The following is a 43,228-nucleotide window of genomic DNA, read 5'->3' as shown; positions in this document are numbered from 1 at the left end:
CGCGCGACGCCGGCGTGCGGGCCGGGCAGCTGGTCGCCCGGCTGCTGCTGGGCCTGCGCACCGGCGACGGCTCGGCGGCCGTCCCGCCGGTGCGCCCGCCGGGCACCCGGCCCGGCCAGTACCGGCCGACGCCGCCCGCCTTCGCGCCCGCCGCGTTCACGCACTGGGGCGCGGTGACGCCGTTCGTGCTGGACCGCGCGGACCGGTTCCGCCCGGGCCCGTACCCGGCGTTGGCGAGCGCGCGGTACGCGAAGGCGCTGAACGAAGTCGCGGCGGCCGGGCGGGACACGAGCACCACCCGCACCGCCGACGGGACGGAGCAGGCCAAGTTCTGGGCGGCGCCGATCTGGAACTACTGGAACGAGATCGCCCAATCGGTGGTGGGTGGCTCACGCAGCGGGCTGGTGGGCGCGGCGCGGGTGTTCGCGCGGCTGAACCTGGCGTTCGCGGACGCGGTGATCGCGTTCTACGAAGCGAAGTACCACTACGGGATCTGGCGCCCGCTCACGGCGGTCCGCCTGGCCGGCGACGACGGAAACCCGGCCACCGAGGCGATCGCGGACTGGTCGAGCCTGGCGACGACGCCGGCCGACCCGGCCTATCCCGGCGCGCACAGCGTGATTTCGCAGGCGGGGGCGTTGGTGCTGCGGCAGGAGTACGGGCCGCGGTGGCCGCTCGCGGTGAGCTCGGAAGCGCTGCCCGGCGTGGTCCGGCGGTTCGGGACGTTCCAGGCGGTCGCCGACGAGGCCGGGCTCAGCCGGATCGTGGCGGGCGTGCACACCCGGCTCGACCACGAAGCCGGCCGGCAGCTGGGGCTCGACGTGGCGGAGTTCGTGCTCCGGTCGTGAGGAACCCCTCAGGCGCGGGCGTCGAGCTGGGCCACCGCCCGCGCCAGCTCCTGTTCGAGGTGCTTGGCGTAGCCGTCGGCGGACTGCCAGGCACGCTCGGCTTCGGCGCGTGCCGCCAGCGCGGCGGCGAGGTCGTGCTCGAGTTCGCCGAACAGCGACTCGCGGTGGCGGGCGTGGCTGACGGCGACGGTGAAGTCCTCGTCCCGCGGGTCGAAGGAGACCGCGATGAGGCCGTCGCCGCTGAAAGATTCGCCGACGGAGTGCTCCGCGATGACGTGGGCGCCGGCGTCGAGCAGGGTCCGGAGGGCGTTCTGGTGGGTGAGCGGGTCACCGGAGATCGTGTGGTGGTGCGTCGAGACGACCAGGAACCGCACCCGGCCCGCTTCGAGGTCGCCGCGGGCGCGGTCGAGCAGGAGGGTCTCGGCGCCCTGGACGTCCGCCAGGACGAGATCGGCCCGGGGAAGATCCATTGCGGCCAGCAGGGACGCGAGGTCGTGCTGGGCGACGGTGTACGTCCGGCCGTCGCTCTCGGCCGCGAAGGCCAGCGGTTCCCCGGGCCGGTCGCCGATCGCGGCCTGGACGAACCGCACGCGGTCGCCGTAGCCGTTGAGCGCGGCGTTGCGGCGGCCGACCTCGAGGTAGGCGGGATCCGGTTCGAGGGCGACGGCGCGGCCAGTCGGGAAAGCGTGGCAGAACCAGAGGCCGTAGTACGTCCAGAAGCTGCCGAACTCGAGCATGACCGGGTCGCCGCCGTCGGCGGCCAGCCGCTCGACGATCCGGTGGAAGACCAGTTCTTCCTGCGGTTCGTGGTGGCCGCGCAGCACGCGGATGATCTCGGTCATCCAGGCGCCGTAGTAGCCGCCTTCCTCGACGAGCAGGCCGTTGTGCATGACCTGCACCCGCCCGCCCTCGTGGTCGCGGCTTTCGCCGGCGTGCTCGACCTTGGGGATGCCGTCCGCGTCCGGGCACCCCGCGGTCGCCCGCATCCGCCGGGCCAGCGCCGGCTCGAAACCGGCCACCTCGGGAACGACCCGCGCCACGAGACCTCCAAGACGACAGCAGCGAGAGCCCGACCCTAGAGCGCGCCGCGGGCGAACCTTGCGGCGGGCGGAAACATGCCGTTGCTGAAATTTTATAGATACAATAGGTTGGCGGCGATTCGTCTGAAACGTCCGTCGACCCTGGGGGAGAGACCATGCCCGTTCTTGTCATCGGCGCGTACGGCAACGTCGGCAGCCAGGTCGCGGCCGGGCTGGTGGCTGCCGGGGCCGAGGTCCGGGGCACCAGCCGGACGCCGAAACCCGGTGGGGGGCCCGAAGGCGTCGAGGTGGTGCGGCTCGACCTCGGCGAGCCCGCGTCCCTGCCCGCGGCGCTCGAAGGCGTCGAAAAAGTCTTTCTGTACGCCAACCCCGAGCGCATCGGGGACTTCGTCGGCGCCGCGGAAAAAGCCGGCGTGCAGCACGTCGTCCTGTTGTCCTCCACCGCTGTCGTCGAGCCCGCCGCGCGCAACAGCCGGGCCGGGCAGCTGCACGCCGCCGTCGAGGAAGCCCTGCAGGCGTCCGGGCTCGGCTGGACCTTCCTGCGGCCGACCACGTTCGCCTCGAAGCAGCTGCACTGGGGGCCGAAGGTCCGGGCCGGGGAAGTGCTGCGGATCCCGTTCCTGCAGGTGCGGACGGCCACCATCCACGAGCGTGACATCGCCGACGTCGCCGTCCGCGCCCTGACCGGCGAAGGCCACGAAGGCCAGGCCTACTGGCTGACCGGGCCGCAGGCCCTCAGCCAGCAGGAGCACATCGAGGCGATCGGCGCGGCCGTCGGGCGGGAGATCGAGGTCGTCGACCTCGCCCCGGAGGACGCCGAGCCGAAGCTGCCCGAGTTCTACGTCCGGGCGATGACCGCGGCGCTGGGCGCGGAGGTCGTCGTGACGTCCACCGTCGAGGAGGTCACCGGGAAGCCGGCCCGCTCCTTCCGGGAGTGGGCGCAGGACCACGTCGAGGCGTTCAGCTGACCCCGACGGCGCTGAAGGAGCCTAGGCCGGGCTCGATGAGCTCGGCCGCGCGCCGGACGTCCGCCATCACCGCGCGGTGGATCTCCTCCGGCGCGCTGTCCGCGTGGAGGTGCCGGCGCAGGCTGTAGAACTGCACGCGCCACAGCCCGATCAGCGCGGCGGCCACGATCTGCGGCTCCGGGTCGTCCACCGCGCACCCGGCCCGCGCGGCCAGCACCTCCGCGGCCACGCTGATGAAGCGGTCCGTCATGTCGTTGCGGTGCGCGCGCAGGGACGGCGTGGCGCGGATCAGGTCACCGAAGCGCCGGTGCGCGGCGATCGCCACGGCCCGGTCCTCGGCCGCGCTGAGCGACGCCTGCATGTCGTCCAGCTCCGCGGTGAGGATGCGCAGTGCGCCCTCGGCCGGCGAAGTGTCCGGGTCGGCCAGCTCCGTGCGCAGCGCCGTCACCGTCCCTTCGAGACGGTCGAGGACCAGCGCTTCCTTGGTCGGGAAGTAGTTGAAGACGGTCTTCTCCGACACTCCGCAGGCCTCGGCCACCTCGGCGACCCGCACCGAGTCGAAGCCGCGCTCCAGGAACATCTTCGCCGCCGTGCTGGCCAGCTGGTGCCGCATGAGCCGCTTCTTGCGCTCGCGGAGTCCCTCACCTCTGGTCTGCTCCGGTCCGGTCATGCGCGGCAGTCTACTGCAGTCGTGGAAAAACTTCTGCCACCGAATCTTTGCCGCAACTGAAGCTGAAACCGACCGCCGGGACTTCTACTCACGTTGGTGATGGTTGGCCGCGGCGACGGCGGCAAAACTGACCAGGCGGACGGAACGCAGGCGGCCGAAGGGGACAGGATGACCACGGTTTCTCTGCGGCTGAGGGACCATTCGTACGACGTGCTCATCGGTCCGGGCGTGCGGACGGCGCTCGCCGGGATCATCCGGCGGCTCGGCGCCGAGCGCGCCGTCGTCGTCTCGGCTCGCCCACCGGAGTCGGTGCCCGATCCCGGCGTGCCCAGCCTCGTGCTGCCCGCCCGGGACGGCGAACACGACAAGACGCTCGCCACTGTCGAGGCGCTGTGCGGCGAGTTCGCCCGGTTCGGGCTGACCCGGTCCGACGTCGTCGTCTCGTGCGGCGGCGGCACCACCACCGACGTCGTCGGGCTCGCGGCCGCGCTGTACCACCGAGGCGTGCGGGTGATCCACCTGCCCACTTCGCTGCTGGCCCAGGTGGACGCCAGCGTCGGCGGGAAGACGGCGGTGAACCTGCCCGCCGGCAAGAACCTCGCCGGCGCGTACTGGCAGCCCAGCGCGGTGCTGTGCGACACCGACTACCTGGCGACCCTGCCGCGGCGGGAAATGCTGAGCGGGCTCGGCGAGATCGCCCGCTGCCACTTCATCGGCGCGCCGGACCTGCGGGGGCGCACCCTGCCCGAGCAGATCACCGCCAGCGTGACCCTCAAGGCCCGGATCGTCGAGGCGGACGAGCGCGACACCGGCCTGCGGCACCTCCTCAACTACGGCCACACCTTGGGCCACGCGGTGGAAAAGGCGTCGGGTTACGCCGTCCGCCACGGCGAGGCGGTGGCCATCGGCACGGTCTTCGCCGGCCGGCTCGCCGGCGCCCTCGGCCGCATCGGACCGGACCGGGTCGCCGAGCACCTCGACGTCGTGCGGCACTACGGGCTGCCCACCGCCCTGCCGGCCGAAGCCGAGACCGCCGACCTGATCCGGTTGATGCGCCACGACAAGAAGGCGATCCACGGGCTCGCGTTCGTCCTCGACGGACCGGACGGCGCGGCGCTGGTGGACGACGTCGCGCCGGAGGTGGTCGCGGACGTGCTGGCGCGGATGCCGCGAACGCCCGTCGCCGACCTCGTCGGACCGTCGGCTGGGGTTCGTCGATGACCCACATTCACCCGCTGGACGGCGTCCTCGCCGGGCGGCTGGCCGCGGCGTTGCGCAAACCGGCGGCGCAGCAACCGCTTTGGCGCGATCCGCGCCGGGCCCGGGACGTCGTGGCGGCCCTGGGCCGGGCCGGGCCGATCGTCACGCCGGAGGAGACCGCGCGGCTGTCCCGGCAGCTGGCCGCGGTCGCTCGCGGCGAGGCCTTCCTGCTGCAAGGCGGCGACTGCGCCGAGACCTTCGCCGACAACACCGAAGCACACCAGCGCGGCAACCTCCGGACGCTGGCGCGGATGGCCGGGGTGCTCGCACAGCGGGCCGGGCTGCCGGTCGTCAAGATCGCGCGGATGGCCGGCCAGTACGCCAAGCCCCGGTCCCAGACCGTCGACGCGCACGGCCTGCCCGTCTACCGCGGCGACATGGTCAACTCGGCCGAAGCCACGGCCGCGGCGCGGACCCCCGACCCCGACCGGATGCTGCGCGCGCACGCCGGCGCCGCCGAGACGATGGCGCTCGTGCGCGAGTTCCGCCGCAGCGGCGCGGACGAAGGCGACATCTACGTCAGCCACGAGGCGCTCCTGCTCGACTACGAACGCTCGCAGCTGGGGGTGGACACCACCGGGCCGGAGCCGCGCCTGGCCAGCGGGCTGGGCCACTTCCTGTGGATCGGCGAGCGCACCCGCCAGCTCGACGGCGCCCACATCGCGTTCGCGGAGCTGCTGGCCAACCCCATCGGCGTCAAGATCGGCCCGTCGACGACCCCGGAGCAGGCGGTCGAATACGTGCGCCGGCTCGACCCGCACGGCGAGCCCGGGCGCGTCACGCTGGTCAGCCGGATGGGGCACGCCCTGGTCCGGGAGGTGCTGCCGCCGATCGTCGAAAAGGTCACCGCCTCCGGCTCTTCGGTGATCTGGCAGTGCGATCCCATGCACGGCAACACCTACCTGTCGGCGAACGGCTACAAGACGCGCCACTTCCGGCGGATCGTCGACGAGCTCACCGGCTTCTTCGAAGTGCACCGGCAGCTGGGCACCCATCCGGGCGGCATCCACGTGGAGGTCACGGGCGACGACGTCACCGAGTGCCTCGGCGGGGCCCCGGCCATCGCGGAGGCGGACCTGCCGGCCCGGTACGAGACGGCTTGCGACCCCCGCCTGAACGCCGGGCAGGCGATGGGGCTCGCCCACTCGGTCGCGGAACTGGTCGCGCGGTCCCGGACGACCGGGCTCCGCAACGGGAGGTCACTGTGAAGATCGTTTTCTCCAACCTGTCCGCCTTCGGGCACGCCTACCCGTTGGTGCCGCTGGCCCTCGCCGCCCGGGACGCCGGGCACGACGTCCTCTACGCCACCGACGAGCAGATCCACCCGATGCTGCACCAGCTCGGGTTCCCCGTCGCGACGGTCGGCATGCCGATCCGCGCGGCCTTCGCCGAGGTGTTCGCGGAGACCGAGGCGGAGATCGGGAAGCTGCCCTGGCAGGAGTGGCTCGAACCCGAGGTCCGCACGTTCAACGAGGTGCTTCCCCGCCGGTTCGCCACCGACCTGCTGCCGGTGCTGCGCGCCGAACGGCCCGACCTGGTGGTGTACGAAGTGGGCAACCCGGGCGCCGGGCTGGCCGCGCGCCGCCTGGGCATTCCCGCCGTGTGCCACTCGTTCGGCCGGGCCGGGGCGGTCGACCGGGGCGAGCAGTGGCGGAAGCGCTGCATGGAACTGCTGCGCAAGGTCGCCGGCGAAATCGGCGCGGAGCTGCCCGAGGAGTACTTCCGGGGCGACCACTACCTGGACATCTGCCCGCCTTCGTTGCAGGAGCCGAGTTTCGCGGCCTACCCGGCCCGGGTGCCGCTGCGGCCGGTGCAGTTCAGCGAGCCCGGCGAGCTGCCGGCGATCGTCACGGCCGAGCGGAAGCGGCCGCTGGTCTACCTGACGCTGGGCACGGTGGTCGGCACGGTGCCCGCCCTGCGCGCCGCCGTCGACGGGTTGTCCACATTGGACGTCGACGTGCTGGTGGCCGCCGCCGGGCCGAAGGTTTCGGTCGACGAGTTCGGCGAGCTGCCCGCGAACGTCCACCTCGAACGCTGGGTGCCGCAGGCGGACGTCCTGCCGCTGGTCGACCTGGCCGTGCACCACGGCGGCTCCGGGACCAGCCTGGGCGCGGCCGCCGCCGGGGTGCCCCAGCTGTTCCTGCCGGTGGCGTTCGACATGTTCCTCAACGCCGGCGCGGTGTCCGCGGCCGGCGCCGGGCGGACGTTGCTGCCCGAGGGCGTCGAACGGGTCGACGACCGCCGCCGCTCCGACGTCGTCGCCGCCGCGGCCGTCGCCGAGGCGGCCGGCGAGCTGCTGCACGACACCGACGTCCGGCAGGCGGCCAAGGCCGTCGCCGAGGAGATCGCCGCCATGCCGAGTCCCGCGGAAGTCGCGGCGCGGCTGCCCGAGCTGGCCTCGTCGTGAGCTCCGAGCACTTCAAGGCCGTCGAGCCGCTGGTCGCCGTCGCGGCGGGCAGTGAGGCCGACGTCTTCGCGGCTGTGGATCAGATCGGCTTCGCGGACGCCGCCGCCTGCCTGTTCACCGAATGGGCCGACCGCTGCGCGCCGCTCTCGCTGCCCGAAGAGCTGGCGCTGCACGTCCGGCTGGACTGGCGCGACGAGTCCCGCGACCACGGTTTCGTGTTCGGCCCGGCCGGGATGACGGCCACGCCGGGTGTCCCGGCCGCGGCCGCCGCCCGCGTCGGCATCTCGCTGGTGCACCTGGTGCGGCTGCTGTTCGGCCCCGCGCACCTGCGGGAGTCCGCGCGCTGGACCCACCGCATGCTGCCGGAGAACCCCGAGCTGCCGGGGCGCGACGCACCGCGGCTCACCCCGGACAACGATCCGCGGCCGCCGATCGGGCGCGCCACCCAGGCGTTGCTCGGCGTCCGGCAGGCACCGGCGCTCGAGGACCTCGCCGTGCGCTTCGGCTCCGACAAGTGGGGCAGCGCGCACTGGTACACCCCGCACTACGCGCGGCACTTCGGGCCCTGGCGGGACGAACCCGTGCGGCTGCTCGAAATCGGCATCGGCGGCTTCGGCGACTCGGGCTACGAGGGTGGCTCGCTGCACATGTGGCAGCACTACTTCCCGCGTGGCCTGGTGTTCGGGGTGGACATCACCGAGAAGAAGGTGACGGGGAGCCGGATCCGCACGTTCCGCGGCGACCAGAACGACCCGGAGTTCCTGGCCCGGCTCGCGGCCGAGCACGGCCCGTTCGACATCGTCATCGACGACGGCAGCCACCGGAACGACCACGTGCTCACCTCGTTCGACGCGCTGTTCCCGCACGTGCGCGACGGCGGCCTCTACGTCATCGAGGACCTGCAGTCGTCCTACTGGACGCGGTTCGGCGGCACACCCGACGGCACCGGCGCGACGACGGTGAGCAAGCTCAAGACCCTCATCGACGGCCTGCACCACCAGGAACACCGGCTGGGCAGCACCGCCGTTGAACGGAACGTCACCGAGCTGCACTTCTACCACAACATCGCCTTCATCAGGAAAGAGGTCAACGATGAGTGCGGCCCCGCATGGCTACGCCGGTTCGGCATCGACCCTCGATAGCACGCACCGGTACCTCGACCTCCTGAAGCGGACGTTGCTGAACACCATCTACCGCGACCGGTCGTTCGCGAGCTTCAAGGTGCAGCCGGACGGCAAGCGGCTGCCGGGCGGCGGCCTCGGCGGGCAGGCACTCGAGTTCGACGTCGAAGCCCGCGAGACGGGCGTGGACTGGCCGACGGTGGCGCACACGATGGTGGGCCGCCACCGCCTCGACAACCTGCACGAGTGCCTGGACCGCGTGCTGGCGGAAGAGATCCCGGGCGACGTGATCGAAACCGGCGCCTGGCGCGGCGGGGTGTGCATCTTCATGCGCGGTTTCTTCGCCGCGCACGGCCGCACCGATCGCACGGTGTGGGTGGCGGACTCGTTCGAGGGACTGCCGGCGCCGGAACGGATCGACGGCCCGGTGGCGGGCCGGTTCGACCTCGCCGCGGTCAACGACACGGTGCTGTCGGTGAGCCTCGAAGAGGTCCAGGAGAACTTCCGCCGCTACGACCTGCTCGACGACCAGGTGCGGTTCCTCCCGGGCTGGTTCGCCGACACCCTCCCGAAGGCCCCGATCGACCGCCTGTCGGTGCTGCGCATGGACGGCGACTGGTACGGGTCCACAATGGACGCATTGGTGAACCTGTACCCGAAGCTGTCGCCGGGTGGGTTCGTGATCGTGGACGACTACCGGATGATCGAGGGGTGCCGGCGGGCGGTGGACGAGTTCCGCGCGGAGCACGGGATCGTGGACGAGATCCGGGAGATCGACGGCTCCGGAGTGTTCTGGCGGCGGGGCTAGCGGTCCGAGGTCGGCCGAGGCCCCGGCTCTCAAGCGCCCCAATGTGGCGTTGGGTGCGTTGGATGCACCGAACGCCACATTGGGTGCGTTGGACGCACCCAACGCCACATTGGGGCGTCAGGGATGGCGGGCGAGTAGTGCGGTCAGGGCCTGTGCCGGTGAGTTCATCGCCGCGATCTCCGCCGCCACCTCACGAGCCGCCCGGCCGAACGAGGGCTTCTCGAACACCCGCCGTGCCGCTGCTCCCGCCCAGGTCGCGTCCGCGATCGTCCGTGCCGCGCCGCGCTCCTCCGCTCGTGCCGCGTTGGACGGCTGGTCCGCCAGCACCGGGTACAGCACCGTCGGCACCCCCGCCGCCAGCGTGGCCAGCAACGTCCCGGTGCCCGCCGCGCCGATCACCACATCCACTTCCGGCAGCAACGTCCGCAGTGGTGTGAAGCCGATCGCGTGCACCCGCGGGCCCGTGCGCACCCGGTCCGGCGCCGCCGTGACCAGTACGTCGAAACCCGCTTTCGCGACCGACTCGGCGATCGCCGACACCAGGGCCGGATCGTTGACGCTCGTGCCCATCGTCACCAGCGCGCGGGGCATGCCCTCCGGACGCGGTGGGACCGGGTGGCCGGTGGACTGCCCCGCCGTCCCGTCCGGGCGGATCGGGATCCGGTCCGGCGGCACCGCGGTGTCCGCCGGCCGGCGCAGGGAGTCCGGGAACGGGTCCAGCACCGCGAGCCGGTCTCGGGGCTTCAGGGCGCGCGACGCGTGCTGGCCGTCGGCCCGGGCTCGGAACGGCTCGGTGAACTCGGGTGGCATCGGCGCGCAGACCGCGTGTTCCGCCCACGGGACGTCCAAGTGGGCCGCCAGCAGCGGGATCACCACGTCCAGCTCTTCGCCCACCAGCAGGTCCGGCTCGTGCCGCGCCGCCTCCGCGAGCGCTTCGTCCCACGTGAGGTCGACTCTGGTGCCCGCCAGCAGCTCCGCGGCTCCCGGGCCGAGCGTGCGGGCCGAGCCGACGCGCCGCAGGTTCTCCGTGATGACCTCGGGTAGGGGCGGCCCGGCCGCGAGCAGGCGGCGGCCGCCGAGGTGCGGCGTCATCGACGACGCGGTCAGGAACGCGACGTCGTGACCCGCCTCGGCCGCCGCGTCCGCCAGCGGCAGCAGGGGCAGGACGTGGCCCGTAGCGGGGTTGGCCCCGAACAGGATCCTCATGGCAGCGAAGGAACGGACAGGCGGCCGCGCAGGAGCTGCGCGATCCGCTCGGTGTGGTCGGCCAGGTAGAAGTGCCCGCCGGGCAGCACCACGATGTCGGACGGCCCCCTCGTGTGCCCGGCCCAGGCCTGCGCCTCCTCCGACGACACCAGCGTGTCGCGGTCGCCGTTGAGCACCGTGACCGGGCAGTCCAGGACGGCGACCGGGTCGTGCCGGTAGGTCTCCACCGCGCGGTAGTCGTTGCGGAACAACGGAAGCACCATCGACTGGATCTCCGGGTCGTCGAGCAGCTCCGAACCGGGCCCGCCGAGCCGGCGGACGTGGGCCAGGACGTCGCGGTCGGACATCAGGTGGAACCGGTCGTCCCGGTACCGCGACGGCGCCCGGCGGCCCGAGGCGAACAGGTGCGCCGGCCCGGCGTCCCCCATCCGCAGCGCGACTTCGTAGGCCAGCAACGCGCCCATGCTGTGGCCGAACAGGACGACCGGCTGGCCGTCCAGCAGCGCCACCGCGTCGGCGACGCGGTCGGCCAGCTCGCCGAGGCTGTCGATGTTCGGCTCGTGGCGGCGGTCCTGACGGCCCGGGTACTGCACGGCCAGCACGTCGATCGCGGGGGCCAGCGCCCGCGCGAGCGGGAAGTAGAAGCTGGCCGACCCGCCCGCGTGCGGCAGGCAGACCAGCGCCGTCGCCGCGTCGTCGGCCGGGCGGAAGCGGCGCAGCCAGGTCCGGAACAGCGCCGATGACTCCGACATGGGTCTCCTCTAGCTTCGGTGTGCGGGCTGGGCGTCACACAGGTGCAGCAGGGCGCGGGCGGCCAGGCGGTAGCCGAACGCGCCGAGGCCGACGACGACCCCGCCGGCCAGCGGGGCCAGGATCGACTCGTGGCGGAACTGCTCGCGCGCCCAGACGTTGCTCAGGTGCACCTCGATCCACGGCGCGGGGTAGGCGGCGAGTGCGTCGCGCAGGCTCCAGCCGGCCATCATCAGCGCGCCCGGGTTGACGATCGCGCCGACGGTCGACTTCCGGTGCGCGTGCACCGCCTGGACCAGGTTGCCTTCGTGGTCGTCCTGGATCGGGACGACCTCCCAACCGGCCTCGGCCACCTCCTCGGCGACGGCCTTCGCGATGTCGTCCACGGTGTCGTAGCCGTAGATCTCCGGTTCGCGGTCGCCGAGGATCCCGAGGTTGGGCCCGTTGAGCAGGAGCACGGTGGTCACGAGGTGAATCTCCTTACGCGAAGGGGTGAGTCAGCAGACCGGCCCGCCGGCGACGTGGATGACCTGGCCGGACACGAACGACGCGCGGTCGCTCGCCAGGAAGGCCACCACTTCGGCGATGTCCTCGGGCTGCCCGACCCGCCGCAGCGGGATCGTGGCCGCGGCCCGCGCCTGGTGCTCCTCGACCGTGGCGCCCGCCTGGGCCGCCAGGGCCGCGGTCATCTCGGTGGCCACGTACCCGGGCGCCACGGCGTTGACCGTGACGTTCAGCGGGCCGAGTTCGAAGGCCGTGGTCTTGGTCAGGCCCTCGATGCCAGCCTTCGCCGCCGAGTAGTTGGCCTGGCCGGCGTTGCCGACCGCGGCGATGCTCGAGAGGTTCACCACCCGGCCCCAGCCGAGCTTGGCCATGTGCTCGGCGACCGCCTGCGTCATCAGGAACGTGCCGCGCAGGTTCACGTTGACGACCTGGTCCCAGTCGGCGGGCGAGAGGGCGTAGAGCATGTTGTCCCGCGTGACACCGGCGTTGTTCACCAGGATGCCGGGCAGCCCGAACTTCTCGGCGACCTCCTCGACCGCCTCGCCGACCGAATCGGCGTCGCTGACGTCGACGCCGACCGCGATGGCCTGCCCGCCGGCCCGTTCGAGCTCGGCGGCGGCGCTCTTGGCGGCCACCGGGTCGAGGTCGAGAACGGCGACGCCGACGCCGTCCTCGACCAGCCGGCGCGCCACCGCGGCGCCGATGCCCCGGGCCGCGCCGGTGACGATGGCTACCCGGTTCACGCCGGCGTCAGCTTCACCGGCAGGGAGCTCATGCCGTGCAGGATGCTGGAGTAGATCCAGCTCTCCTCGCCGGTCTGCTCCGCGGACGCCACGTGCGTGCGCAGCGAGTCGAGGATCTCCTCCACCTCGATGCGCGCCAGCGTGTGGCCCAGGCAGATGTGCGAGCCGAAGGCGAAGGTGAGGTGCTTGTTCGGCTTGCGGTCCAGGACGAACCGGTCCGGGTCGGCGAAGACCTCGGGATCCCGGTTGGCCGAAGAGATCCAGACGCTGACGATGTCGCCCTTCTTGACCTGCTGGCCGTTCACCGTGGTGTCGCCGGTGGCCATCCGGCCGCCGTGCAGCGACGGCACGGTCCAGCGCAGCACCTCGTTGGCCGCGGTGTCGAGGCCGACGGTGCCGTCCTTGAGCGCCTGCCACTGGTCCGGCCACTCGATCAGCGCCTGCATGCCACCGGAGATGGCGTGCCGGCCGGTTTCGTCGCCGCCGATCATCAGCCCGTAGCAGTTGGACATCAGGTCCGCGTCGCTCAGCGGCTTGTCGCCGACGTGGCAGTTGGCCAGCAGGCTGACGACGTCGTCGGAGTCGTTGCTGCCGCGGCGGGTGTGCGCCAGGTCGGCGAAGTAGAGCAGGATCTCGCTCTTGGCCTCCCAGCTCTCCTGCGGCGGGGCGTCGGCGTAGTCGGAGCTCCACGCGTGCGAGGTGAGGCTCAGCAGGTGGCGGCGGTCGGCCTCGGGCACGTCCATCAGGCCGCAGATCGCGCCCAGGGGGACGCTCGCCGAGACGTCGTGGACGAAGTCGGACTCGCCCTTCTCGATCGCGCCCAGGATCAGGTCGTCGATGGTGGCCCGGATCGCGTCGCGGATGGTCTTGAGCCGGCGCGGGGAGAACGCCGCGTTGAGCACGTTGCGCAGCTGAGTGTGCTTTTCGCCGTCGGTCACCGCGAGCATCGAGCCGGACGCCGAGTCGCCGCCGGTGAGCAGCGTCGCCAGCGCGTTGCCGCCCTCGGTGGTGAAGTACTCCTTGGCCTTGTAGACCGTCATCGCGTCGGCATGGCGGGTGAACACCCAGAAGCCGGGCTGGTCGCCCTTCGGCGGGTGCCAGTAGTGCGGCCGCTCTTCACGGAGCCGGCGCCACACCTCGGAGAGCTCGTTTTCGGCGTGCAGCACCGGATCCGCGAGGTCGAGGGAGTCGAGGAGGTCGGGATTCACGACGGGGCGGGTCATTTGCGGCCTTCCACGGGAGGAGTCGGGGTGGACGAGGTCGGCAACGAGGTCGCCACCGCGGCGAGGGCGCCGAGCGTGGGGTTGCCCATGATCTCCTTGGGGGACAGGGCCAACCCCGCTTCGCGGGCCCGCCGGATCAGCGAGATCGCCAGCATGCTGTCCCCGCCGAGGGCGAAGAAGTCGCTGTCGACGCCGACGTCGGTGGCGCCCAGCAGCTCCCCGAGGATGGCGGCGAGCGCGCGCTCCGCGGGGGTGCGCGGGGCTTGCGTGGCCGGCCCGTCGGATTCGGCGCCGTCCGGTTCGGGGAGGGCGGCCTGGTCGAGCTTGCCGTTCGGGGTCACCGGCAGCGCGCCGACGAGGACGAACGCCGTCGGCACCATGTGCTCCGGCAGCCGCAGGGCGGCCCGCTCACGCAGGTGCTCGCGGGTGGGTGTCGCGCCGTCGGCGGGCACGACCCAGGCGACCAGGCGGCTCCGGCCGCCGCGGTCCGCGCGCACGCCGACCACCGCGCGGGTGACCTCGGGCAGCTCTTCGAGCACCGCCGCCACTTCGCGGGGCTCGATCCGGAAGCCGCGCAGCTTGACCTGGTCGTCGGCCCGGCCGTGGAAGTCCAGGTTGCCGTCACCACGCCAGGAAGCGACGTCGCCGGTGCGGTACATCCGGCTTTCGGGCGGGCCGAACGGGTCCACGAGGAAGCGTTCGGCCGTCAGCTCGGGCCGGTTGAGGTAACCGCGGGCGACGCCGGAGCCCGCGACGTAGAGCTCGCCGCGGAACCCGGGTGGCACCGGCCGCAGCCCGGGGCCGAGGACGTAGACGCGGGCCCCGGCGATGGGCCGGCCGATCGGGGGCCGGCCGGCGCCGGTCAGCGCGTCGCTCTGCGTCGCGCAGACGGTGACTTCGGTGGGCCCGTAGGCGTTGACCATCCGGCGGTTCGCCGACCAGCGCGCGGCCAGCTCGGCGGGGCACTCCTCGCCCGCGCTGATCAGGCCGCGGAGCCCGGGCACCGCCGCGGGATCCATGCTGGACAACGCCACCGGCGGGAGGATCGCGTGGGTGATCCGCCGCTCGGTCAGCACCGCCGTCAGCGGATCCCCGGCCAGGGGCCCGGCCGGCGGCACCACGACCGTCGCGCCCGCGGTGAACGCGCCCATCAGCTCGGCGACGAACGCGTCGAAGCTCGGCGAAGCGAACTGCAGCATCCGCGCGGAGCTGTCGAGGCCCAGGCCGTCGCGCTTCGTCGCGGCGAGGTTCGCCAGCCCGGTGTGCGTGACCACGACACCCTTCGGCCGCCCGGTCGTGCCGGAGGTGTAGATGACGTACGCCGGATCGGTCAGGTCCGCGGTGACCCGCGGTGCCGCTCCGGGGGCCGGGTCGTCGACGTGGACGCGGGGCCACTCGCGCTCCGGCGGCAGGTCGGCCGACGTCGTCGTGCAGATCGCCACCGGGTCGCAGTCGGCCAGCATGGCCGCGATCCGCTCCTGCGGGTAGCCCGGGTCGACGGGCACGAAGGCCGCGCCGGTCCGGACGGTCGCCAGCAGCGCGGTGATCAGGTCCAGGGAGCGCGGCAGCATGAGCGCCACCAGCTTTCCGGGCGCGGCCCCCGCGCCGGCCAGCGCCGCCGCGAGCCGCCCGGCCCGGTCGTCGAGTTCGGCGTACGACGTCACGACACCGGCTTCGTCGACCGCCGGCCGCTCGGCGTGCTCGCCGGCCGCGTCCTGCCACAGCCGGCCCAGCGTCGCGGCGGGCTGCGGGGTCCGAGCCGAGTTCCACTCGGTCAGGACCAGGTGCCGGGTGTCCGCGTCGAGCAGGTCCGGCAGGCTGACGGGCTGGTCCGGCGCCTCGCGGACCGCGTCGACCAGGCGGACGGCCAGGTCGAGGAGCCGCTCGGCCGGTTCCGCGCCGATCCGCCGCGGGTCGGTGACCAGGGTGAGGACCAGCTCACCCGCTTCACGGCCGACTCGCAGCTCGGCCGTGGCCGGGGTGCCTGCGGCGTCGGCGAAGGTGACGGCGGTGTCGAACACCGTGTCCGCCGCGGCGTCGAGTTCGGCTCGCGCGCGCGGGCCCAGCCGGGCGTGCCCGGCCGAAGCGGTCACCGCGGCCTCGACGCGGGTCAGCACGGCGCCGATCTCGTCGTCGGGGGAGACGGCCACCACCAGCGGGTGGGCCCCGGTCCCGAAGACCACCGGGGAACCCGTGCCCAGGCGGTGCAGCAGCACTGCCCACGCCGTGAACAGCGTGGTCTCCGCGGCCGGGAACTCCGGAAGCCGCCGGACGAGCGTTTCGGCGGTGCCGTCACCCGGCCCGGCGAGCCGGTCGCGCAGCAAGGAGTCACCCTCGACGCCTGCCAGCGCCGACTGCCAGAACCGCGCGGCGAGCGCCTGCTCGCGCAGCAGGTTCCGGTCCGGCTTCGCCGCGCCCAGCAGGGGCAGCTCGGGCCGGACCTCGATGTCCATCGGGGCGTGGCGGTCACCGAGGGCGTCCGCCACGTATGCGCGCAGGTCGTCCGGACGCGGCGTGCAGCCGGACGCCGGCGTCACGACCGCGTGCACCAGCGCCAGGTGGTCTTCGTCCTCGAGCCCGAACACCGCGGCCTGCGCGACGTCGGCGTGTTCGAGCAGCACCCGCTCGACCGCTTCCGGGTAGACGCGAACGCCGTGTCCCTTGAGGACACCGCCGAGCCGGCCTTCCAGGGTCAGGTACCCGGCCGCGTCGAGCCGGCCGATGTCCCCGGTGTGCACCCAGCCGTCGCGGACGGTCCGGGCGGTCTGCTCCGGGTCGTTCCAGTAGTGGCTCATCGCCCAGCCACCGGACGAGCAGATCTCGCCCGCGACGCCCGCCGGGAGGACCCGGTCGTGGTCACGCGGGTCGCGGATGGTGATCCGGACGTTCGCCGGCGGCCGGCCGACCGTGCGGCGCAGGTCGGGGTCCAGGTGGTCCTGCGGGGTGAGCAGGCTGATCATGCCGGTTTCGCTCGTGCCGTAGACCTGGTGGAGCACCGGGCCGAGCGACTTGGCGGCGGCCGCCAGCCGTTCCGGCGCGGCCGGGCTGCCGGTGTAGAACACCTCGCGCAGGCTGGCGCGGTCGTGGTGGTCGAACGCGCGGTGCTCGGTGAGCTCGTTGACCTGGGGTGAGGCGAGGACGAGCCGGGTGACGCGGTGCCGTTCGACGGCGCGCAGCACGGCCTCGGCGTCGAACCCGTGGTGCAGCACGACACTGCCGCCCGCGATGATCGCGTCGTCGGCGGAGAACCCGCTGGAGTGGGTCAGCGACCCGGTGACCAGGCAGACCGCCGGCGGCGCCCCTTCGGCGGCCGCGGCCATTTCGTTCTTGACCGCGAACGGCCAGCTGATGCCCTTCGGCCGGCCCGACGAGCCGCTGGTGAACGTCACCACGGCGATCTCCGGCCGCTCGGCCGTCTCGTCGTCGAACGGGGTCTCCGGGGTCGCGATCACGTCGAGCACGTCCGCCCCGGCGGGGCCGGGGGCGGTGAGGGCGAACTCCGAGCCGGCCGTGGCGCGCAGCCAGCGTCCCCGCTCGAGGTTGTCCTGGTCCACCGCGAGCACCGCCGGCCGGAGATCGGCGAGGATCTCGGCCTGGACGCGCGGGCCCAGCTCGTCGTGCGGGTCCGCGGCGTTGATGCCGCGGATGTGGACCGCGGTCGCGCCCACGAGGTTCACCGCGTACCGGTAGACCAAAGTGGACGGTGTGTTCGGGTTGGTGAGCACGGCGACCGAGTCGCCGCGGCCGGCGCCGGCCGCGCGCAGCCACGCGGCGGTCGTGCGGATCGCCCGGGCGAGGCGCTCGGCCGAGAAGGGCTCGTCTCCGAGCGTGACGGGAATGGCGGCAGGATCGGCGTCGAGCCGGCCGAGGATCTGGCGGACGTAGTGGTCATGCCCCCGCAACGGTGCTCTCCAATGCAGCTCGACGATCGCGGCTCGGCCGCGAGGCCGGTCGCAGGCGCGGACCAGGCCGTCTTGACGGTGTGCAGGGCAACGCTAGGTGGGGGGTGCGCGCTCGCGGATCCCTCGCCTTGACAGTGGTAGGCCCGCGATCTCCGCCGCACTGTCAGCGCGAGCGATGGGGGCGCCCGGCCGGCTCAGTAGGGTCGCGAGACATGGCTTCCCTGACTTCGCGCGCCGACGTGCTGGTGGTCGGCTGCGGTCCGAGCGGTGCGGTGCTGGCGAGCCTGCTGGCCCGCCGTGGCCACCGGGTGCTCGTGCTCGAACGCCACCGCGAGGTCTTCGGGCTGCCGCGGGCCACCAGCTTCGACGGGGAGACCGCCCGCCTCCTGGCGGCGGCCGGCGTCGGCGCCGGGCTGGCCCGGATCTCGGTCCCGGCGACCGGCTACCAGTGGCGTGGCGCGGCCGGCGACGTCCTGCTGGACATCGCCTTCGGCGACACCGGCCGCTACGGCTGGCCCGACGCCAACACGATGCACCAGCCCGCGCTGGAGGAGCTGCTCGGCGCCGCGGTCGCGGCCCGGCCGACGGTGGAGGTCCGCCGCGGCCTGACCGTCGTCGGCCTCGAGCAGGGCGACAACGAGGTCACCGCGATCGCCGAGGACGAAACCGGCGCCACGCACACCTTCCGGGCCGGCTGGCTGGTCGGCTGCGACGGCGCGAACAGCGTCGTGGCCGAACTGGCCGCGGTGCCGGTGACCGACCTCGGGTTCTCCTTCGAGTGGCTGCTGTGCGACGTCGAGCTGCAGGAGCCCCGCGAGTTCGTGCCGACGAACCTGCAGCTGTGCGACCCGGCCCGGCCGACGACGCTCGTCGGGAGCGGGCGGGACCGCCGCCGCTGGGAGTTCATGTGCCTGCCGGGTGAATCCGCCGCCGAGCTCGACACCACCGAAACCGCGTGGCGGCTGCTGGCCCCGCACGGCGTCACGCCGGAGAACGCGAAACTGTTGCGCAGCGGCGTTTACCGGTCCCACGCGCGGTGGGCGCAGCAGTGGCGGCAGGGCCGGGTGCTGGTCGCCGGGGACGCGGCCCACCTGATGCCGCCGTTCGCCGGGCAGGGCATGTGCTCGGGCATCCGCGACGTCAGCAACCTGGCGTGGAAGCTGGACCTGGTGCTCGGCGGCCGCGTGGCCGAGCGGCTGCTCGACACCTACACACTCGAGCGGCGTGGCCACACCAAGGCCGCGGTCCTCGCCTCGGTCAAGCTCGGCCGGGTCATCTGCGTGACCGACCCGGCCGCCGCGGCCGACCGCGACGCGGCGATCGTCGCCAACGGCGGTGGCCGCCGGACCGGGCCGCCGGCGGCGACGCCGTTGACCACCGGGCTGCTCCAGCCCGGGGGCGGCGACGTGCTCGGCGCCGGCCGGCTCGACGACCTGATCGCGACCGGCTTCGTGCTCATCACCACCGAAAAGCCCGAAGCCATCGGCGAAAGCGAGCGCGCCACGCTGGCCGGGCTCGGCGGCACGATCGTCCACATCGGACCCGACGCGGCCGACCGCGGGTACGCGGACGACCTGCGCGAGCGCGGCGCGGCGTCGATGCTGGTGCGGCCGGACTACCACGTCTACGGCACCGCGGCCGCCGGCGGCGCGAACGCGTTGCTGGCCGGGTTCTTCGAGCGCCTGGGTGCGCATCGCCCGTCAGGCTGAGGGATCCCGGCCGCCGGGCAGCCCACCTAGCGTTGGTCGACGTGAGTACCTCTGAGCAAGATCTCATCCGGGCGCTGCGCGAGTCGGTCAAGGAAACGGCCCGGCTGAAGCAGCGGAACAGCCAGCTGCTCGCCGCGGCCTCGGAGCCGATCGCGGTGGTCTCCATGGGATGCCGGTTCGCCGGCGGCATCACCGGGCCGGAGGACTTCTGGCGGGTGGTGTCCGACGGCACCGACGTCTACACGCCGTTCCCCGCCGACCGCGGCTGGGACCTGGCCAACCTGTACGACCCGGACCCCGACACCCCGGGCACGACCTACGTCGACCAAGGCGCCTTCCTGCACGACGCCGCCGAGTTCGACGCCCGCTTCTTCGGGATCTCACCGACCGAAGCGACGGCGATGGACCCGCAGCAGCGGCAGCTGCTCGAGGTCTGCTGGGAGACGATCGAGCGCGCCGGGATCGACCCGGACAGCCTCCGTGGCACCACGACCAGCGTCTACGCGGGCATCGTGCACCAGGACTACGCGCCCGACCTCGCGGGCGCGGAAGGCTTCCTCAGCCTGGAGCGCGCGCTGGGCAGCGCCGGCGGCATCGCCTCCGGCCGGGTCGCCTACTGCCTCGGGCTCGAGGGGGCCGCGGTCACGGTCGACACGATGTGCTCGTCGTCGCTGGTCGCGATCCACCTGGCGAGCCAGGCCCTGCGCCGCGGCGAGTGCCAAATGGCGCTCGCCGGCGGGTCGACCGTGATGGCGACGCCGGGTGGCTTCGTCGGGTTCGCCCGCCAGCGCGGGCTCGCGTTCGACGGCCGGATCAAGTCCTTCGCCGCCGCGGCCGACGGCAGCAGCTGGGCCGAGGGCGTCGGCGTGGTGCTGCTCGAGCGGCTCTCCGACGCCGAGCGCAACGGGCACCAGGTGCTCGCGGTGATCCGCGGCTCCGCCGTCAACCAGGACGGCGCCTCCAACGGCCTCACCGCCCCGAACGGGCCCTCGCAGCAGCGCGTCATCCGCGCCGCGCTGGACGCCGCCGGGCTGGCCGCCGAGGAGATCGACGCTGTCGAGGCGCACGGCACCGGCACCACGCTCGGCGACCCGATCGAGGCGCAGGCGCTGCTGTCGACCTACGGCAAGGGCCGTGACCCCGGGCAGCCGCTGCTGCTCGGCTCGGTCAAGTCGGTCCTCGGCCACACCCAGGGCGCTTCCGGCGTCGCCGCGGTGATCAAGACCGTGCTGTCGCTGCGAAACCGGTACCTGCCGGCCACCCTGCACATCGACGCGCCGACCCCGCAGGTCGACTGGTCGCCCGGCACCGTCGAGCTGCTGACCGAGGGACGCGCGTGGCCCGACACCGGGCGCCCGGCCCGGTCCGGCATCTCGTCGTTCGGCGCCAGCGGGACCAACGTCCACCTGATCATGGAGGAGGCGCCGGCCGCCCCCGAAGCGGTCGAGCCGGCCGTCGAAGTCCCTTCGGGGACGGCACTTCCGTTCGTCGTCACGGCCAAGACGCCGACCGCGCTGGCCAACCTGGGCCGCCGGCTCGGCGAGTCCCTGGACGACGACGCCGCGCTCGCCGACATCGCCCACGCGCTGGCGACCGGACGCGCGGTGCACAGCCACCGCGCGGTGGTCGTCGCGGGCACCCGCGAAGAGCTGCGTGCGGGTCTCGACCTGGTGGCCGAAGGACAGACCGGACCCGGCGTGCTCGCCGGGGCGGCCACCACGAGCGGGCCCGGCAAGGTCGTCTTCGTCTTCCCCGGCCAGGGCACGCAGTGGGTCGGCATGGGCCGGCGGCTGCTGGAGACCTCGCCGGTCTTCGCCGCCCGCATCGACGAGTGCCAGAAGGCGTTCGAGCCGTGGGTCGACTGGTCGCTGGTCGATGTCCTGCGCGGCGAGGCCCCCGAGGACCTCGAACGCGTCGACGTCGTGCAGCCGGTGTGCTTCGCGATGATGGTCGGGATGGCGGCGGTCTGGGAGTCGCTGGGCGTCGTCCCGGACGCGGTCGTCGGGCATTCGCAGGGCGAGATCGCGGCCGCCTGCGTTTCGGGCGCGCTGTCGCTGGCGGACGCCGCGCGCGTGGTGACCTTGCGCAGCCAGCTGATCGCCGAGCTGCTGCCGGCCGGCGGCGGGATGGCGTCGGTCGGGCTGGGCGAGGACGCCGTGCGCGCCCTGATCGAGCCGTGGGGCGAGCGCCTGCAGGTGGCCGCGCTCAACGGGCCGTCTTCGGTGGTCGTCGCCGGTGAAGGCACCGCGCTCGACGAGCTCGCCGCGCAGCTGGCCGACACCGACATCCGGTACCGCCGGGTGCCCGTCGACTACGCCTCCCACAGCCACTACGTCGAAAACCTGCGCACCGCCCTGCTGGCGGACCTCGCCGCGGTCACGTCGTCGGCGCCGCGCATCCCGTTCTACTCGTCGGTCGAGCCCGGCTGGCGGGAAGACGCGGCCTTCGACGCCGACTACTGGTACCGCAACCTGCGTCAGCCGGTCCGGTTCGAGCCGGCCGTCCGCGAGCTGATCGCCCAGGACCACCGCGTCTTCGTCGAGGTCGGCGCCCACCCGGTGCTGGTGCCCTCGATCACCGGGACCGCGGCGGAGCTGGACGTGGACGTGCTCGCCGTCGGGTCGATCCGGCGTGACGAAGATGGACTCGCCCGCCTCGCCACTTCGGCGGCCGAGGTCTTCGTCCGCGGCGTGGCGGTGGACTGGCCGGCGCTGCTGCCCGAAGGCGCCGGCGCGGGCCGGGTCGAGCTGCCCACCTACCCGTTCGACCACCAGCGGTACTGGATCACCATGCCCAACACCGCGGCGGGCGCCGAGTCGCTGGGGCTGACGACCAGCGACCACCCGCTGCTCGGCGCGATCGTGGAGCTCCCGCAGACCAACGGTGTCGTCTGCACTTCCCGGTTGTCGCTGGCCACCCACCCGTGGCTGGCCGGGCACCGGATCCAGGACAACGTGCTGGTGCCCGGCACCGCCTACGTCGACCTGGCGATCCAGGTCGGCGACGAGCTCGGCTTCGGCGTGCTCGACGAGCTGGTCATCGAGCAGCCGCTGGTGCTCGGCGAGGACGAGGCCGTCAGCCTGCAGGTGTCCGTCGGCGCGCCGGACGCCGCGGGCCGCCGCCGCGTCGAGGTGCACAGTTCCGGCGCCGGCGGCGAATGGCGCCGGCACGCCACGGGCCTGCTGTCCGACGCCTACGACGAGACGACCGGCAGTGGCTTCGACTTCGGCGAGTGGCCGCCCGCGGGCGCGGTGGCCGAGCCGGTCGCGGACTTCTACGAGCGGCTCGCGGACCGCGGCTACCAGTACAGCTCGGCCTTCGCCGGGCTCACCGCCGTGTGGCGGCGCGGCGAGGAGATCTTCGCCGAGGCGGCGCTGCCCGCCGACCACCGCGACGACGTCGACCGGTTCGGCATCCACCCGGCGTTGTTCGACGCCGCCTTGCACGCCAACGCTTTCCACCGCCGCACGGACGACCGCAACGTGCTGCCCTTCGCCTGGAACGGGGTCCGGCTGCACGCCGGCGGGGCTGTCACGCTGCGCGTGCGGGTCGCGCCGTGCGGACCGGACGCGCTGTCCTTCGACGCCGCGGACGGCACCGGCGCGCCGGTGCTGTCCATGGAATCCCTGGTCTCGCTGCCCATCACCGACGTGAGTGGGGCGGCCGCGTCGCGGGTGCCGGAGTCGCTCTGGCAGGTCGACTGGACGCCGTTGCCGCCGGCGGCGGCCACCGCGCCGGGGAACCTGGTCGTCGTCGAGGACTCCGGCGACGTCGTCCGGCTGACGCTGGACGACGCGCTGCCGGACGTCGCCGTCCTGGACGTCGAGCCGGCCGCCGAGCCGCTGCCGCTGCTGGGCCGGGTGCTCGAAGTGGTGCAGGCGTGGCTGGAGGAGCCGGAGCTCGCCTCGGTGCCCCTGGTCGTCGTGACGCGCGGCGCGGTCGCGGCGTCCGGTCCGGTCACCGACCCGGCGGGTGCCGCGGTCTGGGGCCTGGCGCGGTCGGCGCAGGCCGAGCACCCGGGCCGGCTCGTCGTGGTCGACGTCGAGCCGGGCGGCGACCGCGACGCGGCGATCGCCGCGGCTCTCGCCACCGGCGAGGCGCTGGTCGCGGTCCGCGACAACGCCGTCCTGGCCCCGCGGCTGGGCCGGGCCGTCCTCACCGAAAACGCTGCGACGGAAGGCTTTGCCGACGACGGCACCGTGCTGATCACCGGCGGCACCGGGGTGCTCGGCGCGCTGCTGGCCCGGCACCTGGTGACCGAACACGGCGTCCGCCGGCTGGTCCTGGCGGGCCGGCGTGGCCTGGCCGCCGACGGGATGCCCGAGCTGGTGGCCGAACTGGCCGAGCTGGGCGCGGCCGCCGAGGTGGCCGCGTGCGACGTGACCGACCGCGACGCGCTCGCCGCGCTGCTCGCCGGCATCCCGGCCGAGCACCGGCTGACCGGGGTCATCCACGCGGCCGGCGTGCTCGACGACGCCGTCATCGCCGGCCTCGACCCGCACCGCCTGGCCCGGGTGTTCGCCCCGAAGGCGGCCGCCCTGGCGCTGCTGGACGAGCTGACCCGCGAGGACCCGCCCGAGGTCTTCGCCGTGTTCTCCTCGGCCGCGAGCGTGTTCGGCTCGGCCGGCCAGGGCAACTACGCGGCCGCGAACGCCTACGCCGAAGCGGTCGTGTCCGCGCGGGCCGCCGCCGGCCTGCCCGCGGTGGCGCTGGCGTGGGGCCTCTGGAGCCCGGCGACCGGGATGACCGGCGGGCTGGCCGAGGTCGACCGCACCCGGATGAGCCGGGGCGGCGTCCGTCCGATGGCCACCGAAGAAGCGCTGGCCAGCTTCGACGCGGGCATCCGCGCCACCACTCCGCTGCTGGTCCCGATCGGGCTCGACCTCGGCGCGGTCCGGGCCGAGGTCGGCGCCGACGGCGTCGTCCCGGCGCTGTTCCGCGCGCTGGTCCGCGCGCCCCGGCGGACCGCGCGGGCGGGCGCCGAGGACGCCGGGGGCGCCCTCGGCCGCAAGCTCACCGGGCTCACCCCCGAAGAGCAGGCCGAGGTGGTCCTCGGGCTGGTGCGCACGGAGGTCGCGACCGTGCTCGGCGTCGCCGACCTCGACGCCGCCTCCGACGACACCCGGTTCGGCGAGATCGGCTTCGACTCGCTGACCGCGGTCGAGCTGCGCAACCGGCTCACCGCGGCGGCCGCGGTCAAGCTCCCGGCCACGCTGATCTTCGACTACCCGACGCCGCGGCAGCTCGCCGCGCACCTGATCGAGAAGGTCCAGGGCTCGGCCGCCTCGGCCGCGCCCGCGCCGCGTGTCCCGCAGCGCGCGCTCCCGGCCGCCGACGACCCCATCGTGATCGTCGGCATGGCGTGCCGGCTGCCCGGCGGCGTCACCACGCCGGCCGAGTTCTGGGACCTCGTCGCCGAAGGCCGGGACGGCATGTCCGGGCTGCCGGCCGACCGCGGCTGGCCGGTGGAGCGCCTCGTCGGCACCGACCCCGACGAGGCCGGCACCACCTACGCCGCGCAGGGCGGGTACCTGCACGACGCCGGCTACTTCGACGCGGGCCTGTTCGGCATCTCGCCGCGTGAGGCCACCGCGATGGACCCGCAGCAGCGGCTGCTGCTCGAAACCACCTGGGAGGCCCTGGAAGCGGCCGGCGTCGACCCGTCGTCGCTGCGCGGCGCGCCGGTCGGCGTCTACACCGGCATGTCGATCCACGACTACCTCGGCGACCTGGCCAGCGTGCCCGCCGAGTTCGAGGGCTTCACCACCACGGCGACGGCCGGCAGCGTCGCCTCCGGCCGCGTGTCGTACGTCTTCGGGTTCGAGGGCCCGGCCATGACCGTCGACACCGCGTGCTCGTCGTCCCTGGTGGCGATCCACCTGGCCGCGCAGGCCCTGCGCCAGGACGAATGCGAGATGGCGCTCGCCGGCGGTGTCGCCGTGATGGGCTCCCCGGTCGGCCTGACCGGGTTCTCCCGCGCCCGCGGGCTGGCCGCGGACGGCCGGATCAAGGCGTTCGCCGCGGCGGCCGACGGCACCGTGCTGTCCGAGGGTGTCGGCGTGGTCGTGCTGGAACGGCTGTCCACCGCGCTGCGCAAGGGACACCACCCGCTCGCCGTCGTGCGTGGCTCGGCGATCAACCAGGACGGCGCGTCCAACGGCCTCACCGCCCCGAACAGCCTGGCCCAGCAGCGGGTCATCCGGGCCGCGCTGGCTTCGGCCGGGCTCGCGCCGGACGAGGTCGACGCCGTGGAGGCGCACGGCACCGGCACCACGCTCGGCGACCCGAGCGAGGCGTCGGCCCTCATCGCGACCTACGGCCAGGACCGCCCGGCCGAGCGGCCGCTGTGGCTCGGCTCGGTGAAGTCCAACCTCGGCCACACCCAGGCCGCGGCCGGTGTCGCCGCGGTGATCAAGATGGTGGCGGCGATCCGGCACGGGCAGCTGCCGCCCACGCTCTTCGTCGACGAGCCCACCCCGCACGTCGACTGGTCCGAAGGCGCCGTGACGCTGCTGACCGAGGGCCGCGACTGGCCCGAGGTCGACCGGCCGCGCCGCGCCGGGATCTCGTCGTTCGGCATCAGCGGCACCAACGCCCACCTGATCCTGGAACAGCTCCCCGAGCCGGCCGCCCCGGAGACCGGCGAGGACGACGCGCCGGTCGCGCTGCCGTTCGTGCTGTCCGCGCAGAGCCCGGCGGCCCTCGCCGGTCAAGCGGCCCGGCTGCGTGCCGCCGTCGAGCGGGGGGTGCCGCTGGCCGGCGCCGCCCGGACGCTCGTCGCCCACCGCGCGCTGCTCCCGCACCGGGCGGTCGTCGCCGCGACCGGCCGGGACGCGCTGCTCGCCGGCCTCGACGCGGCCGCCGCCGGTGCGGCCGGCCCGGCCACGGCGCTGGGCTCGGTCACGCCCGGCGCCGCGGGGTCCGTGGTGTTCGTGTTCCCCGGCCAGGGCGCCCAGCGCGTCGGCATGGGCCGCGCGTTGCACGAACGGTTCCCGGTCTACGCCGCCGCTTTCGACGAGGCGTGCGCGAAGCTAGACGAACGCCTGGCCGGCGCGGTGGACCACGCCGTCAAGGACGTCGTCTTCGCTTCGCCGGACACCCCGGAAGCGGACCGGCTGAGCCAGACCGTCTACACCCAGGCGGCGCTGTTCGCCGTCGAAACGGCCCTGTTCCGGCTCGTCGAGTCCTGGGGCGTGCGGCCCGCGCTGCTGCTGGGGCACTCGATCGGCGAGATCACCGCGGCACACGTCGCCGGCATGCTCTCGCTCGACGACGCGGCGACCGTCGTGGCCGCCCGCGGCCGGCTCATGCAGGCGCTGCCCGCCGGCGGCGCGATGGCGGCGGTGGCCGCCACGGAAGAAGAACTGCGGCCGTTCCTGGGCGAGGGCGTCGCCCTCGCCGCGGTGAACGACCCCGCCTCGGCCGTGCTCTCCGGGGACGAGGACGCGGTGGACGCCGCCGTCGCGACCCTGCGCGAGCAGGGCCGCAAGGTGCACCGGCTCAAGGTGTCCCACGCGTTCCACTCGGCGCGGATGGACCCGATGCTGGACGAGTTCCGCGCCGCGCTCGCCGACGTCGTCTGGCGGCCGGCCCGGATCCCGGTCATCGCCCCCGACGGCGCCGACCTGACCGACCGCGACCACTGGGTCGACCACGTCCGGCGGACGGTGCGCTTCGCCGACGGCGTCGGCGCGGCGCTGGAGCGGGGCGGGCGGCTGTTCGTCGAACTCGGGCCGGGCGCGGGCTTGTCCGCGCCGATCCTGGAGACGGCGGCGAGGGCCGGGCACGAGCCGGTGTGCGTCCCCGCGCTGCGCGACGGCCAGGCCGAGCCGGAGACCCTGCTCGGCTCGCTGGCCACGCTGTTCGTGCGCGGGGTGCCGGTGGACTGGCAGCCCGTCGTCCCCGACGGCGTCGCCGACGTTTCCCTGCCGACGTACGCCTTCGACCGGCGGCACTACTGGCTGACCTCGGCGCCCGGCGCGGTGAACGCGGCCGACCTGGGCCAGGTCGAGGTCGAGCACCCGCTGCTGGCGGCGATCGTGCCCGTCCCCGACACCGGGGGCCTGATCGGCACCGCCCGGCTGGCGCTCTCGACGCACCCGTGGCTCGCCGGGCACCGGCTGCACGGGACGGCGATCCTGCCGCCCGCCGCGCTGGTCGACCTCGCCGTGCGCGTGGGTGACGAGCTCGGCTGCGGCGTGCTGGGCCGCCTGACGCTGGAGACGCCGTTCGTGGTCCCGCCGGAGACGACGGTCCGGCTGGAGATCGTGGTCGGCGCCGAAGCCGGCGGCAGCCGCCCGTTCACCGTCTACGGCTCGCGGGACGCGGACGGCACCTGGGTCCGGCACGCCGAAGGCACGCTCGAAGCCGGTGCCGTCGCGGATCCGGCGTTGGCGACCGCCTGGCCGCCGGCCGGCGCCGAGCCGGTCGCGCTCGACCCGGAAGCGGGCGGGCGCGCGGAGCTGCTCGGGCTCTGGCGTGCCGGCGAGGACACCTTTGTGGAGGTCGCGCTCGCCGACGACGAAGAGCCCGCCGCGTTCGGTCTCGACCCGGCCCTGCTCGACGCGGTGACCGAAGCGGTCGTCGACGCCGGATCACTGGCGGCACACTGGGAATCGGTGGTGCTGCACGCCACCGGCACCCGCCGGCTGCGGGCCCGGCTCGCCCGGCTGGACGACACGCACTGGCGGCTCGAAGCGGCCGACGAGACCGGCCGGCCGGTGCTGTCCGCGCGGTCGGCCGGCGCGGCGCGGATCCGGCCCGAGGACGTCGGCGCCCGCCCGGCGGCGGACGCCATGTACCGCCTGCAGTGGCTGTCCGTGCCCACTCCGGCGTCGCCGGCGGGCCCGCCGGCGACCGTCAATGTCACCGGCCCGGCGGGAGTCGCGGCGCTCGCCGAGGTGCCCGGCCGGACGGACGCGGCCGTGTACGACCTGCCGGCCTGCACGGCGTACCCGGCGGCCGTCCTGTCCGACGTGCTCGCCGTGCTCCAGGCGTGGCAACGGCACGCCCCGGCGGACACCCGGCTCGTCGTGCGGACCGAAGGCGCCGTCGACGGCGGGACCGGCGGTGTCACCGACGCGACCGGCGCCGCCGTCTGGGGCCTGGTCCGCGCGGCCCAGGCCGAGCTGTCCGGCGTGCTGCTGCTCGACGTCGCGCCGGACCTCGACGCCGGCGGAGTCCTCGCCGCGGCGCTGGCCCTCGACGAACCGCAGCTCGCGGCCCGGGCCGAGGGGTTCCGGGTGCCGCGGCTCGCGGCGGCCGGGCCGCTCGACGACGAACCGGGCGCGTGGGACCCGGCCGGGACCGTGCTGATCACCGGCGGCACCGGGTCGCTCGGCGCGCTCGTCGCCCGGCACCTGGTGCGGACCCGCGGGGTCCGGCGGCTGCTGCTGCTGTCCCGGCGTGGCCTCGCGGCCGACGGCGCCGAGGCGCTGGTGGCCGAGCTGGCCGAGCTGGGCGCCGAGGCGTCCGTGGTCAGCTGTGACGTCGAGGACCGGGACGCGCTGGCGGCGGTGCTCGCCACGATCCCGCCGGCCCACCCGCTGACCGCGGTCGTGCACACCGCGGGTGTGCTCGACGACGGGCTGCTCGACGCCATGACCCCGGAGCGGCTGGCCGCCGTGCTCGGCCCGAAGGCCGACGCCGCCCGGCACCTGGTGGAGCTGACCCGCGACCGCGACCTCGCCGCGTTCGTCACGTTCTCCTCCGCGGCCGCGCTGCTCGGCTCGGCCGGGCAGGCCAACTACTCGGCCGCCAACGCCTACCTGGACGGCCTGATGGCGATCCGGCGCGCGAACGGCCGGGCCGGCGTCTCCCTGTCCTGGGGGTTGTGGGCCCAGGACGGCGGCATCACTCTCGACCTCGGGGACGCCGACCGGGCCCGGATGCGCCGGGCCGGCGTGTCGCCGCTGAGCCCGGAGGAGGGCCTCGCGCTCTTCGACGCGGCCGTGGACAGCGGTGAGGCCCACCTCGTGCCGATCAAGCTCGACCTCGCCGCAGCGCGGGCCGAGGCGGCCGACGGCGGCGCGGTCCAGCCGCTGCTGCGCGACCTCGTGCGCGTCCGCCGCCGGGCGGGCCAGGCGGCGGTCGCCGGTGACCTGGCGAGCGCGCTGGCCGGCCGGTCGGTGGCCGAGCAGGAGCGCACCCTGCTGGCCCTGGTCCGGACGCGCGTGGCGGTGATCCTGGGGTACGCGTCGGCCGAGGAGATCGCGCCGGACGCGCCGTTCCAGGCCGCCGGGATGGACTCCCTCGGCGCGGTCGAGCTGCGCAACCGGCTCAGCGCCGAAGCCGGCTTCGCGATGCCCGCGACACTGGTGTTCGACTACCCGACGCCGGTGGAACTGGCGGCGTTCCTGCGGGAGCGGCTCAGCGGCCAGGACGCGGCGGTGGCGGCCGAGACCATCCGCGCGGTGGACCCGGCCGAGCCGATCGCGGTGGTCGGGCTCGGCTGCCGGCTGCCCGGCGGAGTGCAGGATCCGGACGGGTTCTGGGACCTGCTGACCGCGGAGCGCGAAGGCCTTTCGCCGGTGCCGACCGACCGCGGCTGGGACCTGGCCACCATCCCGGTGCGGGAAGGCGGCTTCCTGACCGACGTCGCCGAGTTCGACGCCGGGTTCTTCGGCATCTCCCCGCGCGAGGCGACGGCCATGGACCCCCAGCAGCGGCTGCTGCTGGAGGTCGTGTGGGAGGCCTTCGAGGACGCGGGCCTCGACCCGGCCGCGTACCGCGGCACCGACGTCGGCGTGTTCGTCGGCGTGATGGGCGAGGGCTACGGGATGCACGGCGGCGACCCGCAGACCGACGGCCTCCGGGTGACCGGCGGCGCGCTTTCGGTGGCGTCCGGTCGCGTGTCCTACGCGTACGGCTTCACCGGCCCGGCGATCTCGGTCGACACCGCGTGCTCGTCGTCGCTGGTCGCGACGCACCTGGCGATGCAGGCCCTGCGCAACGGCGAGTGTTCGCTGGCGGTGGTCGGCGGTGTGACGGTCATGGCGACGCCCAACGCGTACGTCGAGTTCGCGAAGGCCGGCGGCCTGGCGGCCGACGGGCGCTGCAAGGCGTTCGCGGCGTCGGCGGACGGCACCAGCTGGTCCGAGGGCGTCGGCGTGGTGCTGCTGCAGCGGCTGCCGGACGCCGAGGCCGAGGGCGCCACGGTGGGTGCGGTGATCCGCGGCTCGGCGGTCAACCAGGACGGCGCGTCGAACGGCCTGACCGCCCCGAACGGGCTCGCGCAGCAGCGGGTCATCCGGCGGGCGCTGGCGGTCGCCGGGCTCGAATCGTCCGAAGTGGACGTTGTGGAGGCGCACGGCACGGGCACCCGCCTGGGCGACCCGATCGAGGCCCAGGCGTTGCAGGAGACGTATGGCCGGCGCGAGCAGGCGGACCCGCTGTGGCTGGGCTCGGTGAAGAGCAACGTGGGCCACACCCAGGCGGCGGCCGGCGTGGCGGGGATGATCAAGATGGTGCTGGCGCTGCGGCACCAGACACTGCCGGCGACGTTGCACGCGGACACGCCGACGCCGGAGGTCGACTGGTCCGGGGACACGATCCGCCTGCTGACCCAGGCCCGCCCGTGGCCGGCTCGCTCGGACCGGCCGCGTCGTGCGGGGGTGTCGGCGTTCGGGGCCAGTGGGACCAACGCCCATCTGATCATCGAGGAGCCGCCCGCGCGGGCGGCGGTCGAGTCTGGGGCCGAGGTACTCCTGTTCGCGGGGGCGGCTGGTGAGCCGGGCCTGCCGGTCGCGGCCGAATCCGGGCTGGAGCCGGCCGCGGGTGCTGCGGCCGGACCGGCGCTGGTGCCGGCTGGTGAGCCGGTCGGTGCTTCGGATCGGCTTGGCGCTGGGCTGGAGCCGGCCGCGGGTGCCGTGGCCGGACCGGCGCTGGTGCCGGCTGGTGAGCCGGTCGGTGCTTCGGATCGGCTTGGCGCTGGGCTGGAGCCGGCCGCGGGTGCCGTGGCCGTGGCCGAACCTGGGCCGAAGCCGGCCGCAGCCGAACCGGCCGAGCCCGCACTCCTGCCCTTCGTCCTGTCGGCCGGCGACCCCGACCGCTTGGCCGCGGTCGCGGCCGGCCTGGCCGACACCGTCGAAAACCGCCGCCCGCCCCTGCCCGACCTCGCCGCCGCGCTCGCCTTCGGGCGGACCAAGCACCGGGAGCGGGCCACCGTGCTCGCCGCCGACCACGCCGAGCTGGCCGCGCGGCTTCGGGGCCTCGCCGCCGGCGAGACCGGATCCGGTGTCGTCACCGGGCGGTCCGGGCCGGGCACCGGCGCGGTGTTCGTCTTCCCGGGGCAGGGTGGCGGCTGGGCCGGCATGGGCCGGGAGCTGCTGGCCGCCTCACCCGAGTTCCGCGAGTGGGTCCGCCGCTGCCAGGGGCTGCTCGACGCCTACGACTGCGACTGGACGCTGGAAGAAGCCCTCGGCGGCGCCAACGACCTCTCGCGCACCGACGTGGTCCAGCCCGCGGCGTTCGTCCTGATGACCGGGCTGGCCCAGCTCTGGGCCCGCGCCGGCGTCGCGCCCGAGGTCGTCATCGGGTCGTCGCAGGGTGAGCTCGCCGCGGCCTGCGTGGCCGGGGTGCTCTCGCTGGACGACGCGCTGCGGATCTGCGTCGTGCGGTCCCGGCTGGCCGCGGCGCTGCCGCCGACCGGCGGGATGCTCGTGCTGGGCGTCAGCCGGGCGCAGGCGGACGAACTGCTGCCCGCCTACGACGGCCGGCTCGAGCTGGCCGCGGTGAACGGGCCCGCGATGGTCGGCTTCTCCGGTGCGGTCGAAGCGATTTCCCAGCTGGAGGCGTACGCCGCCGAACACGGGATCTGGTGCCGGCGGCTGCGTGCGGACTACGCGTCGCACTCCTACCTCGTCGACGAGCTGGAGCGGCCGATGCTGGCCGAGCTCGACGGCGTCGGCGAGCGTCCGGCGCGCGGGCTCGTCGCCTCGTGCCGGTTCTACTCGACCGTCGAAAGCCGGTGGATCGGCCCGGACGAGGTGCTCGACGCGGGTTACTGGTTCCGGAACCTGCGCCGGCCGGTCGAGCTGGCCGACGCCGTCCGCGCGGTGACCGACGGCATGCGGGCCGTCGTCGAGGTGTCGCCGCACCCGGGGCTGGTGTCGTCGGTCCTCGACGTCATCGCCGACGCCGGCCGGCCGGTCGGGGTGCTCGGCACGCTGCGCCGGGACCACGGTGGCGCGCGCCAGGTGCTGACGGCGCTGGCCGAGGCGTTCGCGATCGGGCTGCCGGTCGACTGGTCGGCGGCGGTGCCGGCGGACTCGGCGTGGCGTGCGCTGTGCCGCGATCTGCCGACGCATCCGTTCCAGCACCGGCGTTACTGGCTGCGGGGCGGTTCGGGCGTGGCCGCGGAAGAAGCGGTCCACCCGTTGCTGACCACGGTGACGGTCCTGCCCGACGACACCGGTGTGCTGGCGATCGGCCGGCTGTCGGCGACCGACCGGCCGTGGCTGGCGGGCACGGTGCCCGCCTCGACGTGGGTCGAGCTGGCCATCCGCGCCGGTGACGAGGTCGGCTGCGGCACGCTGGCCGAGCTCGACGTCGTGGCGCCGCCGCGGCCGGGCGACGTGCAGGTGCAGGTCGTCGTCGGCGCGGACGACGGCGGCCGTCGCCCGGTGCGGGTGCGGACCGGCAGCGACCGGTCGGGCTGGACGCTCAACGCGACCGGTGTGCTTTCGGCCGAACCCCTGTCGTGGCAACCGATGTCGGACGACGAGAAGTTCGAGGCGGTGGAGCTGCCCGCGGAGCTGCACGAGGACGGTTTCGGCGTGCACCCGGTGCTGCTGGCCGCGATGGCGGGCGATGTGGTCGCCTGGCGTGACGTCGAGCTGCACGCGACCGGCGCCACGTCCGCGCGGGTCCGGGTGCGCCCGGTCGAAGGCGGCGTCGAGCTGACGGCGGTGGACGAGTCCGGCCTGCCGGTGCTCACCGCGCGGCGCGTCACGGCGCGACCGGCCGCGGAGTCCCGGGCCGCCGGGACGGGCGAGGTGCTGCGGACCGAGTGGGTCTCGCTCGACCGCGAGGCCACCACCGCGCGGATCGTCGCCGTCGACAGCGATGATTCCGTGTTCTCCCTCGTCGAAAACCCCGCGGCGCTGGCCGACGCGGTGGCCGTCTTCGACGTGCCGTTCGGTGCGGAGCCTTCGGTTGCCTGCCGTCAGGCCTTGGGTGTCGCGCAGGCTTGGCTCGACGAGCCCGAGCTGTCCGGCTTCCCGTTGGTGGTGCGGACCCGGCACGCGGTGCCGGTCGAGGCCGGTGCGGTGCTCGACCCGGCCGCCGCGGCGGTGCGGGGCATGCTCGCCGCGGTGCAGGCCGAGTACCCGGACCGGTTCGTGCTGGTGGACGTCGAGCCCGCCGCGGATCCCGGCGACGGGCTCGGGACCGTGCTCGCCGCCGGTGCCGCGCAGGCCGCGGTGCGGGCGGGGCGCGTTCTCGTGCCGCGGCTGGTCGCCGGCACCGCTACGGCGGCCGGCCTGGATCCGGCCGGCACGGTCCTCATCGTGGGCGACGGCGGGGACCGGGTGGCCCGGTACCTGGTGGCCGAACACGGTGTCCGGCACCTGGCCTTCACGGGCGCGGTGCCGGAGGGACTGGACGCTTCGGTGACCGCGTGCGACGTCTCCGAGGTGTCGGCTCTTCCGCCGCTGACCGGCGTCGTGCACGTGGCCGGGACGGCGGACGCCACCCCGCTCGCGGAGCTGGACGCGGACGGGCTGACCGAGGTCCTCGACGCCCGCGCGGCCACGCTCGGGCACCTGGCCGAGCTGACGGCCGGACAGGACCTGGCGTTGTTCGCGGTGGTCACGACGGCGGCGGACCTGACGGGCCCGGCGGACCAGGCGGCGACGGCGGCGGCCGACGGCCTGGCCCGAGCGATCGCGACGGCGTGCGGAGCGAGCGTGCCCGTGCTGGTACCGGGTGACGAAAGCGCCCTGACGGCGGCGCTCACCGAGCGGTTCCCGGTGCCGGGTCACCCCGAGCGGTGGGCGGCGCCGGAGCCGGGCCGCCCGGTCCCGCCGTCGCTGCGCGGCTTGGTCCGGCCCCGGCGACGGTCGGCGTACCGAGCCCCGGCGGGCACGGAGACGACCGGCCGCTGGGCCGAGCTGCTGAGCACCCAGGTGGGCGCGGAGCGGGAGCGGACCGTGCTGGACCTGGTGCGTGCGCAGCTGGCGGGGGTGCTGGGCCTGAGCCCGGACGAGCCGGTGGACCCGGACCGCGGCTTCTTCGAGGTCGGCCTGGACTCGTTGATGGCCCTGGACCTGACACGCCGCCTGACGGGCCACGCGAGCGTGCCGCTCACCCCGGCGGCGGTGTTCACGAACCCGACCCCGGCGGCGTTGACCCGCTACCTGGTGGAACGCCTCGAGGCGGGAGGGACGCCGTGAGGATCGTCTTCTCCGGCCTGCCGGGCTACGGCCACATCTACCCCCTGCTGCCGCTGGCCCTGGCCGCCCGGGAGGCAGGGCACGACGTCGCCTACGCCACCGATCCGATGTTCCACCCGGTGCTCCACCGGATCGGCATCCCGGCGATTGCCGCAGGGATGCCGATCCGGGAGGCCTTCGCCACCGTTTTCGCCGGGCAGGGCACCGACTTCCGGGCGAGACCGTGGCCGGACTGGCTCGAGCCCTCGGTCCGGGTGTTCGGCGACGTCCTGCCAAGGCGGTTCGCCGCCGACCTGCTGCCGACGCTGAAGGCCGACCTGGTCGTCTACGAAGCGAGCAACCCCGGCGCCGGCCTGGCCGCGCGCAAGCTGGGCATTCCGGCGCTGTGCCACGCCATCGCGCGGGCCGAGGCGCCCGAGGCCGGTCTCGACGGCTACGAACGCCTCGCCGACCACCTGGCCCGCGCCGCCACCCACCCCAAGCTCCTGATCCCGTGGGCGATCGCCGCCAACCGGTGGCGGCGGACGGGCCTGCCGCTGCTGCGTGCCGTCGCCGCCGAGATCGGCGTCGAGCTGGCCGAGGACGACTACGAGCTGGGGGACCGGTACCTGGACGTCTTCCCGGCGTCGTTGCAGGAACCGTCGTTCGTGGGGCGGCCGGAGCGGCTGCCGCTGCGGCCCACGCCCTTCACCGAACCCGGCGAGCTGCCGGCGATCGCGCTGGCCGAGCGGAAGCGGCCCCTGGTCTACCTGACGCTCGGCACGGTCGTCGGCACGGCTCCCGCGCTGCGCGCCGCGATCGACGAGCTGTCCACAATGGACGTGGAGGTGCTGGTGGCCGCCGGGGAGAACCTGCCGGTGGCCGACTTGGGTGAGTTGCCCCCGAACGTCCACCTCGAACGCTGGGTGCCGCAGGCGGAGCTGCTGCCGCTGGTCGACCTGGCCGTGCACCACGGCGGCTCCGGCACCACGCTCGCCGCGGCCGCCGCGGGGGTGCCGCAGCTGCTCCTGCCGGTCGGCTTCGACGGCTTCGTCAACGCGGGCGCGGTGGCCGCCGCGGGTGCCGGGACCCGGCTGTTCCCGGGCGAGAGCATCGCCGAGGCGGCGGCCGGGCTGCTCGGCGGCGCGAGGCCGACGGCGCTGGCGGAAGAGATCGCGGCGATGCCGAGTCCCGAGGACATCGTGGCCCGCCTACCGGAAGGCTAGAGCCGAGCCAACGCCACCGCACCGTACACAGTGGACAGCGCCCCCAGCGGCGATGCCCGCACCACCGGAGCAGTCACCCCGGGCCGGGCCAGCGCGTCCACGTGCCGCGCGACCGAATCGACGAACCCGGGCAGCCCGCCGGCGAACCCGCCGCCCACCACGACCGTGCCGGGGGCCAGCAGCTCCCGGACCCCGGTGATCGCCACCGCGAGCCGGTGGCAGGTCCGGTCCACCGCGTCGACCGCCCAGTCCGCTCCAGCTCGCCAGCCGTCGCGCAGCGCATCGAAGTCCACCGGGGCGCCCCGCAGACTGGACGCCCGCGCCAATGTGGCCGGGCCAGACGCCGAGGCCTGCACGCACCCGCGACGGCCGCAGCGGCACTCCGGGCCGTCCGCGTCCGTCACCACGTGACCGAGCTCGAAGGACCCGGGCCACCGCCGGCCACCCAGGATCAGGCCGCCGCCGACACCCGTGCCCACGCCGACGTACAGCAGGTCGTCGCAGCCCAGCTCGCGTGCTTCGCCCAGTGCGCCCAGCTCGCCGTCGTCGGCCCAGCGCAGCGGCGCGTCCCCGAAGACCGTGCGAAACGTCCTGCGCAGGTCCAGGCCCGTCCACTCGGGACGGTTCGGCCAGGTCGTGACGAGGCCGTCGGCGCCCACCGTGGCCGGCATGGCGACCCCGATCCCGGCGAAGCCGGCCGGGACCGGCCGCCGGAACCGGGTCACCTCGGCCGCGAGCTGCGTCAGGTCGGACTCCAGGCCGCGCCCGCGCCAGCGGAAGGCGTGTTCCCGCACCTCGCCGCCCTCGGTTTCCGCGCGCAGCGCGACCTTGGTGCCGCCGAAGTCGACGCCGAGCCAGGTCTTCGTCACCGCCGGCCCGGGACCGTCACCGGTGGGCACACCGCCAGCAGCTCGTGGGGCGACCGGATGACCAGATCGGGGCTGGCCGACATCAGGTCGGCCTCGTCCACGGTCGCCCAGGTCGCCGCGATCGCGGTCACCCCGGCGCCGCGGGCGCTGCGGATGTCGGCCGGGGCGTCGCCGATCATCACGGCCGCGTCCGGCTCCGCGTCGAGCAGGCTCAGCGCCCGCAGCACGATGTCCGGGGCCGGCTTGGCGTGGGCGACCTCGTCCGAGCCGATGACGTGGTCGAAGTGCTGGATCAGGTCGAGCGTGGTCAGCAGGGACCGCGCCCGCGGCCCGGCCTTCCCGGTCGCCACGGCGAGCCGGAACCCGCGCTCCCGCAACGTCGAGAGCAGCTCGCGCACTCCGGGCACCACCGGCACCTGGTCGGCGAGCCGGTAGCTCTCGCGGACGAACGGCTCCTCCATCGCCAGCGGCAGGCCCATCCGGCGCATGATCTCCGGGAAGTACAGGCCCTGGTAGCGCTGGTACTCGGCGAACGGCGCGGGGCCGGGGCCGACCACCTCGGCGTACGCCGCGTCGAAGGCCCGCCCCATCACCTCGTGACTGTCCACCAGGACGCCGTCGAGGTCGAAGACGACGACATTGCGCATCGGCACCTCCCTCATCGCGTCGCCGCCGCGGTCGCGACCGGCAGGGTGGGCAGCTGGGTTTCCGAGGCCGCGTACAGCGCCTCGATCGCGCCGACGATCCGCCGCGCGCCTTCGATCGCGGAGCCCCGCGAAGACGGGTCGGCGAGGCGGTCCCGGACGTCGTCGAGCTGACTGGCGTATTCGGTGCCGATCGGCTCGGCGGGCAGCTCGATCTCGCTCGTCGAGCCGCGCCGGACGACGCTGAGCCGCGGCCGCTTCTCGCGGTTCGGGCTGAAGCCGAAGCAGGTCCGGAGCGTCGCGGCGCCTTCGCTGCCCTCGATCCGGATCTCGGTGACGTCGTGGGTCGCCGAGTGCGCGGCCCAGCTGGCGCGCAGCCCGACCGACAGCCCGTCGCCGGTGACCAGGAACCCGCGCACGGTGTCCTCGACGTCCGCGTCGAGCTCGGGCGCCGGCTGGTCGTGCCGCCAGGCGGCCGTCCAGCGCGGGTCGTTGACGTGGTCCCGCGAAGTCGACGCGGCGACCCGGTCGAAGGCCACCGGGCCCGCGATGCTCTCCAGGACGTCGAGCAGGTGCCAGCCGAGGTCGAACAGCACGCCGCCGCCGGCCTCCGCGCGGCTGGTGAACCAGCCTTGCGACCGGGGCACGCCGCGCGCCCGTTCCCAGACCAGGTCGATGTGCCGCAGGGTGCCGAGCTCGCCGGCCAAGGCCGCCAGCTCGCGCACGTCGGCGCGGTAGCGGCAGGCGCTGCCGGCCAGCAGCGGGCCGCCGCCCGCCCGCTCGGCTCCGGCCAGCGTCTCCGCCTCCGCGCTGGTGAGGCAGACCGGCTTCTCGACGAAGGTGGCGAGACCCCGGTCGAGCAGCCGGCGCGCGATCGCCGCGTGCAGGTGGTTGGGGGAGGCGACCAGCGCGAGATCGGCGTCTTCGGCGCGCAACGCGTCGACGTCGGCGAAGGCCGGCCGGTCGGTCGCCGCGGTGAACGCCTCCCGTTGAGGGGGGTCGGGATCGACCGCGGCCACCACCTCGTAGTCGCCGCTCGCCATCAGGCGGGGCAGCCAGATCTCCCGGCCGGACCACCCGAACCCGACCAGTACGGTGCGGATCCTCATCCGGCGGCCACCAGGTCGGCCACGATGGCGGCGGTGTCGCCGAGGACCTGCTCCGAAGCGAGCAGCGTGCGGTGGTGCAGCCAGACGCAGTCCGCGCTGATCGCGTCGGCGTTGGGACAGCGCCGCGCGAGCTCGTCGACGGACGTCTCGGGGGCGCCCATCTCCCAGAACGCGTTGGTGCGGTAGATGGCGCGGAACGCCGCGAAGGCCGGGATCCCCGCGTCGACCAGGCGGTCGACCAGGAGGTTGCGCCGCTCTTCGGTCCAGCCGGGGAGCCGGAACATCGCCATGTAGTGCGGGTTCCGGTCGGCGCGCGAGTCGCCGCCCTGCGGCCGGACGCCGGGGATGTCGGCCAGCTGCGTGGAAAGGAACTTCCAGCGCTGCTCCCGCACCTCGATCTGGCCGTCGAGGCGGCTCAGCTGGGCGCGCAGGACGGCGGCCGAGAACTCGTTCATCCGCATGTTGGTGCCGGCCACCTGGTGGTGGTAGCGGCGGTCGGTGCGGGGCCGGCCGCAGGAGTGGTGCAGGAACGCCTTCTCGTACTCGTCGGTGTCCGGGAACAGCACCGCGCCGCCTTCGCCCGCGGTCATCAGCTTGCCGTTCTGGAAGCTGAACGCCGCGACCGAGTCGAGCTCGCCGACACCCTTGCCCTGCCAGCGGGCGCCGTGCGCGTGCGCGGCGTCCTGCAGGATCCGGACGCCGGCGTCGGAGGCGAGCTTGTCGAGGGCGTCCATGTCGGCCATGAGCCCGGCCATGTGCACCGGCATGATCACCCGGGTCTTCGGCGTGATCGCGGCGGCGGTGGCCTCGACGTCGATGTTGTAGGTGTCCGGGTCGACGTCGACCGGCACGGCGACGGCCCCGATCCGCTGCGCGGCCTGGGACGAGGAGATGAAGGTGAACGCCGGCACGATCACTTCGCTGCCCGGCCCGGCCCCCATCACCTGCAGGGCGAGCTCCAGCGCGTGCGTGCCGTTGGTGACGGCGAGGGCGTGGCGGGCGCCGTGGTAGCCGGCGAACTCCCGCTCGAAGCTCTCCACCTCGCTGCCACCCATGCGCCACCACTGGCCCTGGGTCAGCGCGCGGTCGAGAGCCCGGCGTTCGGTGTCGTCGAATTGCGGCCAATCCGGAAAGGTCGGCCCGGGTCGCGGACTCATTTCTGCCATGCTCCTTCTGTTGCTTGGCTTCACGGTACGAAATCCGCTTCCCCAGGGGCCATCCCTCAAGCTGACAGCACTTTCGGAAGTCGTGTTCGTCCGATTCTGCGAATTCGACGTGAACGCACCGCCGTTTTTCGTGACATTCGCGGGGACATTCGCGTGCGAAGGGAAACGGCGGTCCTCAGACGCGGGTGATCCGCGCCCGCCAGGCGTGTGCCCCGTCCGGATTGTTGTTGTTGTCGAGCTTCGCCGGCTCGATCGCGTCGATCCGCCAGCCGGTGGCGAAGCACGCCCGCAGCTCGTCCTGGCTCACCCGCCGCGGCCCGTTGCCGGGTGGCTGGCGGTCGCTGAAGCAGACCAGGAACAACCGGGCGCCCGGCGGCATCACGGTGGCGAGGCTGTCGACGTACCGGACCCGCTCGGCGTCGGTGAAGACGTGGAAGAGGCCGCAGTCGAGCACGGTGTCGAACTGCTCGCCCAGTGCGCCGAGGTCGAGTGCGTCGGCGACCAGGAACCGGACGTCGAGGCCGCGTTCGCGGGCTTTGCGCCGCGCGGTTTCGATCGCGGCCGACGCCGGGTCGATGCCGACGGTCGGCAGGCCGAGCGCGGCGGTCATGAGCGCGTGCTCGCCGGTGCCGCAGCCGGCCTCGAGCACCCGGCCGCGGAAGGCGCCCGCCTCGGCGAGGCTGCGCAGGGCCGGTTGCGGGCCGCCGGTTTCCCACGGCGGGGTGCCCGCGTACTGCGCGTCGAAGTGTTCGGGGGAGAAGGCCTTGGGCATCCGGCGCGCCAGCATCTCCAGGATCCCGACGACTTCCTTGAGCCGGCCGGGCTCGTCGATGGCGGCGGCCGCGCCGAGCCGCTCGTCGACCCGGGCGGCGGCGCGCGCGGCGGCGTTGTGCTGGGCGACGGGCTTGACGATCGTGCGGCCGGGTGAGTCCGGGTCGGTTTCGGTGGTGAGCGCGCCCCGGTCACGCAGGGCGGCGACGCTCGTTTCCACGTAGCTTTCCGGGAAGCCGGTGCGCTCGGCGATGTCCGTGGTCGAGGTGCCCGCGTGCCCGAAGATGTCGAGCATGACGTGCTGCACGCCTTGGGACAGCTGCCGCAGGCCGTTGGGGTCCGGGATGGCGTCCTCGCCGAGCCGCATCAGCTTGCTGCCGAGGTCGTACAGTTCGAAGCCGTCCATGGGCGGAAGTGTTGCCGACGCCGGACAGCGCACACATCACGCACGTTGACGGTGCTTCCCGCGGGCCGCCCGCGCCTTGCCCGGCGGCGACAACTAGCAGTGTGAGGGATGCCCGGGGCGTTCGGCCCGGAACTACCGTGGCCGACGGATATCGCGGAATCGGGCCGTACGAGAGAAGTGAGCTTTCATGGGTGTGATCCAGTCCGAACGGACGCTGTCCAACTTTCTCGCCTATCTCGACGGGCTGCGGGCACGTGGGGCGGTGCACTTCGACGACAAGATCAAGGCCTGGCACGTGCTCGACTACCAGGACGCCCTCCAGGTGCTGACCGACGCATCGGCCTTCTCGTCCGACGTCGAACCGCTGGCCCCGAAGCAGGAAGACTTCGACCTGTTCAAGAAGGGCAACTTCGTCCGCGCGGACGACCCGGTGCACCGCCGGCTGCGCAGCCTCGTCAGCCGGGCGTTCACCCCGAAGATGATCGCGGACCTCGAGCCGCGGATCACCGAGGTGACCCACCAGCTCCTCGACGACGCCGACGCCGGCGGCGACCAGTGGGACCTGATCGAGCAGCTGGGCTACCCGCTGCCGTTCATCGTGATCGCGGAGATGCTCGGCATCCCGGTCACCGACCGCGCGTTCGTCCGGCGGCTGTCGGACACGTTCTTCGAGGTGCACAACGTCGACCCGGAGCAGTCGCTGGACTCACTGGGCGAGAGCGCGGTCGACAACGTGGCGCCGCTGCTGCGCGAGCTGAACCTGCACCTGCTGGAGTTCGTCCGCGAGCGCCGCAAGCACCCGGCCGACGACCTGACGAGCAAGCTGCTGGCGGTGGAGGACGACGGCGTCACCCTGGACGACGAGGAGACGGTGGGCTTCCTGGGCCTCCTGCTGCTGGCCGGCCACGTCACGGCGACGTCGACGCTGGGCAACACGGTGCTGGCCCTGCACGAGAACCCCGAGGTCTGGGACCAGTTGCGCGCGGACCCGACACTGATCCCGGCGGCGGTGGAGGAGTCGATGCGCTACCGCCCACCGTTCCCGCGCCTCGGCCGCCAGGCGAAGAAGGACGTGGTGATCGGCGGCCAGCCGATCCCGGCGGGCTCGTTCGTGCTGGCCTGGCTGACCACGGCCAACCGGGACGAAACGGTCTTCACGGACCCGAACAAGTTCGACATCCACCGAGGCCCCAACCCCCACCTGACGTTCGGCAAGGGCATGCACTTCTGCCTGGGCGCACCGCTGGCTCGGCTGGAGGTGCGCATCGCGATGCGCATGCTGATGGACCGCTACAAGGAGATCCGGGTGCGGGACGACGTACCGGTGAACCTCCGTAATCCGTGGGCGATGATCGGCGTGAACAAGCTCCCGATCGAGGTCACCAAGGCCTGACGAGGGAAAGGAACGGGCCCGGCGACGGGCGGCTCCCCAAGAGCTGCCTGACGCCGGGCCTGTTTTTGTTGTGCACAAAGAGAAACAGGCAGCCGGCAGCGCAAGCCGAGTACGAACTAACCAGACCTCCCCCGCCCCTCATCCCAGCCGCATTTCAGTCGACACCTGGGTTTGTCAAGGCACGCTTTCCCGCCTTGACAAACCCAGGTGTCGACTGAGAATCCAACCGGAGGGGCGGGGGAGGTCGGACCCGCTTCTGCCGCGGGTTCACGGAAGCTGTTCTGCCGCGGGTTCAAAGAAATGTCCTCGCCGGACGGGCAGGCTCCGGGATGGCCCTCTCTTGCCGCTGCTGCCTCACCTTTGAGAGGTGCGCCGCTGGGTGGTCATCCCGTCGCCTGAACGAGGCCTATCACTTTGAGCCGGGCCCGCAAGCTTGCGCTTTCATCCTGCGCTGGGTGGAGGGTTGCGGGCCCGGCTCAAAGTGATTTGACGGCCTCAGGCGACGGGATGACCACCCTGCTCCTTCGTTTGGGTCAGGACCCTGAGCCCAGGGCCCTTTCGATCAGCCTGTCGACATCCATGGCGTCGATCAGCTCGTCGTCGTCCGCGGCCTGCTCCGGGACAGCTGGCCCAGCACTCTCCGCCAAGCCCAGCAACGTCTCCAGCACCCCCGCCTCCTTGAAGCGCTCGAACGGCACCGATGCCAGGATCCTTCGGACGTCCTCCTCTCGGGCGTCCACGTCCTCCTCCTCGCCTAGCAGCTCCGCGCGCAGGTACTCCACCACCGCCCTGGGGGTCGGGCAGTCGAAGATCAGCGTTGCCGGCAAGCGCAAGCCCGTCGCCGCGATCAGGCCGTTGCGGAAGTTGACCGCCGCCAGTGAGTCGAAGCCCGCTTCCTGGAATGCCTGTGCCGCGCCGATTCCCTCCGCGCCGGTGTGGCCCAGGACCGTCGATGCCTGGCTGCGTACCAGGCGCAGCAGGATCCGGTCCTGCTCCGCCTCGCCCGCCGCCCGCAGTGACGTCACCAGGGACGACGCGCTTTCCGTTGCGTCCTCCGACGGCTGGGCCGCCTCGATCGCCGCCGCTGCTTCCGGGAGGTCGTTGAACAAGGGGC

Annotated in this window: 25 protein-coding genes (1 of these 25 only partly in view); 11 read left to right on the top strand and 14 right to left on the bottom strand. The window is 73.9% G+C overall.

Going from position 1 to position 43,228, the window contains the following annotated elements; all coding sequences use genetic code 11:
• Nucleotides 1-848, top strand: an 848-nt coding sequence (locus M8542_RS38835; protein ID WP_257925352.1) for a vanadium-dependent haloperoxidase, incomplete at its 5' end; no start/stop codon positions are given.
• An 8-nt stretch (nucleotides 849-856) separates the two neighbouring features.
• Here M8542_RS38835 and M8542_RS38830 read toward each other — a convergent pair.
• A complete protein-coding gene (locus M8542_RS38830; RefSeq protein WP_257925351.1) occupies nucleotides 857-1,888 on the bottom strand; it encodes an FkbM family methyltransferase in 1,032 nt (343 codons plus the stop codon).
• 155 nt (nucleotides 1,889-2,043) lie between these two features.
• On the opposite strand from M8542_RS38830, the gene M8542_RS38825 reads away from it, so the two are divergent.
• On the top strand, nucleotides 2,044-2,856 hold the full coding sequence (locus M8542_RS38825) for an SDR family oxidoreductase (protein WP_257925350.1): 813 nt from the start codon (nucleotides 2,044-2,046) through the stop codon (nucleotides 2,854-2,856).
• Here the strand turns inward: M8542_RS38825 and M8542_RS38820 are convergent.
• A complete protein-coding gene (locus M8542_RS38820) occupies nucleotides 2,849-3,526 on the bottom strand; it encodes a TetR family transcriptional regulator (RefSeq protein WP_257925349.1) in 678 nt (225 codons plus the stop codon). The two genes, M8542_RS38825 and M8542_RS38820, sit on opposite strands and share 8 nt — an antisense overlap.
• A gap of 168 nt (nucleotides 3,527-3,694) precedes the next feature.
• Between M8542_RS38820 and M8542_RS38815 the strand changes: the two genes are divergently transcribed.
• Genes M8542_RS38815 through M8542_RS38795 form a run of 5 tightly spaced genes read left to right on the top strand, consistent with a single transcriptional unit; the run spans nucleotide 3,695 to nucleotide 9,122 of the window.
• Nucleotides 3,695-4,747, top strand: a complete 1,053-nt coding sequence (locus tag M8542_RS38815; protein ID WP_257925348.1) for a 3-dehydroquinate synthase family protein — start codon at nucleotides 3,695-3,697, stop codon at nucleotides 4,745-4,747.
• Entirely contained in the window at nucleotides 4,744-5,994 is a 1,251-nt protein-coding gene (locus tag M8542_RS38810) for a 3-deoxy-7-phosphoheptulonate synthase (RefSeq protein WP_257925347.1), read from the top strand. Before M8542_RS38815 ends, M8542_RS38810 begins: the two co-directional genes overlap by 4 nt.
• Nucleotides 5,991-7,193 (top strand): glycosyltransferase, encoded by a 1,203-nt coding sequence (locus tag M8542_RS38805; protein ID WP_257925346.1) that lies wholly within the window; start codon nucleotides 5,991-5,993, stop codon nucleotides 7,191-7,193. The genes M8542_RS38810 and M8542_RS38805 overlap by 4 nt, the downstream gene beginning before the upstream one ends.
• Nucleotides 7,190-8,335 carry a class I SAM-dependent methyltransferase gene (locus M8542_RS38800; protein ID WP_257925345.1) on the top strand — a complete coding sequence of 382 codons (1,146 nt, stop codon included), beginning with the start codon at nucleotides 7,190-7,192 and terminating at the stop codon, nucleotides 8,333-8,335. The genes M8542_RS38805 and M8542_RS38800 overlap by 4 nt, the downstream gene beginning before the upstream one ends.
• On the top strand, nucleotides 8,286-9,122 hold the full coding sequence (locus M8542_RS38795) for a TylF/MycF family methyltransferase (RefSeq protein ID WP_257925344.1): 837 nt from the start codon (nucleotides 8,286-8,288) through the stop codon (nucleotides 9,120-9,122). Before M8542_RS38800 ends, M8542_RS38795 begins: the two co-directional genes overlap by 50 nt.
• 117 nt (nucleotides 9,123-9,239) lie before the next feature.
• On the opposite strand, the gene M8542_RS38790 is transcribed toward M8542_RS38795, so the two are convergent.
• The 6 genes from M8542_RS38790 to M8542_RS38765 are packed head-to-tail and all read right to left on the bottom strand — an operon-like array spanning nucleotide 9,240 to nucleotide 17,450.
• Nucleotides 9,240-10,328, bottom strand: a complete 1,089-nt coding sequence (locus M8542_RS38790) for a glycosyltransferase (protein WP_257925343.1) — start codon at nucleotides 10,326-10,328, stop codon at nucleotides 9,240-9,242.
• Nucleotides 10,325-11,080 (bottom strand): thioesterase II family protein, encoded by a 756-nt coding sequence (locus M8542_RS38785; RefSeq protein ID WP_257925342.1) that lies wholly within the window; start codon nucleotides 11,078-11,080, stop codon nucleotides 10,325-10,327. Before M8542_RS38785 ends, M8542_RS38790 begins: the two co-directional genes overlap by 4 nt.
• Nucleotides 11,081-11,089: 9 nt before the next feature.
• Complete coding sequence (locus M8542_RS38780) at nucleotides 11,090-11,545, bottom strand: type II 3-dehydroquinate dehydratase (protein WP_257925341.1); 456 nt, start codon at nucleotides 11,543-11,545, stop codon at nucleotides 11,090-11,092.
• A gap of 30 nt (nucleotides 11,546-11,575) precedes the next feature.
• Nucleotides 11,576-12,325: a 3-oxoacyl-ACP reductase FabG gene (gene fabG, locus M8542_RS38775; protein WP_257925340.1), complete on the bottom strand. Its 750-nt coding sequence runs from the start codon at nucleotides 12,323-12,325 to the stop codon at nucleotides 11,576-11,578.
• Nucleotides 12,322-13,548: a cytochrome P450 gene (locus tag M8542_RS38770; RefSeq protein ID WP_257925339.1), complete on the bottom strand. Its 1,227-nt coding sequence runs from the start codon at nucleotides 13,546-13,548 to the stop codon at nucleotides 12,322-12,324. The genes fabG and M8542_RS38770 overlap by 4 nt, the downstream gene beginning before the upstream one ends.
• Entirely contained in the window at nucleotides 13,545-17,450 is a 3,906-nt protein-coding gene (locus M8542_RS38765; RefSeq protein WP_257925338.1) for an amino acid adenylation domain-containing protein, read from the bottom strand. The genes M8542_RS38770 and M8542_RS38765 overlap by 4 nt, the downstream gene beginning before the upstream one ends.
• 212 nt (nucleotides 17,451-17,662) lie before the next feature.
• On the opposite strand from M8542_RS38765, the gene mhpA reads away from it, so the two are divergent.
• From mhpA to M8542_RS38740, 3 genes are read left to right on the top strand one after another with little or no spacing between them, the layout of a single operon-like run.
• Complete coding sequence (gene mhpA / locus M8542_RS38760; protein WP_257925337.1) at nucleotides 17,663-19,159, top strand: bifunctional 3-(3-hydroxy-phenyl)propionate/3-hydroxycinnamic acid hydroxylase MhpA; 1,497 nt, start codon at nucleotides 17,663-17,665, stop codon at nucleotides 19,157-19,159.
• A gap of 41 nt (nucleotides 19,160-19,200) precedes the next feature.
• On the top strand, nucleotides 19,201-34,551 hold the full coding sequence (locus M8542_RS50130) for an SDR family NAD(P)-dependent oxidoreductase (protein ID WP_308210321.1): 15,351 nt from the start codon (nucleotides 19,201-19,203) through the stop codon (nucleotides 34,549-34,551).
• Nucleotides 34,548-35,756 carry a glycosyltransferase gene (locus M8542_RS38740; RefSeq protein ID WP_257925336.1) on the top strand — a complete coding sequence of 403 codons (1,209 nt, stop codon included), beginning with the start codon at nucleotides 34,548-34,550 and terminating at the stop codon, nucleotides 35,754-35,756. The genes M8542_RS50130 and M8542_RS38740 overlap by 4 nt, the downstream gene beginning before the upstream one ends.
• Here the strand turns inward: M8542_RS38740 and M8542_RS38735 are convergent.
• From M8542_RS38735 to M8542_RS38715, 5 genes are all read right to left on the bottom strand, one after another.
• Nucleotides 35,753-36,625, bottom strand: coding sequence for an ROK family protein (locus M8542_RS38735; protein ID WP_257925335.1), 873 nt, complete (start codon nucleotides 36,623-36,625; stop codon nucleotides 35,753-35,755). The genes M8542_RS38740 and M8542_RS38735 overlap by 4 nt on opposite strands.
• Nucleotides 36,622-37,272, bottom strand: a complete 651-nt coding sequence (locus M8542_RS38730) for an HAD-IA family hydrolase (RefSeq protein WP_257925334.1) — start codon at nucleotides 37,270-37,272, stop codon at nucleotides 36,622-36,624. The genes M8542_RS38735 and M8542_RS38730 overlap by 4 nt, the downstream gene beginning before the upstream one ends.
• 11 nt (nucleotides 37,273-37,283) lie before the next feature.
• On the bottom strand, nucleotides 37,284-38,378 hold the full coding sequence (locus tag M8542_RS38725) for a Gfo/Idh/MocA family protein (RefSeq protein ID WP_257925333.1): 1,095 nt from the start codon (nucleotides 38,376-38,378) through the stop codon (nucleotides 37,284-37,286).
• Nucleotides 38,375-39,535 carry a DegT/DnrJ/EryC1/StrS family aminotransferase gene (locus M8542_RS38720; RefSeq protein ID WP_257925332.1) on the bottom strand — a complete coding sequence of 387 codons (1,161 nt, stop codon included), beginning with the start codon at nucleotides 39,533-39,535 and terminating at the stop codon, nucleotides 38,375-38,377. Before M8542_RS38720 ends, M8542_RS38725 begins: the two co-directional genes overlap by 4 nt.
• A 184-nt stretch (nucleotides 39,536-39,719) precedes the next feature.
• The gene (locus tag M8542_RS38715; protein ID WP_257925330.1) at nucleotides 39,720-40,721 is read right to left on the bottom strand and encodes a class I SAM-dependent methyltransferase; all 1,002 of its coding nucleotides are present in this window, start codon (nucleotides 40,719-40,721) and stop codon (nucleotides 39,720-39,722) included.
• A gap of 187 nt (nucleotides 40,722-40,908) precedes the next feature.
• Here M8542_RS38715 and M8542_RS38710 point away from each other — a divergent pair, with 187 nt between their 5' ends.
• Nucleotides 40,909-42,114 carry a cytochrome P450 gene (locus M8542_RS38710; protein ID WP_257925329.1) on the top strand — a complete coding sequence of 402 codons (1,206 nt, stop codon included), beginning with the start codon at nucleotides 40,909-40,911 and terminating at the stop codon, nucleotides 42,112-42,114.
• A gap of 533 nt (nucleotides 42,115-42,647) precedes the next feature.
• Here M8542_RS38710 and M8542_RS38705 read toward each other — a convergent pair.
• Nucleotides 42,648-43,228: the final stretch of a type I polyketide synthase gene (locus M8542_RS38705; RefSeq protein WP_257925328.1), read on the bottom strand. It continues 14,944 nt past the right edge of the window; the window shows 581 of its 15,525 coding nt (coding positions 14,945-15,525); the start codon falls outside the window, past its right edge; the stop codon is at nucleotides 42,648-42,650.

This window comes from Amycolatopsis iheyensis, from assembly GCF_024703995.1.
Taxonomy (GTDB): domain Bacteria; phylum Actinomycetota; class Actinomycetes; order Mycobacteriales; family Pseudonocardiaceae; genus Amycolatopsis; species Amycolatopsis iheyensis.
Note: the sequence above shows the minus strand (reverse complement) of the source record. Positions and strands in the feature narration are given on the sequence as shown.

Bases quoted from the DNA above. Each gene is read 5' to 3' on its own strand.
- M8542_RS38825 (WP_257925350.1), top strand. From the start codon at position 2,044: ATGCCCGTTCTTGTCATCGGCGCGTACGGCAACGTCGGCAGCCAGGTC.
- M8542_RS38820 (WP_257925349.1), bottom strand. From the start codon at position 3,526: ATGACCGGACCGGAGCAGACCAGAGGTGAGGGACTCCGCGAGCGCAAG.
- M8542_RS38815 (WP_257925348.1), top strand. From the start codon at position 3,695: ATGACCACGGTTTCTCTGCGGCTGAGGGACCATTCGTACGACGTGCTC.
- M8542_RS38810 (WP_257925347.1), top strand. From the start codon at position 4,744: ATGACCCACATTCACCCGCTGGACGGCGTCCTCGCCGGGCGGCTGGCC.
- M8542_RS38795 (WP_257925344.1), top strand. From the start codon at position 8,286: ATGAGTGCGGCCCCGCATGGCTACGCCGGTTCGGCATCGACCCTCGAT.
- M8542_RS38790 (WP_257925343.1), bottom strand. From the start codon at position 10,328: ATGAGGATCCTGTTCGGGGCCAACCCCGCTACGGGCCACGTCCTGCCC.
- M8542_RS38785 (WP_257925342.1), bottom strand. From the start codon at position 11,080: ATGTCGGAGTCATCGGCGCTGTTCCGGACCTGGCTGCGCCGCTTCCGC.
- M8542_RS38770 (WP_257925339.1), bottom strand. From the start codon at position 13,548: ATGACCCGCCCCGTCGTGAATCCCGACCTCCTCGACTCCCTCGACCTC.
- mhpA (WP_257925337.1), top strand. From the start codon at position 17,663: ATGGCTTCCCTGACTTCGCGCGCCGACGTGCTGGTGGTCGGCTGCGGT.
- M8542_RS38730 (WP_257925334.1), bottom strand. From the start codon at position 37,272: ATGCGCAATGTCGTCGTCTTCGACCTCGACGGCGTCCTGGTGGACAGT.
- M8542_RS38725 (WP_257925333.1), bottom strand. From the start codon at position 38,378: ATGAGGATCCGCACCGTACTGGTCGGGTTCGGGTGGTCCGGCCGGGAG.
- M8542_RS38720 (WP_257925332.1), bottom strand. From the start codon at position 39,535: ATGAGTCCGCGACCCGGGCCGACCTTTCCGGATTGGCCGCAATTCGAC.
- M8542_RS38715 (WP_257925330.1), bottom strand. From the start codon at position 40,721: ATGGACGGCTTCGAACTGTACGACCTCGGCAGCAAGCTGATGCGGCTC.
- M8542_RS38710 (WP_257925329.1), top strand. From the start codon at position 40,909: ATGGGTGTGATCCAGTCCGAACGGACGCTGTCCAACTTTCTCGCCTAT.